The organism is Arenibacter sp. F26102 (assembly GCF_023015865.1).
In the GTDB taxonomy this organism is placed as follows: domain Bacteria; phylum Bacteroidota; class Bacteroidia; order Flavobacteriales; family Flavobacteriaceae; genus Arenibacter.
In genome coordinates this window covers 57,672-115,342 of record NZ_JALKBC010000005.1, presented here as the reverse complement: position 1 = coordinate 115,342, position 57,671 = coordinate 57,672, and the positions used below count along the sequence as shown (strand labels likewise).

General features: G+C 38.0%; 52 protein-coding genes (2 of these 52 cut by a window edge). 36 read left to right on the top strand and 16 right to left on the bottom strand.

Annotation, left to right across the window (positions count from 1 at the left end; genetic code table 11):
• A protein-coding gene (locus MWU78_RS08300; RefSeq protein WP_246996864.1) for a GTP cyclohydrolase crosses the window boundary here: on the top strand, positions 1-805 show its 3' portion. The gene continues 314 nt to the left of window position 1, outside the view; only the last 805 of its 1,119 coding nucleotides appear in the window; the start codon falls outside the window, past its left edge; it ends in the stop codon at positions 803-805.
• Positions 806-953: 148 nt separating this feature from the next.
• Here the strand turns inward: MWU78_RS08300 and ychF are convergent, their stop codons facing one another.
• The gene (gene ychF / locus MWU78_RS08295; protein WP_246996861.1) at positions 954-2,048 is read right to left on the bottom strand and encodes a redox-regulated ATPase YchF; all 1,095 of its coding nucleotides are present in this window, start codon (positions 2,046-2,048) and stop codon (positions 954-956) included.
• A gap of 168 nt (positions 2,049-2,216) precedes the next feature.
• Here ychF and MWU78_RS08290 point away from each other — a divergent pair, with 168 nt between their 5' ends.
• Complete coding sequence (locus tag MWU78_RS08290; RefSeq protein ID WP_246996859.1) at positions 2,217-4,892, top strand: TonB-dependent receptor; 2,676 nt, start codon at positions 2,217-2,219, stop codon at positions 4,890-4,892.
• A gap of 184 nt (positions 4,893-5,076) precedes the next feature.
• Here the strand turns inward: MWU78_RS08290 and MWU78_RS08285 are convergent, their stop codons facing one another.
• Entirely contained in the window at positions 5,077-5,427 is a 351-nt protein-coding gene (locus MWU78_RS08285) for a 4Fe-4S dicluster domain-containing protein (RefSeq protein ID WP_246996857.1), read from the bottom strand.
• 86 nt (positions 5,428-5,513) lie between these two features.
• Here MWU78_RS08285 and MWU78_RS08280 point away from each other — a divergent pair, with 86 nt between their 5' ends.
• The 7 genes from MWU78_RS08280 (at position 5,514) to MWU78_RS08250 (ending at position 13,629) form a co-directional block, all read left to right on the top strand.
• A complete protein-coding gene (locus MWU78_RS08280) occupies positions 5,514-6,575 on the top strand; it encodes an acyl-CoA reductase (RefSeq protein WP_246996855.1) in 1,062 nt (353 codons plus the stop codon).
• A gap of 208 nt (positions 6,576-6,783) precedes the next feature.
• Positions 6,784-7,848, top strand: a complete 1,065-nt coding sequence (gene serC / locus MWU78_RS08275) for a 3-phosphoserine/phosphohydroxythreonine transaminase (RefSeq protein ID WP_246996853.1) — start codon at positions 6,784-6,786, stop codon at positions 7,846-7,848.
• A 144-nt stretch (positions 7,849-7,992) separates the two neighbouring features.
• Positions 7,993-8,943, top strand: a complete 951-nt coding sequence (locus tag MWU78_RS08270) for a D-2-hydroxyacid dehydrogenase (RefSeq protein ID WP_246996851.1) — start codon at positions 7,993-7,995, stop codon at positions 8,941-8,943.
• An 82-nt stretch (positions 8,944-9,025) separates the two neighbouring features.
• Positions 9,026-9,658 carry a DUF937 domain-containing protein gene (locus MWU78_RS08265; protein ID WP_246996849.1) on the top strand — a complete coding sequence of 211 codons (633 nt, stop codon included), beginning with the start codon at positions 9,026-9,028 and terminating at the stop codon, positions 9,656-9,658.
• A 158-nt stretch (positions 9,659-9,816) separates the two neighbouring features.
• Complete coding sequence (locus tag MWU78_RS08260; RefSeq protein WP_246996847.1) at positions 9,817-10,272, top strand: DUF6146 family protein; 456 nt, start codon at positions 9,817-9,819, stop codon at positions 10,270-10,272.
• A 30-nt stretch (positions 10,273-10,302) separates the two neighbouring features.
• A complete protein-coding gene (locus MWU78_RS08255; protein WP_246996845.1) occupies positions 10,303-10,623 on the top strand; it encodes a DUF6787 family protein in 321 nt (106 codons plus the stop codon).
• A gap of 720 nt (positions 10,624-11,343) precedes the next feature.
• Positions 11,344-13,629 (top strand): TonB-dependent receptor, encoded by a 2,286-nt coding sequence (locus MWU78_RS08250; protein WP_246996843.1) that lies wholly within the window; start codon positions 11,344-11,346, stop codon positions 13,627-13,629.
• Positions 13,630-13,697: 68 nt separating this feature from the next.
• On the opposite strand, the gene MWU78_RS08245 is transcribed toward MWU78_RS08250, so the two are convergent.
• The 5 genes from MWU78_RS08245 to folE all read right to left on the bottom strand — a co-directional run bounded on the left by MWU78_RS08245 (position 13,698) and on the right by folE (position 17,409).
• On the bottom strand, positions 13,698-14,573 hold the full coding sequence (locus MWU78_RS08245) for a sterol desaturase family protein (protein WP_246996841.1): 876 nt from the start codon (positions 14,571-14,573) through the stop codon (positions 13,698-13,700).
• Positions 14,574-14,603: 30 nt separating this feature from the next.
• A complete protein-coding gene (locus MWU78_RS08240) occupies positions 14,604-15,089 on the bottom strand; it encodes a monoheme cytochrome C (RefSeq protein WP_246996839.1) in 486 nt (161 codons plus the stop codon).
• A complete protein-coding gene (locus tag MWU78_RS08235) occupies positions 15,090-16,310 on the bottom strand; it encodes a sulfite oxidase (RefSeq protein ID WP_246996837.1) in 1,221 nt (406 codons plus the stop codon).
• Between the two features lie 119 nt (positions 16,311-16,429).
• Entirely contained in the window at positions 16,430-16,732 is a 303-nt protein-coding gene (locus tag MWU78_RS08230; RefSeq protein WP_246996835.1) for a hypothetical protein, read from the bottom strand.
• 77 nt (positions 16,733-16,809) lie between these two features.
• Complete coding sequence (gene folE / locus MWU78_RS08225) at positions 16,810-17,409, bottom strand: GTP cyclohydrolase I FolE (RefSeq protein ID WP_246996833.1); 600 nt, start codon at positions 17,407-17,409, stop codon at positions 16,810-16,812.
• 274 nt (positions 17,410-17,683) lie between these two features.
• Between folE and MWU78_RS08220 the strand changes: the two genes are divergently transcribed.
• The 3 genes from MWU78_RS08220 to MWU78_RS08210 are packed head-to-tail and all read left to right on the top strand — an operon-like array spanning position 17,684 to position 19,667.
• Positions 17,684-18,346 carry an ABC transporter ATP-binding protein gene (locus tag MWU78_RS08220; RefSeq protein ID WP_246997431.1) on the top strand — a complete coding sequence of 221 codons (663 nt, stop codon included), beginning with the start codon at positions 17,684-17,686 and terminating at the stop codon, positions 18,344-18,346.
• Positions 18,343-18,906 (top strand): CPBP family intramembrane glutamic endopeptidase, encoded by a 564-nt coding sequence (locus tag MWU78_RS08215; RefSeq protein WP_246996831.1) that lies wholly within the window; start codon positions 18,343-18,345, stop codon positions 18,904-18,906. The genes MWU78_RS08220 and MWU78_RS08215 overlap by 4 nt, the downstream gene beginning before the upstream one ends.
• Positions 18,903-19,667, top strand: coding sequence for a TIGR02757 family protein (locus tag MWU78_RS08210; protein ID WP_246996829.1), 765 nt, complete (start codon positions 18,903-18,905; stop codon positions 19,665-19,667). Before MWU78_RS08215 ends, MWU78_RS08210 begins: the two co-directional genes overlap by 4 nt.
• Positions 19,668-19,741: 74 nt before the next feature.
• Here MWU78_RS08210 and MWU78_RS08205 read toward each other — a convergent pair whose 3' ends face one another.
• A complete protein-coding gene (locus MWU78_RS08205) occupies positions 19,742-21,553 on the bottom strand; it encodes a glycoside hydrolase family 15 protein (RefSeq protein WP_246996827.1) in 1,812 nt (603 codons plus the stop codon).
• Positions 21,554-21,656: 103 nt separating this feature from the next.
• On the opposite strand from MWU78_RS08205, the gene MWU78_RS08200 reads away from it, so the two are divergent.
• The 19 genes from MWU78_RS08200 (at position 21,657) to MWU78_RS08110 (ending at position 45,748) form a co-directional block, all read left to right on the top strand.
• The gene (locus tag MWU78_RS08200) at positions 21,657-23,876 is read left to right on the top strand and encodes a bifunctional alpha,alpha-trehalose-phosphate synthase (UDP-forming)/trehalose-phosphatase (protein WP_246996825.1); all 2,220 of its coding nucleotides are present in this window, start codon (positions 21,657-21,659) and stop codon (positions 23,874-23,876) included.
• A gap of 90 nt (positions 23,877-23,966) precedes the next feature.
• Positions 23,967-25,136, top strand: coding sequence for an MFS transporter (locus MWU78_RS08195; protein WP_246996824.1), 1,170 nt, complete (start codon positions 23,967-23,969; stop codon positions 25,134-25,136).
• 54 nt (positions 25,137-25,190) lie between these two features.
• Positions 25,191-26,522, top strand: a complete 1,332-nt coding sequence (locus MWU78_RS08190) for a M28 family metallopeptidase (RefSeq protein WP_246996821.1) — start codon at positions 25,191-25,193, stop codon at positions 26,520-26,522.
• 25 nt (positions 26,523-26,547) lie between these two features.
• Positions 26,548-27,336, top strand: a complete 789-nt coding sequence (locus tag MWU78_RS08185) for a dienelactone hydrolase family protein (protein WP_246996818.1) — start codon at positions 26,548-26,550, stop codon at positions 27,334-27,336.
• Positions 27,333-28,955 carry a M1 family metallopeptidase gene (locus tag MWU78_RS08180; RefSeq protein ID WP_246996816.1) on the top strand — a complete coding sequence of 541 codons (1,623 nt, stop codon included), beginning with the start codon at positions 27,333-27,335 and terminating at the stop codon, positions 28,953-28,955. The genes MWU78_RS08185 and MWU78_RS08180 overlap by 4 nt, the downstream gene beginning before the upstream one ends.
• A gap of 3 nt (positions 28,956-28,958) precedes the next feature.
• A complete protein-coding gene (locus MWU78_RS08175) occupies positions 28,959-29,531 on the top strand; it encodes a YdeI/OmpD-associated family protein (RefSeq protein WP_246996813.1) in 573 nt (190 codons plus the stop codon).
• A 42-nt stretch (positions 29,532-29,573) separates the two neighbouring features.
• A complete protein-coding gene (locus MWU78_RS08170; RefSeq protein WP_246996811.1) occupies positions 29,574-30,308 on the top strand; it encodes an NYN domain-containing protein in 735 nt (244 codons plus the stop codon).
• A 114-nt stretch (positions 30,309-30,422) separates the two neighbouring features.
• The gene (locus MWU78_RS08165) at positions 30,423-31,799 is read left to right on the top strand and encodes an amidohydrolase family protein (protein ID WP_246996809.1); all 1,377 of its coding nucleotides are present in this window, start codon (positions 30,423-30,425) and stop codon (positions 31,797-31,799) included.
• 200 nt (positions 31,800-31,999) lie between these two features.
• Positions 32,000-32,683: a DUF2490 domain-containing protein gene (locus MWU78_RS08160; RefSeq protein WP_246996807.1), complete on the top strand. Its 684-nt coding sequence runs from the start codon at positions 32,000-32,002 to the stop codon at positions 32,681-32,683.
• A gap of 4 nt (positions 32,684-32,687) precedes the next feature.
• Complete coding sequence (locus MWU78_RS08155; RefSeq protein ID WP_246996805.1) at positions 32,688-33,905, top strand: bifunctional alpha/beta hydrolase/OsmC family protein; 1,218 nt, start codon at positions 32,688-32,690, stop codon at positions 33,903-33,905.
• A gap of 124 nt (positions 33,906-34,029) precedes the next feature.
• Entirely contained in the window at positions 34,030-34,671 is a 642-nt protein-coding gene (locus MWU78_RS08150) for a YceI family protein (RefSeq protein ID WP_246996803.1), read from the top strand.
• A 254-nt stretch (positions 34,672-34,925) separates the two neighbouring features.
• Positions 34,926-35,513, top strand: coding sequence for a superoxide dismutase family protein (locus MWU78_RS08145; RefSeq protein ID WP_246996801.1), 588 nt, complete (start codon positions 34,926-34,928; stop codon positions 35,511-35,513).
• Between the two features lie 66 nt (positions 35,514-35,579).
• Positions 35,580-36,113, top strand: coding sequence for an RNA polymerase sigma factor (locus MWU78_RS08140; protein ID WP_246996799.1), 534 nt, complete (start codon positions 35,580-35,582; stop codon positions 36,111-36,113).
• Between the two features lies 1 nt (position 36,114).
• Positions 36,115-36,903, top strand: a complete 789-nt coding sequence (locus tag MWU78_RS08135; RefSeq protein WP_246996797.1) for an anti-sigma factor — start codon at positions 36,115-36,117, stop codon at positions 36,901-36,903.
• A gap of 370 nt (positions 36,904-37,273) precedes the next feature.
• Positions 37,274-37,648: a group 1 truncated hemoglobin gene (locus tag MWU78_RS08130; protein ID WP_246996795.1), complete on the top strand. Its 375-nt coding sequence runs from the start codon at positions 37,274-37,276 to the stop codon at positions 37,646-37,648.
• Positions 37,649-37,896: 248 nt separating this feature from the next.
• Positions 37,897-40,452, top strand: a complete 2,556-nt coding sequence (locus MWU78_RS08125; protein WP_246996793.1) for a c-type cytochrome — start codon at positions 37,897-37,899, stop codon at positions 40,450-40,452.
• A 243-nt stretch (positions 40,453-40,695) separates the two neighbouring features.
• Positions 40,696-41,970, top strand: coding sequence for a cell envelope biogenesis protein OmpA (locus MWU78_RS08120; protein ID WP_246996791.1), 1,275 nt, complete (start codon positions 40,696-40,698; stop codon positions 41,968-41,970).
• 259 nt (positions 41,971-42,229) lie between these two features.
• Positions 42,230-44,173: a PorP/SprF family type IX secretion system membrane protein gene (locus MWU78_RS08115; protein WP_246996789.1), complete on the top strand. Its 1,944-nt coding sequence runs from the start codon at positions 42,230-42,232 to the stop codon at positions 44,171-44,173.
• Between the two features lie 933 nt (positions 44,174-45,106).
• Positions 45,107-45,748, top strand: coding sequence for a response regulator transcription factor (locus MWU78_RS08110; RefSeq protein WP_246996787.1), 642 nt, complete (start codon positions 45,107-45,109; stop codon positions 45,746-45,748).
• Between the two features lie 239 nt (positions 45,749-45,987).
• Here MWU78_RS08110 and MWU78_RS08105 read toward each other — a convergent pair whose 3' ends face one another.
• The 8 genes from MWU78_RS08105 to MWU78_RS08070 all read right to left on the bottom strand — a co-directional run bounded on the left by MWU78_RS08105 (position 45,988) and on the right by MWU78_RS08070 (position 53,125).
• Entirely contained in the window at positions 45,988-46,743 is a 756-nt protein-coding gene (locus tag MWU78_RS08105; protein ID WP_187587327.1) for a response regulator, read from the bottom strand.
• A 33-nt stretch (positions 46,744-46,776) separates the two neighbouring features.
• Positions 46,777-47,685: a 1,4-dihydroxy-2-naphthoate octaprenyltransferase gene (menA, locus tag MWU78_RS08100; protein WP_246996785.1), complete on the bottom strand. Its 909-nt coding sequence runs from the start codon at positions 47,683-47,685 to the stop codon at positions 46,777-46,779.
• 1 nt (position 47,686) lies between these two features.
• The gene (locus MWU78_RS08095) at positions 47,687-48,298 is read right to left on the bottom strand and encodes an SPOR domain-containing protein (RefSeq protein WP_246996783.1); all 612 of its coding nucleotides are present in this window, start codon (positions 48,296-48,298) and stop codon (positions 47,687-47,689) included.
• A 181-nt stretch (positions 48,299-48,479) separates the two neighbouring features.
• Positions 48,480-49,310: a S1-like domain-containing RNA-binding protein gene (locus MWU78_RS08090; protein ID WP_246996781.1), complete on the bottom strand. Its 831-nt coding sequence runs from the start codon at positions 49,308-49,310 to the stop codon at positions 48,480-48,482.
• An 88-nt stretch (positions 49,311-49,398) separates the two neighbouring features.
• On the bottom strand, positions 49,399-49,743 hold the full coding sequence (locus MWU78_RS08085) for a DUF2853 family protein (protein WP_246996779.1): 345 nt from the start codon (positions 49,741-49,743) through the stop codon (positions 49,399-49,401).
• A gap of 37 nt (positions 49,744-49,780) precedes the next feature.
• The gene (gene menD / locus MWU78_RS08080; RefSeq protein WP_246996776.1) at positions 49,781-51,535 is read right to left on the bottom strand and encodes a 2-succinyl-5-enolpyruvyl-6-hydroxy-3-cyclohexene-1-carboxylic-acid synthase; all 1,755 of its coding nucleotides are present in this window, start codon (positions 51,533-51,535) and stop codon (positions 49,781-49,783) included.
• Positions 51,536-51,591: 56 nt separating this feature from the next.
• The gene (locus tag MWU78_RS08075; RefSeq protein WP_246996773.1) at positions 51,592-52,701 is read right to left on the bottom strand and encodes a chorismate-binding protein; all 1,110 of its coding nucleotides are present in this window, start codon (positions 52,699-52,701) and stop codon (positions 51,592-51,594) included.
• Between the two features lies 1 nt (position 52,702).
• Positions 52,703-53,125 (bottom strand): PaaI family thioesterase, encoded by a 423-nt coding sequence (locus tag MWU78_RS08070; protein WP_246996772.1) that lies wholly within the window; start codon positions 53,123-53,125, stop codon positions 52,703-52,705.
• A gap of 71 nt (positions 53,126-53,196) precedes the next feature.
• Between MWU78_RS08070 and MWU78_RS08065 the strand changes: the two genes are divergently transcribed.
• From MWU78_RS08065 to MWU78_RS08045, 5 genes are all read left to right on the top strand, one after another.
• A complete protein-coding gene (locus tag MWU78_RS08065; protein ID WP_246996769.1) occupies positions 53,197-53,844 on the top strand; it encodes an esterase in 648 nt (215 codons plus the stop codon).
• Positions 53,841-54,392 (top strand): GNAT family protein, encoded by a 552-nt coding sequence (locus MWU78_RS08060; RefSeq protein ID WP_246996767.1) that lies wholly within the window; start codon positions 53,841-53,843, stop codon positions 54,390-54,392. The genes MWU78_RS08065 and MWU78_RS08060 overlap by 4 nt, the downstream gene beginning before the upstream one ends.
• 199 nt (positions 54,393-54,591) lie before the next feature.
• Positions 54,592-55,323 carry a Crp/Fnr family transcriptional regulator gene (locus MWU78_RS08055; protein WP_246996765.1) on the top strand — a complete coding sequence of 244 codons (732 nt, stop codon included), beginning with the start codon at positions 54,592-54,594 and terminating at the stop codon, positions 55,321-55,323.
• 108 nt (positions 55,324-55,431) lie between these two features.
• A complete protein-coding gene (locus tag MWU78_RS08050) occupies positions 55,432-55,944 on the top strand; it encodes a hypothetical protein (protein ID WP_246996763.1) in 513 nt (170 codons plus the stop codon).
• A gap of 521 nt (positions 55,945-56,465) precedes the next feature.
• Positions 56,466-57,671 carry the 5' portion of a DNA topoisomerase IV subunit B gene (locus tag MWU78_RS08045; protein ID WP_246996761.1) on the top strand. 657 nt of this gene lie beyond the right edge of the window, so only the first 1,206 of its 1,863 coding nucleotides appear in the window; it begins with the start codon at positions 56,466-56,468; its stop codon lies off the right edge, out of view.

Sequence of the window (57,671 nt, the reverse complement as noted above, 5' to 3'; positions counted from 1 at the left end):
CAATAAGGTCGCGGAAATTGGAAAAGAACATAAGCTATCTTATATGGAAGGACCTGTGGGTTTTTCCAACTTGGACAAGGTTGGTGTACTAACTGAAGGTTTTGAGGAGATAGGCACCATGATTACATGGTATAACCATCCGTATTATGCAAGCCATTTTGAACGCTTTGGGTTTGAAAAGGAGAAGGAATACATGGAAAATAAATTCCCCTTTAGCAATGCGGAACCCAAATTCTTTGAAAAGGCAAACGACCTGGTTAAAAAAAGGTACGGTGTTAAGGCACTTAACTTCTCCAAAACAAAGGATGTACTTCCCATGGCGGATAAAATGTTCGATCTCTTTAATGAGTCCTATTCGTCCCTTTCGTCCTTTGTACCCATAACCGACATTCAAAAGGAATACTTCAAGAAAAAATATATCAGTTTTATAAATCCCGAGTATATTAAATTTATCCTGGACAAGGATGATAATTTGATTGCATTCGGGATTGTTATGCCTTCCTTTTCCAAGGCATTGCAAAAAGCTAAGGGAAAGTTATTTCCATTTGGAATTTTCCATCTATTGAATGCGAAAAAAAATAGCAAAGAGGTTATTTTTTATTTGATAGGGGTACATCCAGAGTATCAAAACAAAGGTGTTACTGCAGTTATGTTCAGTGAATATCACAAAACTTTTACACAAAAGGGTATTGAGAATTGTGTAAGGACACCCGAATTGGAGGAAAATGTGGCCATTCGCCAATTATGGAAACATTTCGACCCAAAAATATATAAGCGAAGAAGGACCTACAGAAAAGATCTGTAGAAAAAATGGTGTGAGCTACCAAAGGCTCACCCCAATGAAAAAGCCAACTTAAAATATTAAGTTGGCTTTTTATATAAGTGTTGAAATAGTTTCGATCTGCCTTAAATATTGCCAATGGCTAAGACCTAATTCAGGTTTTGAAACATTACTATACGTTGAACCTAAAATGCATTACATCACCATCTTTAACGATGTACTCTTTTCCTTCTACCCGCATTTTCCCAGCTTCTTTAACCTTGGCTTCACTTCCGAAAGAAACGAAATCATTATAGGCAATAACTTCTGCACGAATAAAACCCTTTTCAAAATCGGTATGAATTACTCCTGCGGCCTGTGGTGCAGTAGCACCAACTGGAATGGTCCAAGCGCGCACTTCCTTTACCCCAGCCGTAAAATAAGTCTCCAAATTCAATAACTTATAGGCTCCCCTAATTAATTTGGCCGAACCAGGCTCTGTTAGTCCCAAATCTTCCAAGAACATTTGACGCTCCTCATAACTCTCCAATTCCGTAATATCCGCTTCGGTGCCCACGGCCAAAAAGATAACTTCTGCATTTTCATTGGCAACGGCCGCTTTAACCTGTTCCACATAGGCGTTACCGGTTGTGGCTGCATCTTCATCCACATTACAAACATACATTACAGGCTTGTCCGTAATGAACTGTAAAGGCTTCACAAACTCTGCCCGATCATCTAAATTAATATCTAGAGCCCGTACAGATGTTCCTGTTTCAAGTCCCTGTTTTATCTTTAATAGAACCGCTTCCTCTTTCTGAGCTTCCTTATTTCCCGTTTTGGCAGCCCGTTTTACTTTTTCAAGCTTTTTATCCACAGTCTCCAAATCCTTCAATTGCAATTCGATATCAATGGTTTCCTTATCCCTTACTGGGTTGACCGAACCATCTACATGAACAATATTCTCATTATCAAAACAACGCAGCACGTGCAAAATTGCATCTGTTTCCCGAATATTACCCAAAAACTGGTTACCAAGGCCTTCGCCCTTGCTGGCTCCTTTTACCAAACCCGCAATATCCACAATTTCCACGGTTGCAGGCAATACCCGTTCTGGAACTACAAGTTCTTCCAACTTCTGCAATCTGGTGTCCGGTACATTTACAACCCCAATATTGGGCTCAATGGTACAAAAAGGAAAATTGGCACTTTGTGCCTTTGCGTTGGACAAACAATTGAATAGTGTTGATTTTCCAACATTGGGCAATCCTACAATACCTGCTTTCATAGTCAAGATCAATTACAAACTGGAACTATAAATTAAAATCTATTTCCAGCTTTTTTAAAACAGCTGCAAAGATACTATTTATGTCCATTTATAAACATACATTGACAATGTTAATTAGGTAAAAATAAATTGCCTAAATTTAAATGTAAAACACTTAAAACCATTAATATGAAAAGATTCTATTTATTGACACTTTTATTTTTGGGCAATCTTACCTTGTTGGTAGCACAAAATTCTGTGTCGGGCAACGTTACGGATGAAAGTGGCGAACCCTTAGTTGGTGTAAACATTGTAGAGAAAGGTACTACGAATGGAACTACAACGGACTTTGACGGGAATTATCAAATATCCATATTTGATAATGCAACCCTTGTTTTTAGCTATATTGGATATGACACCCAGGAAGCAGTTGTTTCCGGGAAATCGGTAATCAATGTTACTCTATCCGGAGGAATGATGCTGGACGAGGTACAATTGGTTGGCTCGAGAAGTCCAAAGCGAACCTCGACTGACACTGCGGTACCCGTAGATGTTATAGACATCGCAGAAATTGCCACCCAAACTGGTCGTGTTGAAGTAAATGAACTTTTACAGTATGCGGCTCCTTCCTTTAACGCGAATAAACAATCTGGATCCGACGGTGCAGATCATATTGACCCAGCTACACTTAGGGGATTGGGACCCGATCAAACTCTGGTGCTCATAAACGGTAAAAGAAGACATCAATCTTCCTTGATCAATATTTTTGGAACCAGGGGCCGAGGGAACACCGGAACCGATTTAAATGCTATTCCAGCATCATCCATTAAGCGAATAGAAATATTACGTGATGGCGCTGCGGCACAATATGGTTCGGATGCCATAGCAGGGGTAATCAACATTGTCCTAAAGGACCAAACGAATGAAGTATCCGGATTTATAAGTTATGGAGCATACAATACCAATGCCAAAGGGGATTTTCCTGCTGGAACACCCAATACAGATGGTAATCGTTTAGATACTGAGAGGGATGGCAATGCCATTGGAAGTGACAAAAGTTTTGATGGAGGTTCCTTAAAAGCGGGAGTCAATTTTGGAACGGCCATTGGTAATGATGGTGGATTTGTTAATGTCACCACAGAATATATTAGCAAGAATAAGACGTTGCGACCAGGTTTCGATTTTAGACGAGGCTTTGGAGAGGCGGCCATAGATGGATTTAATTTAATGGTTAATGCCTCTGTCCCCCTATCCGATAATTCAGAAGTATATGCTTTTGGTGGCAGGAACTATAGGGATACAGATGCCTATGCTTTTACCAGAAATGGGGGGAATAGGGTAATACCTTCTATATACCCTAACGGTTTTACACCAAGAATCACCTCTAACATCATAGATAATTCATTTTCGGCCGGATTTAAAACTGAATTGGCTAACGGCTGGAAAGTGGATATTAGTAATACCTATGGTAAAAACAATTTTCATTATTTCATACAGGGAACCCTTAATGCTTCCTTGGAAGATGTATCCCCGACCGATTTTGATGCAGGGGGGCATAGCCTGACCCAAAATACGGTGAATTTGGATTTTTCCAAATATTACGATGATGTATTGGAAGGTATGAACCTGGCTTTCGGCGCAGAATATAGAACCGAAAACTTCACCATATTTGCCGGAGAAGAAGGGTCTTGGGGTACTTACGACGTAAATGGTCTGTTGATAACAGATCCTGCCAATCAGACCCAACCTACGGATCCGGACTCGGGTGACCCCCGTCCGGGTGGTTCACAAGGGTTCCCAGGATATAGTCCCAAAAACGAAGTAGACAGGAGTAGAAGTAATTTTTCGCTCTACGCAGATAGTGAGTTCGACCTTACCGAAGCTTTCCTATTAAGTGCTGCAGCGCGCTTCGAAAATTTTAGTGATTTTGGAAGTACCCTGAACGGTAAACTGGCAGCTAGGTTAAAGGCATCGGACAATGTAAATATAAGAGGTTCCGTAAGTTCAGGTTTTAGGGCTCCTTCGCTGGCCCAAAAATATTACAACCTACAGTTTACGAATTTTGTGGGCGGCGCCGCATTGGAGTCATTATTATCTCCTAACAACAGTCCTGTAACCGCCTCCTTTGGAATAGACCAATTAATTGAAGAAAAGGCACTTAATGCCGGGTTAGGTTTTACTGCGACTTTTGGGGATTTCACTGCTACAGTAGATGGATATTATATTAAAGTAGACGATCGGATTGTGTTGACAGGCAATTTTGATGCCCCACAGATTCCCAACGTGGAAGCCGCACAGTTCTTTGTAAATGGGGTGGATACCAAAACCACTGGTTTGGATATTGTATTGGCCTGGAAGAAAAATTTCGATAGCAATAGACTATCGGCGACCTTTACTGGCAATATTAATGATATGAAGATCGATAATGTAAATAACGGAAATTTGGATGAGCAAACCTTCTTTGGAGAAAGGGATAAAGGGTTTTTATTGGCCTCGGCCCCGAAAAGTAAACTTACCCTTAATATGAATTACAGTAAGGACAAGTTTGATGCCGGGTTGGCATTCACCCATTTTAGCAAGGTAGAATTATTGGATTACCAGATGTTGGAACCCACCTCGGATTACGACAGTTTTGAGGATCAAATAAATCAGGCAACGGACACCTATGACGCCCGACTTGTGACGGATCTGGTTTTTGGCTACCAATTATGCGATGGGCTTAAATTAAACATTGGTGCCAATAACCTATTTAATGTATATCCAGACCAACAGGACGATTGGGTAGAAGCTGGTGGTTATTGGGATTCAGTACAAATGGGATTTGGAGGGGCTTATTACTATGCCAAAGTGGGATTCACCTTTTAGATAAACGGAACACTAAAATGCAAAAAGGTTGCCTTTGAAGGCAACCTTTTTTATTTCGTCAAAACTCAACAACCCTTATTCCTTATGAAGAATTATTTCAAAATCTCCCCCAATAGCCTTTGGAAAATTAAAAATTGAACCCATAAAACGGGAAAGGAATTGCTAAAAAACAGTATTAAAAGACCTATTCAGGGTGCATAAAACGTTGTTTGCCCAAAAGCTCTTCTTCAGACTCCACATGGTTGTCATCCGGAATACAGCAATCCACAGGGCAAACCGCAGCACACTGGGGCTCATCATGAAAACCTTTACATTCCGTACACTTATCGGGAACAATAAAATATATCTCGTCACTTACTGGCTCCTGTGATTCGTCGGCATCAACGGCTTTACCACTGGGCAGTACCACATTACCCTTTAAAAGGGTTCCGTCACTATAACGCCAATCATCTGCACCTTCATAAATTGCAGTATTTGGGCATTCTGGTTCACAAGCTCCACAATTTATGCACTCATCTGTTATTATAATTGCCATATTTTTCTATTTCTTTATGCTGATTTAATTTCAGTATCAATACTTTTGTACAAAGGTAAAGCCTAATAAAATCTTTTACAAATATAATGACTGACCTTAGACATAGACTTAATGCTTTTGTTAAACTTGGTAGTTTTTTTAAAGAATATTGCAAATATGCAAAAAACAAAACTCAAATAGATGATAATCAGCATGCATGGTTTAAAAAATTCGATGAAATACTAGCCTTGGCCGGACATAAGAATGGTTGGTTTACCCCTGAAAATATTTTATTTAGTTTGGAAAGTTGGGCCGAACTACTGACACCATTGAAGCTGGAAAGCTGGTTAATGGCCTATGAAGTGGATAAAAACAAACCTAAATCGGTAGCCTTGATTATGGCCGGTAATATTCCCTTGGTAGGTTTCCATGATTTTTTAAGTACCCTAATCACTGGAAATAGGGCCATTGTGAAACTTTCCTCGAACGACCAAGTGTTACTACCCTTTGTTGCCCAATATTTAATAGAAATGGAACCTTCCTTAAAAGACGCAATTTCTTTTGCAGATGGCAAGTTGGAAGATTTTGATGCTGTAATTGCAACGGGAAGCGACAATACATCGCGTTATTTTGAGCACTATTTCGGAAAAAAACCTAATATCATTAGGAAAAATAGAAATTCGGTGGCTGTCCTCACTGGTAATGAAACCAAGGAAGAACTGACAGCTTTGGGTGAGGATATTTTCAGATATTACGGACTGGGATGTAGAAGTGTTTCCAAATTATTTGTACCCAAAGATTTTAATTTTGACGCACTATTTAAAGCTGTTTACCCTTACAATACCATTATTGAACACCATAAATACGCCAATAATTATGATTATAACAAGGCTGTGTACCTAATGAGTTTGTTCAAGATATTGGAAAATGGTTTCCTCATGCTAAAGGAGGATAAAAACTACGCCTCCCCCATTGCCACCGTTTTTTATGAGTTCTATGATTCCTTGGAAGATTTAAAAATGAGACTATCACAAGAACAGGACAAGATTCAATGCATTGTATCCAAAGGCTTCATGGCTGATGAGATACCTTTTGGGCAAACCCAAAAACCATCATTAAACGAATATGCCGACAATATTGATACTGTTGATTTTTTGTTGAAAACATAATGGAATAATGTTTGGAGGCAGTACCCTTCTTCCTAAATTATTTATGACCTTTGACCCCTAAAATATAAAAAAAACGGATTTTAAATATTTCCAAAACAACAATAACTCAGATTAATGATTATCAAATAATTAAGATAATGAATCACAATAATTATTTTAATTTTTCCGAGATAGAAATTAATCTTTGAATAACCTTAAAAAGAGATAAATGAAAAAACATAATTTTAGTGCCGGCCCTTGTATATTGCCACAGGAAGTAATCATAAAAGCTTCTGAAGCCGTATTGGATTTTAATGGTTTGGGACTTTCCCTTATTGAGATTTCACATAGAAGCAAAGATTTTGTGGCCGTTATGGATAAAGCCAGGTCTTTGGCCCTGGAGTTATTGGATTTGGAAGGAAAGGGCTATCAAGCTTTATTCTTGCAGGGAGGTGCTAGCTTGGAATTCTTAATGGTAGCCTATAATCTATTGGAAAAAAAAGCTGGTTATCTCAATACCGGTACCTGGGCGGATAAGGCCGTTAAGGAAGCTAAACTTTTTGGAGAGGTAATTGAGGTTGGCTCATCCAAAGACGAGAATTTTAGTTATATCCCTAAAGGTTATACCATTCCCAATGACCTGGACTACCTACACCTTACCTCCAATAATACCATTTTTGGAACACAAATAAAGAAATTTCCAAAAACAAGTACCACCTTGGTTTGCGATATGAGTTCGGACATATTTTCCAGACAATTGGATTTCTCCCAATTTGACCTTATTTACGCCGGGGCACAAAAGAACATGGGCCCAGCAGGAACTACACTGGTGGTGATAAAAGAAGAAATACTGGGCAAGGTAACAAGAAAAATTCCTTCAATGTTGGATTATAAAGTGCATATAGACAAGGAAAGCATGTTTAATACCCCTGCGGTTTTTCCTGTTTACGTTTCCATGTTAACCCTAGAATGGCTAAAGAACCTAGGTGGAATTCCTGCCATAGAAAAGATAAACGAAAAGAAGGCCCAGCTACTGTACTCAGAAATAGATTTGAATCCTTTATTTAAGGGGTACGCGCATAAAGAGGACCGTTCCAATATGAACGCCACCTTCACCTTGACCGAGGATAAGCTGAAAGTTGTTTTTGATGGGATGTGTAAGGAAGCTGGTATAAGTGGATTAAACGGACATCGTTCCGTGGGTGGTTATAGAGCCTCTATGTACAATGCCCTTCCGTTGGATAGTGTTGGCACTTTGGTAGATGTAATGAGCGAATTGGAGAGGAAAGCATAACTACAGGAAGAAATGGAAGTTTGTTTTTGCCAGCCAGTTTTGGTGAAAATTGGGAAGATATAGTTAAAATTGTGACCATAATTTTCAATCACGGTTCATTTAATTCCATTACTTAATATTTAGAATTTAACAATTAGAGAATAAATGAAAATTTTAGCAAACGACGGAATATCAAAAAGTGGTAAGGAGACTTTGGAAAATGCCGGTTTCGAAGTTCTGGCAGTAAATGTGGCCCAAGAACAACTTGTTGCTTATATCAACCAAAATAATGTTTCGGTACTATTGGTCAGAAGTTCTACGAAAGTCACTAAAGAGGTTATAGATGCTTGTCCTACTTTAAAAATAATAGGGCGTGGTGGAGTTGGAATGGATAATATAAATGTGGACCACGCCAAATCCAAGGACATACATGTAATCAATACTCCAGAAGCTTCATCTTCTTCAGTAGCCGAATTGGTCTTTGCCCACCTCTTCAGCGGAGTGAGGTTTTTACACGATGCCAATAGAAACATGCCTTTGGAAGGGGATAGTAATTTTAAGAAACTTAAGAATGCCTATGCCAAAGGCATTGAACTTAGAGGTAAAACCCTTGGGATTATTGGATTTGGAAGAATTGGAGTGGCCACTGCAAGAATAGCCTTGGGGTTAGGAATGAAAGTCATTTTCACCGATCCTTTTTTGGATGAGGCCACAGTGACCGTACCCTTTTTTGATAACCGATCAATTTCTTTTGAGCTTAGTAGTACCCCATTGGAAAACTTGTTGAAAACGGCCGATTTTATTAGTTTACACGTTCCTGCGCAAAAATCCTATATCATTGGTAAAAGAGAGTTTGCCTTAATGAAGGATGGCGTTGGTATCGTTAATGCTGCCCGTGGTGGCATATTGGACGAGGTTGCCCTTGTTGATGCCTTGGAGAGTGGGAAGGTAGCCTTTGCTGGGCTGGATGTTTATGAATCCGAACCTATCCCGGAATTACGGATTTTAATGCATCCGGACATTTCACTAAGCCCCCATATTGGAGCCGCCACAGAGGAAGCGCAAGATCGGATCGGATTGGAGCTGGCATCCCAAATTATAGATCTTTACAAATAAATGTACAGCGCGATTACCTCCCTGCTTTAAACTCTTTTTTGTACCTTGAAGAAAATTAGTTTCTAACCGTAATACTATAAAAATGTCAGGATTATTGGATTTATTAAGTAGCCCATTAGGTAAACAATTAATTAGTGGAGTTGCTGGTCAAACGGGACAACCGGAAAACAAGACAGCGGATGTATTAAGTATGGCCATGCCATTGCTTTTAGGTGCCATGAAAAAAAACGTTTCTTCCCCAAAAGGGGCCGAAGGCCTAATGAGCGCCCTTTCATCAAAACACGATGGTGGACTATTGGATAACCTTGGAGGACTATTCGAAGGTGGCATAGATCAGTCGGTTAAGGAGGATGGTGCAGGAATCCTTGGACATGTTTTTGGAGGAAAACAAGCCAATGTAGAAAATGCTTTAAGTCAAAAATCGGGTCTGGACGCTGGAGCCGTAGCCGATATTTTAAAAATTGCTGCTCCATTGGTAATGGCCTATTTGGGTAAACAGAAGGCCCAGAGCAATGTAAGTGATGCCAATGGCCTAAATAGTTTATTGGGAAGTATGTTGGGCGGACAGCCACAACAGAATCAGAGCCTGATTACAACACTTTTGGATGCCGATGGTGATGGAAGTGTTTTGGATGATGTTGCAGGAATGGTCATGGGAACCAGTAAAAAGAAAGGTGGACTGGGAGGCTTACTCGGCGGGCTTTTTGGAAAATAGTAGTTTTAACATATTTTATGAAAAGCCATTTGTAACCCAAATGGCTTTTTTTTTGTACCTTAAAGGAAGAAAGTGGATGAAGTGAATTACATAGCTGTACGAACAATACATATTATTTTTCCGCTTTTTTAAAAGTACCATTGAAAAAAATAAAAGCAATGAAAAAGAATATTTTCACAATCGGCATTCTTATCCTGTTTATTTTGTCCTTGGCCAATTGCACCAGTTCCAAGAAAGCGATTTCCATTACAGATGAAGAGAAGACAGCCTTTTCCCAAACCCAAGGAGACACCATTGCCATCAAGGATGACAAAACAGAATATGAAATTATTATAATAGAACCTGGATTCGACTTTTGGCTGCAGAGCATTGCCAAGCCCGAAGGGTTTTATTCCCAATCCTATTTGGAAAATAGAAACAGAATTTATGTCGTGGAGTGGAACCAAAGGGTGAGGCAACCTTTTAGATACAATTCCAATCTATATGAATTACAAATCGACTATGACCCCAATACGGATTATGGTTATGAGGTAAATTATAAACTTTATAATTACTTTATTTATTTCCAGCGTAAATACAATCAAAGATTGGGACCATTTGTTCCTCGCGTATAAAAAGTTATCTTTGTGGTGATTTATTAATGTATGAAGAAATTAAAACAACGTTGGGGAGTAAGCTCTAATTTGCAGCTAACGATAATTTTTATAGTATTCTCCATTACAGGTTCATCGGCAGTTTATGCTGCCAAACCATTTCTTAATTGGTTAGGACTGAATAGGGATAACTTTTCTCCCGATTTTATTTGGGGCGGTATAATTTATTTATTCTTTCGGATTTTATTGATTTTTCCCATATATCAATTCCTATTGGTTATTTACGGGTGGTTATTTGGCCAGTTCAAATTCTTTTGGGAATTTGAAAAAAAGATGTTAAGCCGTATGGGCTTAGGCTTCATACTTAAATAAATTATATTTTTCTTAACAAACATTTTGCTGGCATACCCCTAGATTTGAATGGTGAAGATAATTACAAGAAATATCCTATTTTCTTTTATTGCTGCCCTACTGGTCGGTTTAATATTACTTCCTTCAGTAATAAAATTGAATCATGCCATCTTTGAGCACCATACCGTTGTATGTAAAGAAAAAATTAAACTACATATACATGAGGTAGAATTGGATTGCGATTATCATAAATTCAACATCACACCTTATTATACTTATCTACAACAAGAATTCAGAACATTTTCAGAAATACCCAAATCAATAAAAATTATAAACTTTTATAATTTTTTAAGCAAGTATCAAAAACTTCATTTCTCCCGCAGAGGTCCTCCCCCTGTTTCTTAAATTGCCATAAATTAATTGTCAGCTGCTTGTTTTTATCCAAAAAATACTCAATCCGAATAATAGAATAATCGGTTAAAATTCTTCAGTGGCAATTCTTTACGGCAAGCAAATAAGCTTGTCACTGGACATATATGTAAGTATTACCATATTATGAAATATCATAATTTAATATAGCCATACGCGTAATAGTAAAAATCCAATAGGCGTAAATCTTAATTTTAATATTTTCCTGTCTAGTAAGAAGTCAATTTGTGAGAACGTCGATTTTAAACTCCACTAAAACAAAATTAATGTAGGGACCATTAAGCGTTGCTACATTTTATAAAAACTTAATACATGAAAAAAATACTCTTGTCAATTCTAATTATGATGACATCCATTTTGGCCAATTCCCAAAATAGTCTTGCCGGAAAAATAACCGACAAAGAGAATGGAGAGGCGTTGGAGCAGGTAGCCATATACTTCCCTCAATTGGAAAAGGGCAGTGTTACCAATGCTAGTGGGGAGTATAAAATTAACGGTTTACCAACTGGGACCTATAAAATAGTCGCCTCTTTTATCGGTTTTCAAACTTTTTCCGGAAATATCACCATAGAAAAAGGCAGTAACGCCTTAGATATTTCATTGCTCCCAAGTGCCATTGAAATGGAAGAAGTTATTGTATCTACCCCATTTCATAAATTACAGCGCGAAAACGTTATGAAGGTAGAGTTTGCTAAGCTTTCATCGCTCAAGAGCCAAGGGGCCCCAACGCTTGTGGAAGGTATAGGCGCCATTCCCGGAGTGGATGTGGTTTCTACCGGTGTGGGTATAGGAAAACCAGTAATCAGGGGGCTTACCTCCAACCGTGTTTTGGTTTATACGCAAGGTATTCGCTTGGAAAACCAACAGTTTGGTGCGGAACATGGTCTAGGGGTAAACGAAGCGGGCATAGAAAGTGTTGAGGTAATAAAGGGTCCCGCTTCCCTATTATATGGATCAGATGCTATGGGGGGAGTTCTTTATTTAAACCCTGAAAAATTTGCATCCCCTAACAGCACTGAGGGCGATGTAAATTTCAACTACAATAGCAACACCCTTGGTATAAGCAGTGGAGCTGGAATAAGAACCTCAGGAGAAAAATTTAAATATCTTTTGCGCTTGGCAACCAATAACCATGTTGATTATTTAAGTGGGGATGGTAATAGGGTTACCAACTCCCGGTTCAACGAGAAAGATTTAAAAGTGGGATTGGGCTATCAAGCAACCACCTTTAAAAGTGATATCAGATACAATTACAACCAATCCAATTTGGGTATTCCGGAAGAGGTGGGCCTGCAAACCACCTCCAGAACACCCGATCTGCCTTATCAGAAATTGGACAACCACATTTTGAGCTCCAATTCCAAAATATTCTTCAACAACTCCAATTTGGACATCACCTTAGGTTACATTGGCAACAACCGTAAGGAGTTTGAAGATCACGATCACCATGAGGAAGAGGAAGAGATCCACGAGGAAGAGGAAGAAGACCATGTGGAAGAAGAAGATCATGAAGAAGCTGCCTTGGACATGAAGCTTAACACCTTTAATTATAACCTGCAGTACCATCTCCCTAAATCGGGCAAGTTTGAAACTGTTGTTGGCATGCAAGGAATTTATCAAACCAATAAAAATTATGGGGAAGAGATTTTAATTCCGGATGCAACTACCCAAGATATAGGGTTTTTGGGGACTACCCATTTTCACCTCGATCAAAACAACGATTTTCAAGTGGGATTGCGCTATGATCATAGGCAAATAGACGGGAAGGCGTATGGCCTTAGCGGGGAAGAAGGATATATTGCTCCTTTAAAACGTAACTTTAATAGCTTTAATGGCGCCTTCGGATACAAGAACAATATTTCCGAGCAATTTACTGGTAGAATTAATGTGGCTACTGGGTTTAGGGCTCCCAATTTGGCAGAACTCACTTCTTATGGTACCCATGAGGGTACCAATAGGTTTGAAATTGGAAATAGAGACTTAAAGAACGAGCAAAACCTTCAAATTGATCTGGCATTGGAATTTCAAAATGAACATTATGAATTTTTTCTAAATGGATTTCACAACAGTATAAAGGATTATATCTACATAGCGCCAAGTGGAACGGTTATGGATGAAACCCCTGTTTACAACTATCTGCAACAAGATGCTATACTTTACGGAGGGGAAATTGGATTTCATTTGCACCCGCATCCTTACGATTGGTTGCATATAGAGAGTAGTTACCAAACGGTGTTCGGTGAATTGAAGTCCGGTGAAGCCTTACCCCTAATACCCGCTAATAAGTTGACCAACACTTTGAGGGTAGAGTTCAATAATGCCAAGGGATGGTGGCTTAGATCCAATGCGTTCGTTTCCTTGAACACCACCTTTAAGCAGGGAAAAGTAAGTGTTTTTGAAACTGTCACCCCTGGATATTCCCTTTTAAATGCCGGTTTGGGAGGGGATATTAAATTTTTGAAAAAATCTATGAATATCACCATTAGTGCCAATAACCTTTTGGATAAACAATATATTGCCCATCTATCCCGTCTAAAAAGTGAGGATATTTTGAATATGGGAAGATCGGTTGTTGTTGGTCTAAACATTCTATTGTAAAAGACCTTCGCAAAGAGGAGTCTTTTTTCCAAATTGGATCCAACAATTATTCCAATCAGAACAAATACCTACGGTTTAGGTTTCCCTAAGCCGTAGGTTAATTGTTTCCAAAAAGATTTCGGAATTTTTTCATCTCCTTTAAAGCCCAATTCAATGGTGCCACTGTCCTCTGGGATATAGTTGGTTTTAAAAATATAATCCCATAGACTTAGGCTGATGCCAAAATTCACGCCGTATTTCCCATCCGGCAAATCATGCGCGTGATGATAAAGGTGCATTACAGGATTATTCAAAATATATTTTAAGGGTCCCCAGGTAATTTTTATGTTGGCATGGTTAAAATGACCAATGGCTATTGCAAAAAAATGGACAATATAGGCTTGTTCCGGTTCAAAGCCTCCCAAGATCATTACCCCAAAAGTTTTTAGAGGTTTGTACAACACGTTTTCCATCCAATGATACCTTAAGTGAGCGGCAAAGCCCATCTCCTTAACACTGTGGTGTATTTGGTGAAATTTCCATAAAAACTTATATCTATGGAGTAAAATATGGGTAAACCATTGGACAAAATCCAAAACCAAAAAAAAGATTAATAATTGGACCCAGGAAGGAAATTGTGACATATCCAATATGGCCATACTGCTTTGCTTGATCCCCAAATCGCTGAATAGTAATCCCAATAACTTATAGAAGCCACTTATTGCAATGGCAAAAAGGAAAAAATTAAAGAACATATAGAAGCCATCCAACCAAAAATCCCTTCTAAAAATAGATTGCTCTTTGCGCCAAGGAAATAAAATTTCGAGCAACCAAACCACTAGGGAAATTGCTACCAAACCCCAGAAATAATTGGTATACCAAGGCACTTCGAATATAATGGACTTCCATGTCCAATTCGCAGTTCCTATAAACGCATTAATAAAAGCTTCAAAATATTTTCCCAAGATCTATTTCCTTTACATTACCTCACTACCTTATTCCTCCTTCAATGGATACCATTCTATATTAGTCAGTGCTTCTCTTCTCCCCTTACTCATTGGAGGATAATTAGTGACCAAATAATTAATTATAACCTTTTCGTTATCTCCCAAATCCCATAAATTCTGGGTTTTTTGCATCCAGCGAATGGTCTCTATCCAACGCTCCTCGTTCATTCTGTTCTGTATCACCAATTGGGCAGAATGACAATTGGTACAATTATTAACTACGGTCATTAAACCTTCTCCGTCCTTAAATCCTGTTCTGAGGTGGATGCCATTTTCGATCTTATCCCAATCTTCATCTTCGTTGGTTACTCCAATTACTTCAGAATTGGGTGCATCTCCCTTAAAAGAAAAAGCAGATGGATCCATCATATAAATAATTCCCAAAACCCCAATAAGTATAACCATGACGAAGGAAACCACTAATACGCTATAAAAGGACTTGACCTGCTTTCTAAAATTATCCTGTTTGTTCATTTAACTAACTTTTACAGCAATTCTGTGGCTGGCATTATTCAGGTATCCTTTGGGGTTCCATCCTGGCAACAACATGGGTTGACTAACTCCTTTAGAATCAGTAGCTTTTGCCCACACCTCATAATAGCCCGTTTTAGGAAAGTCTATACTTGCCTTGAAATGCTGCCATGCCAACCTGTTAGCGGGCTTTTCCAAAATACAATCGGACCAAGTGGCCCCGAAATCTATAGAATAGGAGACTTTGGAAACTTCCAGTTCCCCTGCCCAAGCATGACCTCTAATATTAAGTTTTTTACCCTTGGCAATCATCGCTCCTGTTTTGGGGTAGGTAATCAAGGATTTTACGGGCATGGATTCTATAATACACATGTCTTCTTCCCTAACTTCTTCACCTGGAGCAACAGGGTTACAGGGCACCTTATAAGAGGTTCCTGTCATTTTTTCCCCATCATGCACTATGTTGCGAACGCTTATCCTATTCACCCATTTTCCGGAAGTAGATGCTGGCCAGCCGCCACATACCAAACGCAATGGATATCCATGCACCAGGGGAATATCATCTCCGTTCATTTTAAAGGCCAACAATGTTTCGTCCTGTAAGGCCTTTGGCATTGGTACACCCCTGGAAATAGGCTCTTTTTGAGGGTCCCTACTTAAGTGTTGGTCTGCTGCATGATAGCCAATATATACGGCATCATCCTTTATTCCAACCTCTTTCAACACATCCTTTAAACGCACCCCTGTCCATGAAGCACAACCTACGGCCCCAATAGTCCATTGGTTTCCCTTTGCAGGCGGGTCAAATTCGCTCCTGCCATTTCCTCCGCATTCTACGGTAAGTTGATAGGTATGGTGGGTGAATTTTGACTTGAGTTCTTCCAACGTAAAAGTTTTCTTTTCCTTTACCGATTCCCCATCAAACGTAATGGTCCACTCCTTTGCATTGATATTTTCCGGAACCAACCCATTGTTTCGGATAAACATATATTTATTAGGTGTTATCCTGTCGTCCAATAAATGTGCCGTGGCCTCCATATTCCACGGTTTGCTATTAAGAACTACCATTTCCTTATCCTTATTGAACATTTGAAATGGGTCTGGGTCCTGAAGCCCCAATAAGGTATAGTTTTCTGGTATTTTAGATCCAAAAACAATTTCCACACCCAGTATTCCAGCCAAAGAACCCAAAGTGGTTTTTTTGACAAAATTTCTTCTTTCCATTTAAATTTAATTGTAATAGAAGATAAATCTAAGAAAGATATTGGGAATTGTAAGTAACTATAGTTACTAAATAAATGTTAGATCGGCCTATCACATTCTATTATAGCTAGATAGTCCAATTACTTGACCGATATAAATTTTTCTTTTTTGAAGGACTTGAAAATATAAGTATAAAACCACATTATGGTAAAGGTTGGGAGAATGTCCAGACCGGGTAACATTTCTTCTACAAAGGTAATTACACCTGCAGCACGTCCAATCTTTCCCTTGTATAATCTGGTCATTAACCATCCGGCCACAGGTGCCCATATAATATCCGAAAATTCACCAATACCGGGAATAACAAATGAAAGCATTCCTATTGCATCAAAAAGTAATCCCAAGATTAAGTTCCTTAATTTATGGTCTTTTAGTGTGGACATGTTTAAAAATAATAATTTACAACGACTTCTGAATCAAATAAAATGCCAAAACATTGATTTCTTTATCCGGGATTGTATTATGACAATTTGGAACTGATCAATTTTAAGAACTCGTTCCGGGTTTCAATCTTTTCAAACTGACCTCTAAATCCTGAAGTTGTAGTTACGGAATTTTGCTTTTGCACCCCTCTCATCATCATGCACATATGGGAGGCCTCGATGACGACCGCCACACCTTGTGGTTTCAGGGTATTGTTAAGACATTCCAAGATATCATTGGTCAACCTTTCCTGTACTTGTAATCGCCTTGCAAAAACATCGACCACCCTAGGTATTTTGCTCAGACCAACAATATGGCCATTGGGAATATAGGCTATATGGGCCTTACCAAAAAAGGGCAACATATGGTGCTCGCACAAAGAATATACTTCAATATCCTTTATAATTACCATCTCATCGTAAGACTCCTTAAACATGGCACTTTTGAGAATCTCTACCGCATCCTGTTTATAGCCCTGCGTTAAAAAAAGCATTGCCTTTGCTGCTCTCTCAGGAGTTTTTACCAACCCATCCCTAGTAAGGTCTTCTCCAATTTCATTAATAATCGATGAATATCTGGATTTAACCTCATCGGTAATTTCCAAATTGTATTCTTCCAAACTGTTATATTGTTTCATAAATTCCTTGTCCTAAATATATTTTATATCGGTTCGCTTACCCCAATATTATGAAAAACTAAAATACTATTTCCTTTTTATAAAGTGGGCTGATTTTGTCGTGAACACAATATAATAATTACCGTATCATAATAAAAAGAATATTAAGTCTGATTAATCCATAATTTTTTTGAAGATAAAATCACTATTGGAACAATTTGGAAAAGACTTTGGTAGGTACAACCATTTTGTATTCTTCTCGTTAATGTTTACTTTCAACCCATATTTAAAAACGATGATCAAGGCTACAAATATCAATAAATATTACGGCAAACTCCAGGTACTTAAAGGAGTTGACCTTCACATTCAAAAAGGGGAGGTTGTGTCCATTGTAGGGCCCTCAGGCGCTGGTAAAACTACCCTTTTACAAATATTGGGTACTTTGGACACCCAAAGCAATAAAAATGACAGCACCCTTCTAATAAATGAAGAGGACGTAACGAAACTTTCGGACAATGCGATGGCCAAATTTCGTAATTGTCATATTGGATTTATCTTTCAATTCCATCAGCTATTACCAGAGTTTACCGCCTTGGAAAATGTATGTATCCCCGCTTTTATTAAAGGGACCAAAAAGGAAGAAGCGGAAAAACGTGCCGCAGAACTTTTGGAATTCTTGGGACTTTCACACAGATTACAACATAAACCCAATGAACTTTCGGGTGGAGAGCAACAACGGGTAGCTGTGGCTCGGGCTTTGGTGAATAACCCCTCCGTTATTTTTGCCGACGAACCCAGTGGTAATTTGGATTCAGAAAGTGCCGATAATCTTCACAAGTTATTCTTTGATCTCAGGGATCAATTTGGGCAAACTTTTGTTATTGTCACACATAATGAGGAATTGGCTAATATGGCGGATAGAAAGTTGACCATGGTGGACGGCTCCATAACGCGATGAAAATACTTTATAAAGTATGGAGGTTTATGAAGGATCCGATCTATATAAGGTTGGTCCATGTACAAAATGCGTTAAAGCTAAAAATTGTTTCTGCCCTCCTTGCTTGGGGTATAATGTTGAGCCTGATTGTTGCCATATTCAATGAATGGTTAATAAGCCTTTTGGGAATTGATCTTGGGGAGCATGCCATTGAGACCTTTCTAGAGGAATATTCGGTCATTTCCTTATTTTTTATGGCGGTAGTTATTGCTCCAATAGTTGAGGAAACGCTTTTTAGAGGCCCGCTGATATGGTTCAGGAACAAAAAATATTTCAATTACATTCTGTACCTCTCCATTTTATTGTTTGCAGGGGTTCATTTGTCCAATTTTGAAATGTCAATTAAGATATATTATATTGCACCGTTACTAGTGGCTCCTCAGCTTATTTTGGGTGCGTTTTTAAGTTACGTTCGTGTTAAATTGGGACTAAGGTGGTCTATCTGCCTGCACGCTACATATAATGCCATACTAATTACACCACTACTTCTTTATAAACTTTTAAATATCCCCTTGGAATGACACAGCAGGAACTCAAAGAATTTTTGGATGCCAAGGTTGTACAATATAACCGCCCCGATTTTTTATCTACGGACCCCATCCAAATTCCACATAGATTTACAAAAAAGGAGGATATCGAAATCAGTGGCTTTCTAACCTCTACCATTGCTTGGGGCAACAGAAAAAGTATCATAAACAATGCAGAACGAATGATGGAAATGCTGGACTCCTCCCCTTTCGACTTCGTAATGAACCATGAAGAGCAGGATATTGAAAAACTTCATGGCTTTGTGCATAGAACTTTCAACGGTGAAGACCTTAGGTATTTTATACGCAGTTTAAAAAACATTTACAAACATCATTCGGGTCTGGAGGAATTGTTCGCACTGAAAAGTGATTTAAAATCACTACAATCTTCCATCTCACATTTCAAGACTATTTTCTTTGAACTCGACCATTTATCGAGGACCACAAAACATGTGTCCGACCCCTTAAAAGGGTCAGCGGCCAAACGTATTAACATGTTTTTAAGGTGGATGGTAAGAGATAATAACACCGGAGTGGATTTTGGCATTTGGAATAAAATTAAACCTTCCCAACTGTCTTGTCCCTTGGATGTCCATTCCGGTAATGTGGCACGCAAACTGGGCTTAATTCAGCGCAGACAAAATGACGGAAAGGCCTTGACGGAATTAGACACTAACCTTAGAAAATTAGACCCCCATGACCCCGTAAAATACGATTTTGCCTTGTTTGGCCTGGGGGTGTTTGAAAAATTCTAAAGGATAAGAGCAGTTTCCTGCAATTGTACTTGAACCACCTTCTTAAGGCCGCTGTGCCTAAATCATGACCTTTATTATTTATCGTGATCGGTAAGTGACTCCAATATTTCCATTTCACTGTGTTTTTTGGAAAAATTCATAGCACATTCTATCAATGCCAAATGCGAATACGCTTGAGGGAAGTTGCCCAGCAACCTCTTTGTCTCAAAATCTATATCCTCACTAAACAGACCTAAATGGTTGCTATAACTCAATAATTGATCAAAATGTTTCATTGCCTTTTCTTCATGACCTATCTTAAATAGACTATTGATAAACCAAAAAGTACAAATAGTAAAGGAGGATGAGGGCAATCCAAAATCATCTTCATTTTTATAACGATATAGAAGGCCGTCATTACATAATTCACGTTCAATGGCCAGCACCGTACTTACATACTTGGGATCTTTGGGATCAATAAAACCATAAGATTCCATTAATAGTACCGAGGCATCCAAATGTGGCGATCCATAAGATTGTGTAAATGCCTGTTTTTCTTCATTCCATGCGTGCGAATGAATATCCTCTCGAATTTCCTTCTCCAAAGTTCGCCATTTATTCAATTTTCTCTGCTTCCCAAAAAGTTCGGCCACTTTAATAGCCCTGTCAATAGCCGTCCAACATAGCACCTTTGAAAATGTAAAATGCCTGTCCTCTGTACGGAATTCCCATATCCCCTTATCGGCCTCTTGCCAATGCTTATTTACGATCCAAACAATTCCCTTGGTAATTCCCCAAAGCTCTTCCCCATTCTCTATTTCCGTATTAAATTTCTCCAATTGTGTGTATATAACATCCATAAGGATACCATATATATCATTCTGCCGCTGCTTGTAAGCTGCGTTTCCTACTCTTACAGGTTTAGAATCCTTGTAACCTTTCAAGTGATCCAAAGTTTCTTCCGTTAACTTTTTCTCCTTATTTATACCGTACATTATTTGCAACTTCTCATCCTTATCCGGAATAAGGTCAATGATAAATTGTAAATAACGTTTGGCTATATTCTTATGACCCAATTGTCCAACCACCTTAATTACCATGGAGGCATCCCGGATCCAACAAAAACGATAGTCCCAATTCCTAACTTCACCTATGGTTTCTGGAAGTGAGGTGGTTGCAGCGGCTAGAACGGCACCGGACTTATCATAACTTAACATCTTTAAGGTTAGGGCACTTCTTTTTATCTCGGCATCATATTTCTTATAAGTAGGTGTCTTGCTGGACCAATTCAACCAGTAAACTTTGGTGCGCTCCAATTCTAAATAAACCCTTTCCAAGGTTGGCTCCAATATCTTTTCATTATAGCCCAACAGAAAATATCCATCGCTTTCCAAAACTATTTCACGTTGTGCCAGTACACTTTCTTTATTAAAAGAAGTGTAAAGAAAAAAGGTATCGAACTTTACCTCATGGGTTAAACTGGCAATAAAACTCTTTTTGACATAGGTATTTGTTTTCCCCATGGCGTATTCCAGTTTGGGATTGTACAATACCCTAAATACCGGCTTGCCCGAAACTAGCTTTATATATCGTATAATTTCCGGGGGTGCATTATAGCCTCCACTGTGCTTATAATAACGGGGCATAAAATCTTGAACTTCAAAAGTATTTATACCATCAGAAAAGCTCGTGACCAAAATAGCGGTCAAGGGAATATACTTTTGTTCAATAGTGTAAGTATCATCCACCAAGATTTCAAAACTACCTCCTATTTCATCATCAAGAATTTTTGCAAATATGGAAGAGGAATCAAATTCTGGCAAACAACACCAATCCAATGAACCATTCTTAGAAATCAATGCAGCACTTCTACAATTCCCTATTATTCCGTAATCTAAATTATCCATATTATATTTTGTCCTTTAAATAACCTTTATTAGTAGGTTTTACACATCATTTTACCGAAATTTAGGCAAATTAAATACGAATAACACTTAAAAACGTCAAATTATGGCCAAAACTATCATAATCTCAAATAGACTACCCGTACAATTACAAATTGATAATGGAAGCATTACTGCAATACCAAGTGTAGGCGGATTGGCCACGGGTATGAAATCTGTTCATAAAGGAGGTGATAGTCTGTGGATTGGATGGAGCGGATTAACGGACGAAGAAATTCCAGACGGACTTGCCCCTGAAATTGACAAGGCCTTGGCAGAGCACGGATCATCCAAGGTAAATCTAAGTTCGGAAGAAGTAGATGGTTTTTATTACGGCTTTAGCAACCGTACCATTTGGCCGCTATTTCATTATTTTTTGGAATATTCGGAATTTGAGCTTGAAAGTTGGAATACGTATAAAGCCGTAAACCAAAAATTTGCGGATGCCATTTTGGAAAAAGCAGGGGACAATGACACTATTTGGGTGCATGACTACCAATTGATGCTGGTACCGCAGATGGTGCGGGAAAAGCGCCCCAATATTTCAATTGGTTTCTTTTTGCATATACCTTTCCCCTCCTATGAGATATTTAGAACTTTACCCTGGCGTAAAGAAGTTCTAATGGGGTTGTTGGGATCAGATTTGATCGGTTTTCACACCTATGATTACGAAAGACATTTTTTAAGTTCGGTAAGGAGATTGTTGGGGTTGGAAGTGAGTTTCAATGATATCCATCTTGAAGACCGTGTTATAAAAGTAGATTCCTTTCCTATGGGAATTGATTATAAAAAATTTAGCGACGCTGCGAAAAAACACGATGAAAATAAATCTGGCCAACGATCGGAATTACAACGAAGATTGGATATGCACAAAGAATCAGCTCCTGACGCCAAGTTCTTTTTATCTATAGACCGTTTGGATTATTCGAAGGGAATTGCGAAGCGACTTAATGCCTTTGAATATTTTTTAAACAAATACCCCCAGTACAAGGAAAAGGTTAGACTTATTGTCCTAGCAGTGCCTTCCCGATCAAATGTGCCACAATATCAATTGCTTAAAAAGGAAATAGATGAGTTGGTGGGGAGAATCAACGGGGAATTTTCAACTGTAAGCTGGACACCCATCTGGTATTTTTATCGGTCTATGCCCTTCGAAAACCTAATAGATCTTTATACTTCCAGTGATATTGCCTGGTTAACACCCATTAGGGACGGAATGAACCTTGTGGCCAAGGAATATATTGCCACAAGAACCGATCAAACCGGTGTTCTTATCCTTAGTGAAATGGCCGGTTCCGCGAACGAAATGAACGAATCATTGCTTATTAATCCCAATAATTTTGAGGAAATTGCAGACGCCCTCTACGAAGCCATTAATATGCCTGTAGAAGAGCAACAGGCTAGAAATTCAATTTTACAAAAAAGATTGAAAAGATATAATGTAGAAAAATGGGCCAATGACTTTATGACCTCCCTACAAAATCAAAAAGAAATAGACCATTCCTATAAGTCACGCAGGTTGTCCAAAGATATGTTGAAGGTTATTACAGACGATTATGGGAAGGCGAAAAAAAGATTATTATTCTTGGACTATGATGGTACCTTGGCAGGCTTTCACGGTGATCCACAAAAAGCAAATCCAGATGAGGAAATGTACGATTTATTGGACCGTATGTCGGCATTGAAAAATACCGATATATACTTGATTAGTGGTCGTGACAAAGATACCTTCACCAAATGGTTTTTGCCAAAAAAGTATAATATGATCGTGGAACATGGGGTGTGGATCTCTGAAAACGGAGAAGAGTTTAGAATGTTGGAAAATGTTAAAAGGGATTGGATGGAAAAAATTCATCCCGTATTGGAATCTTTTGTTGATAGGACTCCAGGCAGCTTTATCGAAGAAAAAAACTATTCTCTCGCATGGCACTACAGAAAGACCGATCCAGATTTTGGACAAAAAAGGGCAACAGAACTCAATACGGTACTGACCAGTTTAATTGCCAATGACGATTTGAGTATACTGAACGGAAATAAGGTAATCGAAATTAAGAGCAGCAACGTAAACAAAGGTCGTGCCGCTATGCGCGTGTTTTCCCAAAAGGAATATGATTTTGTATTTGCCATAGGGGATGATTGGACCGATGAATTTATGTTCCAGGAATTACCGGATAGCGCCATTACCGTAAAAGTAGGACGTCAAAAAACCCAGGCCAGGTATTATGTAGACAGTATTAAGAACGTTAGGGATTTGCTTGAACATTTTGTTGATCAACCAAAAAAATAAAGAAGAGCCATATTGTAACGTTGGTAGGTTGTTTTAATTGATTTTCACCGCATATATACCCTATTTCCAATTACCTAACAAGGCTCTGAATTGAAGCAAAAGCACTTTATACTGCCTGTCATTATTATTTCGCAATTTGCGTGTACCTCATCGTGGTTTGCAGGGAATGCCGTTATCGATGACCTAATCCTTAAAACCGGCTTGGGGACGGAAATTATTGGATATGTACTTTCTTCAGTACAAATAGGCTTTATAATAGGTACCTTGGTTTTTGCTCTATTGATGATTGCCGACCGCTATTCGCCTACCAAAGTCTTTATGATATGTGCCTTTTTAGCAGCACTTTGTAACGCGGTACTACTTGCCGGTGATATTACCAACGCAGCACTCTTTATGGCCAGATTTGGTACCGGTTTTTTTCTTGCGGGAATATACCCTGTGGGGATGAAGATTGCCGCCGATTATTATGAACAAGGATTGGGTAAGGCCTTGGGATATTTGGTAGGAGCACTGGTTCTGGGCACTGCATTTCCTCATTTGATTCAGGGTTTGGAATTGAGCGAAGATTATACCATTGTAATTAAAATAACCTCGTTACTCTCTATTATCGGTGGGGCATCCATGTTTTTTTTGGTCCCCAATGGCCCGTACAGAAAACCAAGCAAGGTTTTGCAATTACGAGCTGGAATAGCCCTTTTTAGAATTCCTGCCTTTAAAAAAGCCGCAGTAGGCTACTTTGGCCACATGTGGGAACTTTATGCCTTCTGGGCCTTTATTCCCTTTGCTATAAAAACCTATAATTCCCTTCATAATAATCAACTTCCATTTTCTATTTGGACATTTTCCATTATTGCCTTGGGAGGAGTTTCCTGTGCCATTGGCGGACATATTTCACTTAAATTGGGCAGTAAAAAAGTAGCAATGGCCTCATTGTTGCTCTCCGGATTGCTATGTATTACTTCCCCATTTTTTTTTAGCTTGCCTAGCTACCTTTTTCTACTGGCATTTTGCCTTTGGGGAATATTTGTTGCTTCAGATTCACCTCAATTCTCGACCTTGGTCGCTAATGCAGTTCCCCTACAATTAAAGGGCACAGCACTAACGCTTGTGAATTGTATTGGTTTCAGCATCAGCATTATCAGTATACAATTGCTAACTTACTGGTTGGATGTTATAGATCCGAGCTATATTTTTACCTTCTTGTCCCTTGGTCCAATACTCGGATTATTGGCAATGCGAAAAAGAGGACTTAACATATAATTAAGAAGCTAATTTTGCGGATAACCGTAAATTACCAAGCCAAACCCAAGACGAATGCACAAATTAATCACTACATGTATATTTCTATTTTCTTACTGCCTTTTGGCCCAGACAGACCACCGCATTTATGAAATAATGGACAAGGTTTCGGCCGAAAGAATAGAAAATGACGTTACCGTATTAGCCAATTTTGGTACACGGCATACCCTTAGCGACACGATTTCCAATACTAGGGGCATTGGAGCGGCAAGAAGATGGATCAAAAGTGAGTTCGACAAAATTTCCAACAATTGCGACAATTGCCTGGAAGTCTCCTTTCAAAAGGACTTGGTGAAAAAGGACGAAAACAACCGAATCCCCAAGGATGTTTGGGTGGTTAATGTTATGGCCATTCAAAGGGGCTCCAAATACCCCGACCGCTATATAATTATGAGCGGGGATATAGATTCACGTGTCAGCGATGCCAACAATTACACTTCCGATTCCCCTGGTGCCAATGATAATGCCAGTGGTATGGCCGGTACCATAGAGGCAGCTAGAGTCCTCTCCCATTATAAATTTGAGAATAGTATAATATACCTAGGGCTTTCCGGAGAAGAACAAGGGCTTTTTGGTGGACAGGGTTTGGTGAAAAATGCCAAGGAAAAGGGATGGGATATTATCGGGATATTCAATAATGATATGATTGGCAATATTAAAGGGGTGGATGGAATTATTAGCAATACCGATTTTAGGATTTTTTCTGAGCCCGTACCCCCGACCGAAACGGAAAGGGAAAGAAATATGCGCCGGTTTTACGGCGGAGAAGTTGATGGAATTTCAAGACAATTGGCCCGTTACGTTCATAAGAACGTAAAGACATATATGCCGGAAATGAACCCCATGATGATCTATAGATTGGATAGATTTGGACGGGGTGGACACCATCGGCCATTTAATGACGCTGGTTATGCCGGAATCAGGATAATGGAGGCCCACGAAAATTACACTCAACAACACCAAGACATAAGGGTAGAAAATGGAATTGCCTATGGCGATGTCCTAGAGCATGTAAATTTTGTCTATGCCAAGAAACTAACGGCCGTAAATGCGATTAATTTGGCTTCTTTGGCCTGGGCACCTCCCGCACCCGAAGAGGTGAAAATTGGAGGGATCGTTGAGCCTTCTGCCAAGTTTGAATGGAGCAAAGTTCCGGGAGCTGTTGGATATAAAATCTACTGGAGAGATACCACCTCCCCAACTTGGGACCACAGTAGATCTGTAGGCGATGTATCGGAATATACCTTGGAGGGTGTAGTGTTGGATAATTTTTTCTTTGGGGTATCTGCCGTGGGTGAGGATGGCTTTGAAAGTGTAGTGGTTTTCCCCAATGCCATTTTAAGGTAATATAAGGCAATTAGCACAAAATTTCATGAAGATAAATTTTCAAATACTTGTAGTATTGATCGGATTTCCAGGGCTATTGTTGGCCCAAGAATCCAATAAATTGACTGAATCCCCACGACATCAGGAATGGGTGGATTTTAAAAGGGATAATGGTAGTGTTTTAAAGGCATTTGTAGTATACCCTGAAAGCAGCACCTCTACCAAGGCAGTTGTCCTGATCCACGAAAATATGGGTTTAAACGAATGGGCCAGGACCTTTTCGGACGAGTTGGCAGGTCAAGGGTTTTTAGTCATTGCCCCGGACCTAATATCCAACACCGTTGAGGGCATTGATAAAACGAGCGATTTTGAAAATTCTGACAAAGCAAGGGAAGCCATCTATGCCTTGGACCAAGAGCAGGTAAACAAGGATTTGGATATGGTCTACACCTATATAAACAATGATTCATCAAGCAATGGAAAGGTTTCTCTAGTGGGATTCTGTTGGGGCGGATCTCAAAGTTTCACCTATGCCACACAAAACCCAAAGTTGGAAAGCGTAATGGTATATTATGGTACGGCCCCCAAGGATTTATCGACCTTAAAAAGTATTAAATCCCCTATCTATGGTTTTTATGGAGGAGCAGATAATAGGGTTAATGCAACCATTCCAGATACTGAAAAAGCAATGAAAGAATACGGTAACCCATATACCCTTGATATTTACGAAGGCGCCGGACATGCTTTTATGCGAAGAGGGGCCGAAGAGACTTATGGCCCAAATACTATGGCCTTTGAAAAGTCATGGGAAAAATTATTATCTCTGTTAAAATGAAAAAAATTACCACAGCATTATTATTGGCAATAGGAATTTCCTCCTTTGCACAACACCAAAATTTTACGGAACAGGATTCCCTAAGGGGCAGTATAACCCCTGAGCGCTCTTGGTGGGACCTTAATTTTTATAATTTGAGCGTTGAAGTGAAACCCGATGAAAAATTCATTTCGGGTAGTAATATAATTCGTTATACGGTTTTGGAGGAAAAGCAGCGGCTTCAAGTTGACCTTCAACCGCCCTTAATTATTGAAAAGATCACCCAGGAAGGAAAAAATTTAAAATGGGAATCAAATGGGAATGCCCATTTTGTCACCCTTAAGAAGCCACAGCTGAAAGGGGAGGTAAATGAAATAAAGGTATATTATTCCGGACATCCTAAAGAAGCGGTCCGTGCCCCATGGGACGGCGGTTTTTCATGGAAAAAAGACAACAATGGTAAACACTTTGTGGCTACCTCCTGTCAAGGTTTGGGCGCCAGTGTGTGGTGGCCAAATAAGGACCATATGTACGACGAAGTGGATAGCATGGCCATAAATATTACAACTCCAAAAGATTTGATGGATGTTTCCAATGGGAGGCTTCGAAAAGTGGTGGAAAATAAAAATAGTAGCACCTATTATTGGTATGTGTCCAATCCTATCAACAATTATGGGGTGAATATAAATATGGGCGATTATGTTCATTTTGGTGAAACCTACAGCGGGGAAAAGGGAAAATTGGCGATGGACTATTATGTACTTCGGGACAACTTGGAAGAAGCAAAACAACAGTTTAAACAGGCGCCATTAATGATGGAAGCTTTTGAACATTGGTTTGGCCCCTACCCTTTCTACGAGGATGGATATAAATTGGTCGAAGCGCCATATTTGGGCATGGAGCACCAAAGTTCCGTTACCTACGGAAATCAATTCAAGAATGGATATTTGGGCAGGGACGTTTCAAAAACCGGTTGGGGGTTAAAATTCGATTTTATCCTTATCCATGAATCGGGTCATGAATGGTTCGCCAATAATATTACTTACAAGGATATCGCTGACATGTGGATACACGAGAGTTTTACGGCCTATTCGGAAAACTTATATCTGGATTACCACTTTGGTAAAACAGCCTCATCGGACTATATTATTGGCTCCAGGGGCAACATTAAAAACGACAGCCCTATTATCGGCACCTATAATGTTAATCAAAAGGGTTCTGGAGATATGTACTATAAGGGGGCCAATATGCTGCACACTTTACGGCAGTTATTGGAAGATGATGAAAAATGGCGGACTATCCTAAGAGGGCTTAATACGGAATTTTACCATAAAACCGTTACCACAAAACAAATAGAGAATTATATCAGTAGAAAGTCTGGCATTGACCTTACCCAATTTTTTGACCAATACCTGCGTAATAATAAAATACCCTTGCTGGAATACCAGGTGAAGGGCAAACAAATGCGATACCGTTATATCAATATCGTGGATGGTTTTGACATGCCCATTAAGATTGATGTGAATGGAACCGTAGACTGGTTGTACCCCACAGCAGAGTGGAAATCAAAATCTTTTAAAAAGGATATACTATCGGCTAATGTGGATAAAAACTTTTATGTTGACCATAAGAAAATTTAATTCTTGAAAGGAATAGAACAGTTTTATTTTAAATCGGACGTCGAATGGCGCGCTTGGTTAGAGGCCAATCATGCCAAAAGTACCGGGGTACATCTTATTTTTTATAAAGTGGCCCACGAAAAGGATAGTATGCGTTGGGAAGATGCTGTAAAGGTTGCCCTTTGCTTTGGATGGATAGACAGTACCGTTAAAAGCCTTGGGGAAGGTAAACGACGGCAATATTTCTGCCCAAGAAAACCAAAAAGCGCTTGGAGTAAGTTGAATAAAAATTATATTAAGGAGCTTACCTCTGACGGAAAAATGCACTCAAGCGGACTGGCTAAAATTAAAGAGGCAAAAATAGATGGTTCCTGGAACGCCATGGACGATGTTGAAAACGGCATAATCCCCGAGGATTTGCAACTTGCATTCGATGCGGAGCCCATGGCCTTTGATAACTATAATGGTTTTGCCGCTAGTTATAGAAAAAATTATCTTTATTGGCTTAACCAAGCCAAACGGGAAGACACTAGGCAGAAGCGAATTACCGAAATTATATCGCTCTGCAAACAAAATAAAAAGTCGCGCGACCAATAAATGGTTAGCTTCGTAAAATTCTAAATCCAATAATTATTTAAAATGGACATAAATCTAGCAGTATTAATAGACGGTGACAATATTCCCTCGGCATATGTAAAGGAGATGATGGAGGAAATTGCCAAATACGGCAATCCAACCATAAAAAGAATATATGGTGACTGGACCAATCCCAAATTATCCAAATGGAAGAATCTGTTATTGGAAAACGCAATTACCCCTATACAACAATATGCTTATACCACGGGTAAAAATGCAACCGACTCGGCAATGATCATTGATGCCATGGATATTTTATATTCCAATAAGGTAAGTGGATTTTGTATTGTTTCCAGTGATAGTGATTTTACACGTTTGGCCACAAGGTTAAGGGAGGCAGGCATGAATGTAATTGGTATTGGGGAAAAGAAAACTCCCAATCCTTTTATCGTAGCCTGCGACAAGTTTATCTATATCGAAATCCTTAAAAATCAATCAGAGGAAAATTCTTCGGAAACTGCAGACAGCAAAAAAGACAAGAAGGACAATGTGGACAAGATTACCCAAAAGGAAATTAAACTCATTGCATCCACTATTTCCGATCTTGCGGATGAAGATGGGTGGGCCTTCCTTGGTGATGTAGGTAGCCTTCTTCAAAAGAAGCAGCCTAATTTTGATTCCAGAAACTATGGTTTTCAAAAATTGACTCCATTAATCAAGTCTATTAAAAACTTTGAAATAGATCAACGTGAGAATGTCAAGGGACGGTTTAAATTGATCTACGTTAGAAATAGGTAGAGTCCCTAATTTTCAACTAGATATAAAACATAATTTAGTACATGATAATTTGTTTTGGATTAACCTTATTTTAGTCAATAATAACAATGGCACTAACTTAAAATCGATATCAAAATGAAAAAAATTAGTTTACTTATTTGTTTTGTAGCCTTTCTTTCCTGTTCCCCAACTAAGAAAGAAGTTAGCCCTACCGCAATATTGATCACCGATGTTAATATTGTGGATGTCAGTAATGGCAACATACTGGAAAAGCACCAGGTGTTAATTGATTCCGGAAAGATCAAGAGAATTATGGAATCGGTCGAAAATGCTGATGATTACCTTACTATAATTCAAGGTAAGGATCAATATCTAATCCCTGGACTTGCGGAAATGCATGCGCATATTCCACAACCTCCTACCAGTGATCAACGCCTTAAGGAAACCTTATTTCTATACTTATCCAATGGCATAACCACTATTAGGGGAATGCTGGGTCATCCTAGCCATCTAGAATTAAGGAAAACGGCTTTAAATGGCGATGTTTTAAGTCCCAGGATTTTCACCTCAAGTCCCTCTTTCAATGGAAATACCGTTACTACCAAAGAAGAGGCTATACAGAAAGTTACTACCTATAAGAATGAGGGATACGACTTTCTAAAAATACATCCTGGGATGAAATTGGAAGTTTTTGATCAAATGGTGGAAACCGCCAATAAACTTGATATTCCCTTTTCTGGCCACGTGCCGGTAATGGTGGGCATACGCCATGCCTTGGATAGTAAATACGCCTCCATAGACCATGTAGATGGCTACTTGGAAGGACTTGTACCCGAATCTGAAGGTGTTGACCCATCTGCCAATGGATTTTTTGGGTACTCTTTTACCCCTCTGGCCGATACTACCAAAATTGATGAATTGGTGGCGCTGACCAAAAAGAACCAGGTTTGGATTGTACCCACACAAAGTTTATTTGAGAGGTGGTTTGCCCCGATAAGCTCCGACGAATTGTTAAAACAGCCGGAAATGAAATACATGCCAGTTTCCACCTTGGAAGATTGGAAAAGAAGAAAGGATGAATCTACTAGCCCTGCTACTGGTTTCAATGAAGAGCAATGGAATAAATTTACTGCTTTAAGAAGGCAATTAATCCGTAAACTTCAGCATAATGGACATGGACTATTACTGGGTTCGGATGCGCCCCAATTGTTCAATGTCCCTGGATTTTCAATTCACCATGAAGCGGAGGGGATGATCAAGGCCGGACTTACCCCTTTGGAAATTTTGCAAACAGGAACATTGAACCCAGCTATATTTTTTAAAATGGAAAATACTTTTGGGACCATAAAAGAAGGTTTGGACGCGGATATGGTATTATTGCATTCCGATCCTCTAAAAGATATTTCAGCTTTAAAAGAAGTTTCAGGTGTTATGGTCCGGGGTAAATGGTTGTCCAAGGAATCCATAGATGAAACGTTGAAGGAAATTGCCAGTAATGCCAAACAAAACTAATATAGGTCATTTAAGATATAATCCATAAACAATAGTGGAAGAATCAATATGCAATTTTAGAGCCTTGAAATATTCTCAAAATTCATATTAAGTTCGATGAAATTTTATTGGAAATCCTTAAAAAAGGGTTTCCGGTAAAATGGGTATTTTTAAGAATTAAATTATAACCTAAACACAAAAACAAGAAACAAGTTAACATTATGAAGAAAATTTTAGGCTTACTTATCCTTATCTCATCGTTTACAGTGAAAGCACAGGAAAATGGTGAAAACAAGTTGGGGTCTTGGCACATGTATTTCGGCACCAATAAAATTAGCAACAAATTAAGTATCCACACAGAAGCACAGCTCCGCTATTACGAACAGGCCAAAAATTTTAACCAATTGCTTTTGAGAACAGGTTTAAACTATCATATTGATGCCAATGCATGGGCAACATTGGGATATGGATATATTGTTACGGACGGCAGTTTCGAAGAATTTCCAGATGAAACGAATTCTTTGGAGCACCGTATTTTTGAACGATTTTTCCTAAAAAATAAGGTATGGGAATTTAACTTTGAACACAGATATACCTTGGAACAACGTTTTTTGGATTTTGGAGATCGTTCCGATGTACAACATAGGATGCGTTATCGTTTGCAGGTGACCCTTCCCTTAACCAATACCTTTTTCCTTAATTTCTATGACGAAATCTTTATAAATCTTCAAGATGATGCCTTTGGTCAAAACCGCCTTTACGCTGCCCTTGGAATTAATGTGACCAATAATTTGAGCGTACAGGCGGGCTACTTAAAAAATCATTTTTCAGAGGCACATTATGATCGACTTCAGATAGGTGTTACCTATAATCCCGACTTAAGAAGTATCCTGAAAAAAAAATAGTGTTATGAACCTCCAAAAAGTAACTTTTAAGAATGCCAAAGGTGAAACCCTGGTAGGGCGCTTGGCTCTTCCCGCCAATCAAATTCCACATAATTTTGTGCTTTTTGCGCATTGTTTCACCTGCAATAAAAACTTTAAGGCCGTTAAAAATATAAGTAAGGCCCTTACTGCGGAGGGATATGGTGTTTTACGCTTCGATTTCACAGGATTGGGAGAAAGTGAAGGTGAGTTTTCCGATTCCAATTTTTCGGGAAACGTGGAAGATTTATTGGAGGCGGCCAACTACCTAAAAGAAAATTACACTTCCCCGACACTGATCATTGGTCATTCTTTGGGCGGAGCTGCGGCCATATTGGCTTCGCAAAAAATATCCTCCATTAGAGCTATAGCTACTGTTGGTGCTCCATCCAGTCCCTTACATGTAAAACATATCTTCAAAAATGATATCGACACCATCAACAATAAAGGTGCTGCCGAAGTAAATATTGGAGGCAGAAGTTTTACCATAAAACAACAGTTTTTGGAAGATCTAAAATCACACACTTTCCAAGAAACTTTAAGAAATATTGGAAAATCAATTTTAATCCTTCATTCACCCCAGGATACTGTTGTAGAGATAAAAAATGCCGAGGAAATATACTTAGCTGCGCACCATCCAAAAAGCTTTGTTTCCTTAGATGGTGCAGACCATTTATTGAACAACCCTTTAGACGCTGTTTATGTTGGTGAAATCATTGGTAGTTGGTCCAAAAGATATTTAGAGATGGTTGAATCCAAAGCCTTGGAAACAGAACAAGAAGTGGTGGCGAGTTTGGATAAGGCAGACGGATTTACTACCCAAATGAAAGTTGGAAGTCATTATTTAACAGCAGATGAGCCCGTTTCTTACGGAGGAAACAATTTTGGCCCCTCGCCTTACGAATTGATATCGGCAGGCCTATCGGCATGTACAGCGATGACCATTCAGATGTATGCCAAAAGAAAAAAATGGCCATTGGAAAACGTGGAAGTACATATCTCCTATCAGAAAACACACGCTACAGATTGTGAAAACTGTGAATCAAGCGAAGCAAAAATAGATACGTTTAGTAGAGCCATAAAACTAACTGGAGACCTTGACGAAAAACAGATTTCCAGAATAATGGAAATCGCAGACAAATGCCCCGTCCACAGAACTTTGCATAGCAAAACCAGGGTCATTACCACATTAATAAATAATTAGACCAATTTCCCATTTTAACCCTATATCAAGCTGCATTTTTAAAAAATGATTAAATCATTTTAAAGAATTGTCCGGCATTATTTTTTATGCTTAACTTTATAGCTAATATTTCAAATAAAACATTATGAAAAAAATTACTTTTGCATGCTTGAGCTTGCTTTTAATAACTGGGATAAGCTGTAAGGATGCCAAAAAAGAAAAAGATGCACAGGCTGTAGAATTGGAGGCCACATCTTCTAAAAAATTCAGTTTGGTCAAAGATTCTACCAAAGTTAGTTTCACGGCCTATAAAACCACCGAAAAATTACCCGTAGGCGGCAAGTTTACCAAAATAAACATTAAGGAAACCAATGAAGGAAGTACTGCATTGCTAGCCTTAAACGGAACCACATTTAGTATTCCGGTAAGCAGCCTGTTTACCAATGATGCAACTGGTACCAGAGATCCAAAAATTTTGGAATTCTTCTTTGGTGTAATGGAGAATACTGAACTTATTTCTGGGGAATTTAAAGTTTCTGGAGAGGATAAATGCTCCATAGACGTTACTTTAAACGGAAAAACCCAAAATATTCCTTTAGACCATACATTGACAGGTGACAACAGCTATTCTTTCAGCGGTGTTATGGATTTGGAGAATTGGGACGCCTTAAATGCTGTAGCCTCCATAAATAAAGCTTGCGAAGCTTTGCACACCGGAAAAGATGGAGTTAGCAAAACATGGAGTGAAGTCGCCGTTCATGCAGAAGTTCTTTTGCAAGAAAAATAAACCTTGTTTCGCATATTGTTTCATAAGAATAATTTCTAATGAGCTGGCAAGACCAATTGCAATACCCGTTCAATAGAAATGTAAAACATAGTTTTATATAAAATCCCCGTTTTTGATTCCTTCAAAAACGGGGATTTTCCGTTTATGTATATTTTTTTAACTCTATTCAGTTCAATAATAACCCATATAAAAAGGTAGCTTGATATCTCCTTAATTAATTGGTAATTTTATTTAAACAAAAAAAAAACTTAAAAATGAAATATACAAAGTTGCTGTTTTTGGCGCTTATTTTCATGGCTTTATACGGCTGTAAAGAAGCAAAAAAAGAAACTAAGGATGTTATGGAAAATAAAGACATCATTGCCAAAGAAATAAAAGAAGAAAAGGAGATTAAAACCCTGATGTTTTCCTTGGAACCAAAAAGCGGTACCGGTGTTAAGGGGGAGGTTAGCTTTACTGAAGAAAACGGAAATGTAAGCATGAGGGCCATATTGGTGGGACTAACGCCCGGGGAGCATGCAATCCATATTCATGAAAAAGCGGATTGTTCTTCTGCCGACGGTAAATCTACAGGCGGACATTGGAATCCTACTTTTTCCCCTCATGGGAAATGGGGTTCGGCGGAAGGCTATCACCGAGGCGATATCGGTAATTTCACGGCTGATGACGAAGGCAATGCCATTGTGGAATTTTCTACCGATGAATGGTGTCTTGGCTGTGATGATGAGACCAAAAACCTTTTGGGAAAGGGAGTCATCGTACATCAAGGTGTAGATGATTTTGTTACCCAACCCACTGGAGACGCTGGGGGAAGGGTAAGTTGCGCCGGCATTATTGAGTAACAACTAATTACAAATTTATTAAGCTGCTTATCGAGCAGCTTTTTTTATCTTTAAAAAAATTCTTGAATGGAATTAGACCAAATTGTAGAACGATTTCAAAAAAAGGATACTGCCGCTTTTGAAAAGCTGTATAATATGTATTCTGAAAATATTTGTGGTGTAATCAACACAATTGTTCAGAATACAAATGTTGCAGAAGAGATTTGTCAGGATGTTTTTATGAAAGCATGGAAAAATTCCGAGAGCTACAACGTCTCTAAGGGAAGATTCTTTACGTGGATATTAAATATTGCCAGGAATGCGGCCATCGATGAAATACGCAGTAAGTCATATAAAAATAGTAAAAAGAACCTTTCCGCTGATTACTTCGTAGGTATTTTAGAAAGCAAGGAAAATAATGAAAGTGGTAGCGAAGACACCATTGGTTTAAAAAAGCTTTTGCTAAATTTAAAAGAAAAGTGTGTCCAGATAATAGAGTTACTTTATTTTAAGGGCTTTACACAAAAAGAAGTATCAAAAGAATTGAATATTCCTTTGGGAACGGTGAAAACAAGAAACAGAAGCTGTATTTCCCAAATAAGGAACAACCTGGCATTATAATATGGATACAAAGGAATACATAGCATCTGGTATCTTGGAACTTTACGTTGCAGGTACTCTTTCTGATATAGAAAATTTGGAAGTGTATCTAAATGCGCAAAAGTACCCCGAGATAAAAAAAGAAATAGAGGCCATTGAAGCCTCCGTTTTATCATTATCCGGAACAGTTTCACCTGGAACAAAAGGTTTTGGCGATATCCGAAATAGGATAGCCAAGGAAGGCGCCTCCCTAACCGATGAAAAAAAGAATAAAGTTAGTTGGACAGCCTATTTGGGATGGGCGGTATCCTTGATATTCATGGCAGGATTGATTTGGTTGTACGAACAGAATAACCAACTAATATCGGATATAGAAGTGGTTTCGTTAGAAAATATTACCTTGGAGCAGCAGATTGCCGATTCGGAAATTTCATTGGCTAAAACAGAGGAATTACTCACGACGATTCGTGATAAAAATATTACCGTTGTGCCATTGGGAGGGCAAACGGTCTCACCTACCTCCTACGCAAAAGCTTATTGGAACAAGCATGAAAAGAAAGTATTTATAGATGCACAAGGTTTACCCAATCCCCCAGATGGCTTTGTTTATCAGGTGTGGTCTTTAAAATTAAATCCTTTGACACCAACCAGCATGGGACTGTTAGAAGATTTTATGGAAGATGACAATAAGGTATTTGCCCTAGCCAACCCCAACGAGTCCGAAGCATTTGGTATAACATTGGAACCAGCTGGGGGTAGTGCCGCTCCCAATTTGGAACAGCTATATACCCTAGGGGTGGCCACCTCTTAGATGGTCGAAAAAACAATGAACAATTATAATTGAATAAAGGTTTGTGGCAGTTTAACTCATAGCAAACCTTTATTTCATTCATGATTAGTACTTATGACGAATATTTGGCCCCTTAATATATTTGCTTCACGCATTGTAAATTTCTGAGGACATTATATCAATAGACCTATCCAATTTATTCAATTGCATTAATTGCAAGCTATTATATTTCCCCACTTCCGACAATGTCCCATTCCCAATACCAACTTAGAATTAATCAATTAAGATACCAATGAATTAAAAATGTAATCATTTGAATGAATTGCAGCATTGACTTAACGAAAAAGAGTCTATTCTTGTTAAAGAAAATTAAATTTTAAAGATTAATATTATGGCACGGACACTTTATAACAGATTAGGTGAATTAAAAGGTATTACCAAACTAGTAGATGATGTAGTAAATCTACATATGGAAAATCCACATGTAAGTCCAAGATTTACACCTTATAAAGATCAACCGGAACGACTGATGGCCATTAAACAACATACGGTCCATTTTTTTTGTGCGGGTGCGGGTGGCCCACAGGAATATAAGGGAAGGGATATGGTTACTACCCATAAAGGCATGAATATTTCGGAACAAGAGTTTTTGGCCGTTGTTGATGATATTTTGGAAGCCATGGATGTAAATAAATTCGGGGACGAGGAAAAAAAAGATGTTCTTGCTATCCTATATTCACTTAAAGGGGGCGTCATTCGGCTATAAGCGGCCATCTGACAATACTTTTAAGGTATGTTGATCTATTTTAATTCCTTACATATCGATCAATCCAGGGTATTTAAGAAAAATGCTCCGATGAAGCCATAGAAATAAATTTCAAGTAATACAGGTTTTAAACTTTTACCTATATTAGATGCTTAAGACAATGCGATTATCTTTTTATTCCTAAGTCGGTAACGACCTTTCTTTTTGGAATTAGAAAATATTTGCTTAAACATTTAAACAATTTTGGTATGAGTAAAATTTGTACATCCTTCTTGGTATGTTCTCTTGTGATTATGGGCTGTAAGTCCCCGACTCCCATTGAATCAGACCCGAATATCTTGGTCAAAGATGGTTTTGTAGTCGAAAAATTATACAGTCCAAGTGATATGGACCAAGGGTCTTGGGTGTCCATCACCAAAGATGATAAGGGGCGCTTTATTACCTCGGACCAATATGGAGCTTTATACTATGTTGAGGTGCCAGAAATTGGTTCGAAGGAAAAAATTAAGGTTGATTCCATTCCCTTGAATATAGGCAATGCACATGGACTTTTATGGGCATACAATAGTCTTTATGTAATGTCCAATTCGGATAATCAGGAGGAAAGCGGCTTGTATAAAATAACGGACTCGGATGCCGACGGCACCTTGGACAAGGTAGACTTTTTGTATCAATTTGTGGGTCGAGGCGAGCATGGTCCCCACGGAATCATTTTGGGTCCAGATGGATATATTTACATGTCCGGAGGAAACCATACCCTCTTACCAAAAACCTATAATTCCATTCAGAAACCTCTATGGGAAGAGGACCAACTTTTTGATGCCATTAAGGACCCCAGAGGTCACGCCAATGACGTGATTGCTCCTGGAGGTTGGGTTGCAAGAACCGATAAAGATGGTAAGGAATTAACCGTTATTGCAACTGGCTTTAGAAATGCCTATGATCTGGCCTTTAATACGGACGGGGAACTATTCACTTTTGATTCGGATATGGAATGGGACATGGGGTCCCCTTGGTACAGGCCCATTAGAGTTTGCCATATAACCAATGGTTCCGAATTTGGTTGGAGAACTGGATCTGGTAAATGGCCCGCCTATTACCCTGATAATGTACCAGGTATCGTAGACATAGGACAGGGCTCACCTACAGGAGTCTTAGCTGGAAACACTTTAGACTTTCCTGAGTATTATAAAAACGGACTTTTTGTATTCGATTGGAGTTTTGGTACCATGTATTATATTTCTATGACCCCGGATGGTGCTACTTATAAGGGCAACAAGGAGGAGTTTTTATCCGGAGCCTCATTACCTTTGACCGACGGAGTTGCCGGGGATGACGGCGCTATGTATTTCCTTACCGGTGGCAGAAGATTGGAATCCGGAATGTATCGCGTTTTCTACAATGGAGAGGATAAGGGCAAAGAGATGGTGGACAAGGCAATTACGGAAGAACAAAAACTTAGAAGAAAACTGGAATCGTTTGCGTCCGGGGTAAAAGGAGATTTAGATCTTATTTGGTCTTCCTTACAAGACGAGGACAGGCGAATTAGATACGCTGCCAGGGTAGCCTTGGAATACCAAGATGTAGAAATAATTGAAGAAAAGTTAGCTGATGAAAGCAATCCTTCAGCGGTAATTCAAAGTGCTATTGCATTGGCAAGAATAGGAAATCAGGAAAATAAGGAAAAGGCCATGGATAAATTAATGTCCATATCCTTCCCTGACTTAACAGCTAATCTAAAAACAGATTTTATAAGGGCATGCAACCTATTATTTACTAGAGGTGATTTTAATAAAAATGTCAAATCCGAAATATCCAAAAAATTAGATCCCCACTACCCTACTCCGAGCAATCAGGTAAACCGGGAATTGGTTCAGTTATTGGCCTATGTAGAAAATCCAATGGTAGTACCAAAAACAATGAAGTTATTGGACACTTTGGCCCAGACCAAAAAAATAACGACCATAATAGAAAAAGATGTAACGGGGCGTAGCGAGCAATATGGAGGAACCATAGAGCGCATGAAATCTAATACACCTCCTGCAGAGCTAATACATTATGTAAAAGCGTTAAGTTATGCACCCAATGGCTGGACCAAAGCGTTAAGGGAAAAATATTTCACTTATTATTCCAGACTATTCGCTGCCAACGGAGGTGAAAGTTACTCCAAGTTCTTATTAAAAATAAGGGAAAATGCCTTGGTGCATGTACCACAGGCCGAAAAGGATAATCTATTGGCTTTATCCGGTGAAGAATTAATTCAGTTGAACAGTACGGATTTGGCCGACCTTCCACACCCTAAAGGACCTGGTAAAAACTGGTCCACTTCTGAAATAGTTAAACTTTACAATTCTGCCGGAGACAATGGGGATTTGAAAAACGGTGAGGATATGTACAAAGCGGTTCTTTGTAGTTCTTGCCACGGCCTTAATGGAACGGGTGCCAGTATAGGTCCCGATCTAACACAGGTAACTACGCGTTTTTCCCCTAAGGATATTGCTGAAGCAATTGTTGATCCCAACAAAACCATTTCTGACCAATATGAGGCGGTTGAAATAACCATGAACGACGAAAAGAGCCATTGGGGAAGAGTAATACATGAAAGTATTGATACTATAATCATCAATGAAAACCCGTTAAACCCAAAACAACTTACAAAGTTGGTCCAAGCCGATGTTAAGAAGAAGGAAGTTTCCAAAAGATCGGCAATGATGCCTTCTCTATTGAATAGGCTGAATGAACAGGAAATTATTGACCTGTTTTCTTTCTTAAAATCACAGGCCAGGAAATCCGAACTTCAGTAATTATTGAACATAGGCAGGTAATTGCTAACAGACTGTTGATTAGTTTTTATATATGGTCCCGATTAATATCGGGACCATTTTTTTTGCCATATAAAATCATTAAGTACCTGATACTTAATCATCCCAATTCATGTTCAGCGCGAAACAAACTCAAAATAATTCAAAACCTATGAAATATTACTAATTACTATTCCTACAAATTTCTAGACCTTTGTTTAGTTTAACACCCCAATATCTAATAATATGAACCAATCCATTAATTTCCGAGGAATAATTGGCTGCATTATTACGTTATTCTTCTGTTCGTTGTCTGCCCAAGAAGCTAAGACCTACGGGGACCCCAATAGTTACGAAAACAGCAAAAGAGCTGACAAGTATCAACAACTTATAAAATTGGGGTATAAGGAAAACGAAATATGTGAAGACTTAGGCAATGCTAACTTTTTGGTCGAAAATTACCAGGAAGCCATATTTTGGTACAAAAAATTAATTGATACAAACCCCAGTACCACCGTAAACGCAAGTTATTATGAAAGATACCTCTTCGCGCTTAAAAAGATAAGATCTACGGTCCCGGAAAACACTTCCAAGGATAAGGACTGGCTTGCCCACATTAAAGAAGACTATCAAATAAACAAGAACACTGTTGAAAGTAACACTGCTCCTGAAAAGGAAAGCAAATATCGGGATTTCAATTTTCAACAGAGCCAAGAATCAGTAGTGTCCCAAGAACTGACATTAAAAGATTTAGGCCTGGAAAATGAGTTGGCATCCAATATTGAGGATAAGGAAAAGTTTAAATTTGCTTATAATGCTCCAATAGCAGTCACTGAGGATGGGCGTACTGCCTATTTCAGTAAGGCCGTCTATACAAAACCACTATATGGGGTCCTTTCAAAAAAGGAATTGGTACATAGAATATACAAGGTCAATAAGGTAAATGGGAAATGGCAAAACATAAAGGAAGTTGCTTTGGCACCCAAACATTACTCTACCATTCACCCTACTGTTTCGCCAGATGGAAAAAGACTATTCTTTGCCTCCAATATGCCAGGCACCTTTGGCAAGTATGACATTTACGTAGCGGACATTCAAAGAGACGGCTCTTTTGGTTTGTCTAAAAATCTAGGTCAAAAAGTAAATACGGACGACAATGACCTATATCCAAAGATAATAGGGGGTTCTTCCCTAGTTTTTGCGTCCGAAGGCCGACAAGGCCTAGGAGGACTTGATGTATACATGGTGCAGGTTGATCATAAAAAGGTAGGTACCTCAGTTAATCTAGGAACGGACATCAATAGTATTGAAGATGACTTTTCAATTATGCTAACAGGAAAAAACGGAATGGGGTACGTAATGTCCAATAGAGGTGAAAGTAAAAGCAATCCTCAACGGGTAGCATTTACCTATTCCAAGGAAAAAAGAGAAAGGTTATTGGATAAAAAACAATTCAATATTTTGGAATCGATCAATGACAATTCGCAAATTAATTATTCAAATACTGTTTTTGAGGAATAAAGCCATGATATTTATATACATTAAATTAATTCGACAACCTTTGGCAGAATAAAACTATGATAAACTAACAGTAGGAATTTACTTACAAAGTGGTAATTTGGTCCTCAGTAATTTTTGGACTAATTCTAGTACACTTTTCTGAAGCCCCGACCAGGTTCGTGGTCAACTTAAGATGAAGGATCCAAGCTAACCGAGAGACACCCATATATGATTATAAGGAACACATTATGATCGGAATAACATAAATCTCCCCCCTTGGATGAACCGCAGAGTTGCCATATTTAACAAGGTATACTTCCTTATATTTGTTTGCATTCTGCTGTGCGAAACCACTCTTTATTGTCAAGAAATTAATTCGGACTTTAGTTCTACCACATCCTATCACAATCAATTGGTATTCAATAGATTCCTGATTCATCCTGCCTTCTCAATGGTAAGGGAAAATAAATCTTACCTAAATATTCTACACAGGAACCAATATGCCACCTTTGCGGATAACAACCAGAATTACTTTTTAGGGTTCAGTAACAAAATCAGTGAAAATGCCGCAGTTGGCCTCGGAGTATATACCCATTTGGACGGTGTTATGCAAGAATTTGGTCTCAATGCCAACTATGCCAACTCAGCAAGGTTAAGTCGGAAAAATTCTTTGACTTTTGGAGTAAATATTACCTACATAAACCAGGGAATAGATAAGAATAGGGTAATTGCATTAGAGAATGACCCTAAAATATTGGATGCCAGAAAAGAAACTAAGTTGTCCGTTCAACCAGGGATAGCCCTTTCACTAGGTCAAATTGATTTTGGCTTGTATGCGGAGAATCTTCTCAGTTATAATCAAACAACAAATAGCATAATCACAGAATTTAGTGAAAAAACCTTAAAAGCATCACTCCAATATACCTATATAGTAAACGCTCGCCGAGGGTTGTTTTCCGAAGCTAGAATTATGCCTCTCGTACAATTGCATAGCAAGGAGGAAGCCAATTTTTCCTTCATGGGCTCCCTAATGGTAGATCTGCCGGAATATGGTTGGTTACAGACCACCTTGGACAACAGATATGGATTATCCGCAGGTCTTGGGTTCAATCTTGGCAAAAAGATATCTATAGGGTATGTATTTGAAAAAAAGTTTTTGGAATATGGGGCCAGCCTTGGCTGGAATCATGAAATAACCCTAGCCTATACCTTTAAAAACAACACCTCCCCTCCTAGGAATTACATTGCAAAATCCCGTTCCAAAAAGCCCTCAAAACCCAAGTATGACAAAATTGAGGTTCAAAACAAGAGATATGAGGGACAAATTGCCAAGTTAAACGCTAAATTAAAAAAAAGCGAAACGCCACAATCAAACGTGCCTTTTAAGAACCAATTGGCATCCAATGATTTACCTCAAAAAAAAGGTTCTGGAGCTCAGATGCTTAGGTTATCAGATGAAAATAATGATTGTGATTGTCAAAATTCACTGGCGTATGAAAATCATCTTCTATTAAAAGAACTGGTCAAAAGTAAAACCGCCAATGACCATGTTATCAACCTCACAGTTAACACAGGTACTACTGGCACCACTGCCAATACCGGTTTGACTGAAACAAGTGATGGATGCCAAAATACCCTTGCCTATGAAAATCGATTAATTTTGGATGGATTGATCCTAAGACAGGACTCCTTGGAGACCGCAAACAAAAGGGAGATCGAAAAAAGGTTCGATATGCTTGTACACATTATAAAGGATGAAATAAAGCACAATATGAAATCCGATCTTCAGAAATCAAACAATGCACAATACGAAACAGCTGTGACCGATATTCAAGAAAAAACAATCTACCGTATAAATAATGCCGAACACAAAAAATATGCAAAATTACCTATTAGGTTGGAAAAACAGTCCGATGTAGCTGGCGTAAAATCTGGTTATTATTTGATAGCCAATGTTTATAAGAATAGAGAAAACGTAGATTCCTTTATAAACGATCTAAACAGGCAAGGCGTTAACGCCAAGCAATTTTTTAATAAGGAAAATGGGCTGTACTATGTATATTTAGCTGATTTTAATAAGAAAAACGACGCCGAAATGGCCTACACCTCTGATTTGGACGGAAAGTATCAAAAAGATAAATGGATCATGCAGGTTTATAACAACCCCGTTACCGCCGAGAACTTGTACGAAGACGAGGATCAACTCAATGACCGTTTCGAATAATATTTATCCTTTTCTGTATGCAATGAAACAGACAGTCCCTATGAACACCTACCAGAGATTATAATCAAAGTAAAAATAAGCGAACACCACTACCCCAATATTTCATTTTAATCACCTTAAACTGTTTCCTCCATTCCAATTTCGCCTGTTCAAAGCAAAAATTTCAAGATAATTATTTTTCCCAAATAGTAAAATACAATTTAGTTGACTAGGATTCAATGCCTTAAATATCCAATCAGAATATATCAGTAAAAAAGACATTTTTTTATTAATAATTCATAATAAGCCTTTCAATTTTATTTTGTAGGAAAATACATCGTTTTAATGTAGGTTTGTTGAAAATAATTTCTATATTTAACTTTTATTAACATAATTTTAAGTTTTGAAATCAAAAAATTGCAGTTAACACATAATATTTAAGAAGACCTACACTCTTAAAAAGCAGGTTAATGCAATGTAAAATATTAATTAAAAAATAAAACCAAAAGAGAAGTTGTAATTAGTATAATCCCAAATCCCCAAACCATGAATTCTTATATTAACCTAACAAGAATGCAAAGGCAATTTGCTTGCATTAATGCAAAGGAAAACTTAGCCCCTCTAAGTCCTATTCCACAACACTTTACTTCAACTAAAAATAATTACCCTACATTTTTTATAGGTGAATTACTCTTCAGAAATGCATATGGGCAGTGCTGAGCATAGAATTTAAAGTATGTCTGTACCAAAACCCTATTATGAATCATTTGGGTTAATCCCCTTTTATGTTGTAGTAGCAATTTTTGTACAATGACCAAGGTCAACTATGATTCGGTAGTTTGGTTGAATCATGGCCATTATCCTATAAATAAGCACAGTGTACAAACTAGAATAGATTTTGTCCAATTCTAAATCAAAAAATGCATTAATAAATATCACTAACCCCAAAAAATTATGAAATCCAATGTTCTAAAGATTATTGTAATAGATAACGACCTGACATTCCACGAGGCGTACCAATATTATTTTGAAACTTATAAAGATTATTCCCTTGAAGGAATATACGTTTCCGTAAAGGATGCCCTCCTGGATTACGACAATGTTCTGCCCGATATTATTGTTTCCGAAGTTTCCATGCCTGATGGTTGTGGCATTGAAGGAATTGGACATTTTCGAAAAAAGGATTCCAAGGTTAAAATTATCATGGTAAGTGCCGAAAGTGATTTCGAGATCGTAAAAAAGGCATTTAAAAATATGGCGAATGGCTATCTTACCAAACCTGTAGGCATAAACAGTTTACATCGTGCATTGAATGCCATAAAATACGAAGGGGCTACAATAAGCAATGATATTGCCAAGAAAATTATTTCAATGTTCCAAAGAAAGTCATATGCTTCCTTTTCAGAAAGGGAAAATGAGATAATCGATTACTTAAGTCAGGGAGCAACCTATAAAACAATTGCCAATAATTTATTTGTTACCCCAAGCACTATAAATTTTCACATTCAGAATATTTATCTAAAACTGAATGTAAACTCAAAATCGGAGGCCCTGAACAAATTAAGGGAATTGGAACATTCCGCAAATTTAATTTAAACGAATCGTCTTTATATGGTTAAATAACTACTCTTAAATTTATCGGTAATTCTTTCAGGGAGCTTTAAACAAACATAAGCTTCTGACGGTCTCATATTTAATAGCTTATTTTATTCTTTAAGTGGTGAAGGTTGGTTAAAGCCAATTTCCCTGAACATTAGTTGAAAAGTATCTCTTTATCCATAAAATGTAAAAAGGTGCCCTAAAGCACCTTAATATCCCTTATGCTATGTTATTCCTTAAGAATTCATAGCCGATATAATGAATTCCTTAAATTCTTTTGAAATAGGAATCAGTGTATTGTTAATCAGAATATCCTTGGAGTTAATGGCATCAATATGATCCACATTAACGATGTAGGATTTATGTGCCCTATAAAATTTTTGTTGCGGTAATTTCTCCAAATAATCCTTGAGTGGGGAGCGTACCAAAAACTTTTTATCTACTGTATTTACTTCCAAATAAACGTTGTCCGCCTTTATGAACTGTATATCCCCAAACTGAATTCGATAATACAAATGTTGCTTTTTAACGAATATAGAATCCTTCAGTACTTTGTTGGACATTAACCTATCATCTTCCTGTTCCTGACTTTCTCCTGCGCCGTTATTTTTAACGGAAATAAAGTTTGATAGTGCAATTTCAATAGAAGTATACAAATCCTGTTGTTCAAATGGTTTAACCAAATAGCCATTAGGCTTTACGGTCTTGGCATTTTCAACAGTGGCGCGATCTGAATTTGATGTTACAAAAATAAATGGGATGTTATAATTTTCCCGGATGTGCTTGCCCAGGTCGATACCAGTTTTATCCGAGGCCAAAATTATGTCGATCAGTACAAGATCTACTTCTTTATTTTTTAAAACCTCTACTGCCTGTTCGTAAACAATAACATTGTCCACGATTTCGTATCCAATCTCCTCCAACATCGATTGCATGTCATCTGCAATAATGACGTTGTCCTCTACAATAAGAATTCTAATTGGTTGTTCCAAAGTGTATTTATTTGATTGGTTATTAACTCAAAATTACGAAAAATTATTATAACTAAAATAAAAGAGAATTGCCAATAAAAAAGTACTGAGTGCCAACTTCTTCAATTCAGGGTCAAGTAGAACCATATCCTTCTGATTCCACATTTTATTCAGATGTATAAATATAGGTACAAATGCCAACAAATGAATTGTATTTTTCCAATTATGGAAATTAACGATGGTAAAGGCCAACATACTAATAAAACTCAATAATATGAGCAGCGCATGATATTTTTTTCCGTTTTGTATGCCCATCTTAACGATCAAGGTATTTTTATTGGAAAGCTTATCCGACTCATAATCCCGTAAATTATTAAGATTAAGTACCCCTGTACTTAATAATCCAATTGCTATAGCCGGAAAAACGGGCATTACATATAGTGTCTTAGTATAGAGAAACATTGACCCCAGTACCCCGAGCAATCCAAAAAACAGGAATACAAACAAATCACCCAAGCCTTTATACCCGTAGGCCGAAGATCCAATAGTATATTTTATGGCCGCCCATATACTCAAAATTCCCAATGCGCCAAAAATTAGACTGAACAAAAGGTTTTTAGTGCCAAAGGAGAGGTATAATAGGGAAATAACCAAAATAGCGCATACAGCAATTGAAATTATAATACCCTTTTTAAGTTCAGTTCGAGAAAGTTGGCCACTTTGAAGAGCGCGCTTAGGTCCTACCCTATTTTCATTATCGGTGCCTTTAACGCCATCGCCATAATCGTTGGCAAAATTTGAAGTAACCTGAAAAGCCACGGTAGTTAATAGAGCGAAAACAAAAATATCCCAATGGAATTGGCCATACAAACTTCCGAGAGCCGAACCAACCACTATTCCGGACAAAGAAAGAGGAAGTGTCCTCAATCGGGCCGCACTAATCCAAGCTTTTATTTTAGGCAATTTAATATGGGTCTTCTATTTCTATACGCTTTCCTTCTTTGTAGGAAGCAACGAAAGCATCCTCAAAGCCCATTTTAACCAATTGAAACCTGAAGGATCTAGCTTCTTCCAGAGTTTCAAAATTACCTAAGGAATAAGAATAGAAGGGATTGGTTTTTGCAAAAATCGTATTGCTTAAGGACTCCGAAGCAAGGGTTATATTGTTGTCTACAAAGGATTTAACCTGTACAGAATAAATTTTTTCTTTATCCAAAAACTTCTTTGCCAGATAAAACTCCTTTACTAGGCTAAGTTCTTCATTCTGCTCCTTAAGATTATCAATCCTCGCTTTAATAACATCCAAGCTATCTATAGATACCAAGAGATTATTTCTGAGATTATTTCTATTTTCAAAATTGGACGACCTTATAAATCCAGCATTATAGGAGAAAACGGCCAAGGTTCCAATTAAAAAAAGTACGGTAACACTGCCAAATAAATTGCGCTGAATCTTACTTCGCTTTAATTCCTTGTTCTTATATTTTATTTGATCCAGTAGACGCTCATTAATAATTTGGGCCTTGTCTATGTCCTTATGCAATTCCAATAAATCACTTTCCTCTATGAATGGCATAGTCTTAATTGTTTAGGGGTGAGTTCTAAAAGTAATAAAAATAAATCGACTAATTAGCTTTTTAAACTTGCTTGTTGTAAAAGTAATAGTTTTTGTTGCAAAACGACAAATAATTAAAGCTAAAAATCCTTAAAATATTGAACTCCATTTATTTAAGGTCCTTTAATTAAACCAAGTCATTTTATATTAAGCGAATGCTATCGGGCTTAATTTCTATTTTGCGCTCTTTGTACAACGCGCCTATACCCTTTTTAAATGTCTTCTTGCTCATCTGCAACACTCTCTTAATATCCTCAGGATCAGATTTGTCGTGTAAATTTAAGACCCCGCCATTGGAAACAAGTTTTTCATAAATTAGATTTGCCGCCGGCTCCAAACTTTCATACCCAATAGGCTGCAAGCTAACATCTATCTTATTATCCGGTCTAATATTCTTGATGTATCCTTTTAGTTTATCCCCTATGGCTACTTTTTTAAAAACTTCATTGGCGTAGACCAAACCTTTGTGCTTATGGTTTATAATTACCTCCCACCCCAGATCGGTGAGTCTGGTAACCACTAAATCTACCTGGTCCAATTCACTCACCGTTAGGTCATCATTGGATAAAAACCTATCCAGTTTATTGGAGGCTACCAACCTATCCGTTTTTTCGTCTAGATAACAGTATACAACATACCATTGACCTTCTTGCATTTTATTGCGCTGTTCACGAAAAGGAACCAGTAAGTGCTTTTCCAAACCCCAATCCATAAATGCTCCGTATTCATTCACTTCGGCCACCTGAAGTAATTGAAACTGATCAACGGTGACAAATGGTATTAATGTGGTGGCCACAATTCGCTCTTCATGATCCAAATAGCAAAAAACATCTATATGGTCACCAATCTCAAATTCTTCCGGCACATATTTATTGGGCAGCAATACATCATTATCTTCATCATCACCCAAAAAGAGACCTACAGTAGTATCCCTTAATATTTCCAAATTATTATATTTCCCAAGTGCTATCATAGCGCAAAAATACGCTTAAAAAGAATCTTTTAAAAAAAAAGCCGCTCTTTTTAAAAGGACGGCCTGTAGATATAATTATATATAGATTCTATTTCTTATAAACAGATTCTTTTTTGAAGTGTTTTGCCAACATATAATAAACAACAGCTCTGTGTTTACTTTTAACGGAACTACCGTATTTATCCGTTACGCTCTTTATAGCATCCATTAATTGGGGGCTATCATTCAAGCCAAGTTTTTTAATTAAAAAGTTATTTTTAACCGTTTGCAATTCCTTGTCATCCGAACCGGAAACTTTTGAAGCATCCATATTATAAATAGATGGTCCCAATCCAATAGTGACCTTGGTCAATAAATCCATATTTGGTGTTTCTCCAAATTTATCCTTAATGTCTTCTGCATATTTTTCGATTAATTCGTCTCTTTTGCTCATAGTTTTGAATATTCTTAATGATTAGATTTATTTCCTTCTAAGATATAAAATCAAAATAACTAAGCAAAATTTTGTCATTTAATAATCTAGGGGTTTTAATTTCCAATATTTTTGGTTTTTCGGACTCCTTATAAAAATCAACAAAGGCATTTTTTAAGTCCAATTTATTTGAAACAGATTCAAAACCAAACTTATACATTTCAGCAAGGGACCTAATATCAATATTATGCGTTGTCTCGAAGAAGGTATTAAAATTATTGCTATCCTCTTTTCCCGGTAAGATTCTAAAAATGCCTCCTCCGTTATTATTGATGACTATTATCCTAAAATTCGGTTTTATATAATTATTCCACAAAGCATTGCTATCATATAGAAAACTTAAGTCGCCGGTCACCAACAAGGTGGGATTACTATCATAAATGGAAGCCCCTAAAGCAGTTGAAGTACTTCCATCTATACCACTAGTGCCTCGATTACAAAAAACACTGATAGAGGGATCCAGATCGAACAGTTGTGCATACCTAACCGTAGAACTATTGGACAATTGTAATTGATAATTTTTGGGAACGCTGTCCAGCACATTATGGAAGACCCACATATCCGAAAATGCTATTTGCTCCAGGTACTCTTTTCTTCTTAACTTATATTGAACCTTTTTACCGGCCCAGTATGCATAATAACCACTTTGCATGGAAGAACTACCATCCAAAAGATATTTGAAAAAATCATTGGGATAGGTTTTAAAATGCTTGGTTAGACAAAAAAATGTGTCGTTCGCCTTTTTAACATCAACATGCCAGTGCTGTAAAGGAGAATACTCCCTTAAAAAAGCTTTTATTTTTTTTGAGACAATTAGTCCTCCAAAAGTTAGAACAATTTCAGGTTGTAACTTTTTAAACAATTCATCCTTGTTCCCTGATTTCTCTATAGGAGCTATGATACTGTCAATATTGGGAAAAAAGTGGGGATGAAATAGATTGGATGTACTTTCTGTCAATACAATAACCGACGGGTCATTCGCCAGAATTTCCAAATACCGCTGTTCTACAATATTTGGCGGATTTACACCAACCAGAATCATTTTTCGGGAGGCGTTTTGCCAAGTTTCAAGGTAATCTTGCCCTTCCTCTCCACCACCTTTTTCCTGGACTTGAGTAAAATTAACTTCCGGTATAGGACCGGAGGAGTCAACAGTTCCATATAAAGGCTCTTCAAAAGGTATGTTTATATGTACCGGTGTTGCATTTGAAAAGGCCATAGACAGAGCCTTGTCAAGTTCTGCATCATTATACTTTTGTACCAGATTCTGGGATTGATCTAAACCAATATGTGTTAATTGATCGGGATCGTATTTCCTTATTCTATCGGTTGCATGACATACATCCTGCTTAAGATTTGCAGAATAACCAATGTGGTTTTGAAAAACATTCTCCTGCCTAATGGTTTGTCCATCCCCTATATCCACTTTATAGGTGGGCCTATCGGCAGAAATAACAATTATGGGAATATCACTATAGAAAGCTTCTGCAACTGCAGGATAATAATTTAATAATGCGCTACCGGAGGTGCACAAAATCACAGTAGGTTCCCCGAGCTGTTGAGCTATACCCAAGGCAAAAAATGCGGCACAACGCTCGTCCACAATACTGAAGCACTTAAAAAAAGGATCTTCCGAAAAGCTTAGGGTCAAGGGCGCATTTCTCGACCCTGGAGAAATAATTATATTTCTTATGCCCCTTGCTTTGCAATGATAGACAACTGACCTTGCGGAGGGAATACTGGAATATTTCATTACTACAAAAATACAACGCAGCCAATTCTAAAACCAACTGAATTTCTCTTTTAAGTTTACTTTAAAACAATATTCAACATGGTACTGCTTTTATCCTCTGTCTCCTGCCATTCCTTTTCAGGGACCGATCCTTTGGTTATGCCACCCCCCACATACACCTTTACCACATTTCCAATAACTTGCATACATCTTAAATTCACGTATAATGAGGTTTTGTTCTTTATGGTCCTATAAGCCCTATTTTCCTGATTTTTCCTAGATGATGGCCTACTAACGTCTTCCTTAAAATTTAATTCGCCCAAAAATCCGGTATAATACTGTCGGTCATGATTCTCGTTGTTTAAGATAAACTCCTTGGCCACCATTTTTGGCACCCCGCAAACAGCTGGTGTTGGATGCAATACATTTATAATTTCTTTAAGACCTGATGTTTTCATCTTGCCCGATACAGATGTCTTTATATGCCAAAGATTTCCTGCCCTGGTAGATATTGCTTTGGATACCATCAAGGAAGAAACCTTATCCTCCAAGGATTCACGGATGAACTCGGTTACCATTTCTTGCTCCATCAGCTCCTTATCTTCCCAATTGGGAACCTCCTCTCCGCTGTATAATTGTGTGCCAGCCAAGGACATAGTCTTAAATTGATCGTTCCGCGTTTCCAGAAATATTTCAGGGGTGGCCCCTAGCCAAAGACCAATTTTAGGATGAAACCAGATATAGCAAAATGCTGTTGTAGATTGCTGCAACAGTTCCTTGAACAAAGCAAAAGGTGACTTGGATATTTCCAAATCAATACTTCTGGAAAGAACTACTTTGTTAATTGTGCCAGATTCAATTTTATCAATCGCCTTATTAATTAATTTGAGATAAAAAACTTTATCGGAGTCCTGATCAAGTGGGGAGTTTATAAGACTGTCGGGGTACCCTGTATCCGACTCAAAGGCTTCCACAAAAGTCTCATCGTTCTTGATTAAAACCGCAGGGTTATGTGAATTGAACGGGGCAAAAACAAAACCACTTTCGGTATAATCGTTCACATAATGCAATTCTTGGTCCTTTTGAATAATCACCTTTACCTCAACCTCATTGGGTTTCCTATAAGCGACAAAAGGAAGACCATTATGGAACTGTTCACTAATTTGATCCAAAAAACTTAAAGACATACTATTTTCTAGGTAATGACACCGTAGTTAATTTACAAATTGAAATTAGATTTCCTTCCGCATCCGTTACCTTAATATCCCAAATTTGTGTGGTACGCCCTTTATGCAAAATTACGGCCTTTGCAAAAACATCACCTTCACGAATACTCTTGACATGATTGGCTGAAATTTCCAATCCCCGAACGAAAAATTCCTTGGTATCCAGAAAAATAAAACAACCGGCACTTGCTACACTTTCCGCCAATGCCACTGTTGCGCCCCCATGTAATATACCGTCCGGTTGATGGACTTTGGGGGTAACGGGCATTTTGGCCAATAAAAAATTTTCACCCACATCAATATACTCGATCTCCAAGGTTTCCATCAAAGTTCCTTTGCTGGACTCGTTACAAATTCTGAGTATTTTTTCTTTGTATTCGTTCATGAATTAATTTTTTGTAAAATTAAGCATTAGAAATTCAACTATTGTGTTACATTATCCCTTATCCAAAACTTATGGAACCCAAAGAAAAGCAAATTTCATATACGACCTCCAATACTTATAGCACCCTGAACAAGCTAAACAAAAACACCAAGAATGTTTGGATAGTTTTTCATGGCATTGGATTTTTAAGCAGATACTTTCTTACTTATTTTAAGGGATTGCCCAAAGAGGACAACTACATTATAGCTCCTCAGGCACCTGCAAAATATTATTTGAACAAAGAATATAAACATGTTGGCGCCAGTTGGCTTACCAAAGAGAATAGAATTTTGGAAACGAAAAACATTCTAAGTTATATGGATAATCTGTATGCTTTGGAAAAAATTCCAGACCATTGCCAACTCATTATTCTGGGATTTTCCCAAGGGGTATCCATCGCAACGCGCTGGGTTGCCAAAAGTAAAATAAAGTTTGACCAATTGATATTATATGCCGGGGGAATTCCTGAAGAGCTTACTCCCGAAGATTTTATTTTTCCAGAATCCATAAATGCCAAGATAAAATTGGTAATCGGCAATAAGGACGAATTTATCACTGCTGCTCGATTAAAAAAGGAGCTAGAAAAAGCTGACACCCTGTTTGGTGGAAGGGCTCAGTTGGTTAAATTTGAGGGGGGACATGAAATTAAAAAGGAAGTTCTAAATAATTTGGCCGGATGAGAACCACTACCCCTATTCTGGAAAACGATTTTGTTAAACTAGCCCCCTTAACATTAAGAAATTATCATTTGCTGTTACCCATTGCCAGTCAAGAAAAACTTGTGCAATATTCCCCTTCTGACATAGGTTCTGCCGAAGCTTTAAAAAAGTACGTTGAACAAGCCATGGAAAAGGAACGTAATTTTTCTGCCATGCCTTTTATTATCTATGATAAAAAATGCTCTATTTACGCCGGGAGTACCCAATTCATGAATATCGACTACAAAAACAAAGTTCTTGAAATAGGCTCCACATGGGTAGGTCGGGAATTTCATGGTACCGGCCTAAATGGGCAGGTAAAATTACTAATGCTCCATTATGTATTTCATGAAATGCTTTTCGAAAAGGTCGAATTTAAAATTGACGAACGCAATGTACGCTCACGTAAGGCAGTTGAAAAATTAGGCGCAAAATTAGAAGGCATTTTAAGGAAAAATGTTTACCTGTTGGATGGATTCAAAAGAAATACCTGTTGCTATGGGATATTAAAGGAGGAATGGAACGGATAAGCAGATTTTTTATTTAGGAAATAAGCCATATTTAACTTTTTGACCACATCACAATTAAGAAAAAATTAAAGGTATTTTATCCTGCTTTTAATACCTTCAGAAAAGATATAGTAGCTAATTTACTACATATACTTTTATATATTTTGACCAATTAGCCAATTCCCTCCTAGCCAATTCATATCAGTTCAAATCTAGTTTTATGCATAACGGATTAACGAAATATGAATATTATTACGAAACTTTAAGGGAAAATAGCCTTTTCACGGATCTTCAAAATGAATCTTTAAAAAAACTCCTTGAAATTGCTAGCAATCAATTATGGCCAAAAAAAACATGTGTCTTGGACCCTGAACATACCTTGTTTAAGTTTTACATTTTAATTTCAGGTAAAATAAAGGAGTATAATTATGATGATAGCCTTAATCGGGAGCTCATCCATGCCATATTGACAAAAAATGATTTTTTCAATGTTAGTACCCTTTTAAATGGTCATGCCAGCAGACTATTCTATGAAGCTCTGTCCTATTCTGAATTAATTTGTGTTCCCATGGATCAGATGCGCCTATGGATAAAGGAAAATCCAAAAATTATTCAACCTATATTGAATTATCTGGCAGACAAAACGGAAAAATTAAAAGACAAAGTGTTCGACCTTTGTTCTTTGGACACTTCCACTCGCCTAGCAAAATTGTTAATAGACCACTTAAACAAGGATACCAATAAAATTGAATTGATCAATGGACTTTCCAATACCACCCTAGCAGGATTAATAGGAACCACAAGGGCTGTACTTAATCGTCACATTCAAGAATTTAAGCGGGAAGGAATACTACAGATTGGACATCATAACATAAACATAGTCAATTCAGCACTTTTGATTGAAAAAGCCCAAACATTGCCTACGGCCAATCATTCGAAAAAACCCACATAACATATAAGATCCTAAACTTTTGTTAAATCCCTCCACTTGCTACCTAGGTAGTACATAATGCTACCAAACCATGGTAACTTTATTTGTCTAATCTTAAAACTATCAATCATGAAAAATTCAATAATTGTACTCATTGCTTTCTCTCTTATTTGTGTGGAAGGCCATTCCCAACATATGAGAACGGTATCATTGGAAGGAGCAACAATATCAGCAAGTTTAAATCACACATATCGGAATTTGGTAATAAGCGAATCAACACCAGCTTATGTGCAAAATTTACAGACGGAAGCTGCAACCTATGACATCAAAAAAGACCCAATATACGATAAGGATATTACTACCTACCAAGTACTTTTCACTATAAAAAATGGTGAAATATTTGCCACATATGATAAAGACGGAAATGTTTTATCCACTTGGGAAAAGTTTAAGAATATAACGCCCCCACAAACCGTTCGAAATAGCATCTATTTGAAATACCCAAATTGGACATTTGACAAAGACCTCTATAAGGTTTCCTATTATCAAGGCAAAGGGGCTACTAAAATTTATCAACTAAAGCTCAGAAAGGGCAATGTAAAAAAGAACTTAAAAGTAAATGCAGACGGCAAGTTTTTATAACTTCGCCCACGTTAATTGAGGTGTTCATAAATTGCTTTACACAGCAATTTGTGAACACCTTCGTGTTATAATTCCGATCGGCATATGCATTTTGACAACAATCCAACTTACAGTTTTTTCCTAAATTATTGCTTAATACTTGGGTTACTTTCCTTTTATCATTAAATTTATGGGATGTTACCCAGGTATTTACTTAAATTCAAGAAAGGCCACCACCACATTATCAGGAATATGTTCTTGATAAATAGAGGAAATATAACCTAACTACTATTTCCGATGGCCTAAATCCAGGATCAAATCAATGTTATTCTTTATAAACAATAACTCCAAGGTGTAGTTACAACCAACTTCACATTAAAAAATTTGGTTAAATGGTCAAGGGCAAGAGTATTTATTTTAATTAAAATCGTAATACTATCAACAAATCAATAGTTTCCTTTGTTAATTACTTTAATGCATAGGGGTTTCATCTTTTTATAACACTTGCTATATTAGCAACACTTTGGAAAAAGCCCTAGATCATGTCAGATAATACCCAATATACAGAAGACAACATTCGCTCATTAGACTGGAAAGAACATATCCGGATGCGTCCGGGGATGTACATTGGTAAATTGGGTGATGGATCCTCCGCAGATGATGGCATTTATATCCTCCTAAAAGAGGTTATAGACAACTGTATAGATGAATTTGTGATGGGGGCGGGCAAGACCATAGAAATCGCTATCAAAGATAATGTGGTCAATGTACGGGATTATGGCCGTGGCATACCTTTGGGAAAGGTTGTGGACGTTGTATCCAAAATGAACACAGGAGGTAAATACGATTCAAGAGCCTTTAAAAAATCGGTAGGTCTTAATGGGGTGGGTACAAAAGCTGTAAACGCCTTATCCAGCTTTTTTAAAGTTGAGTCGTCAAGGGATAATATGTTAAAAACAGCTGAATTCCAACAGGGAAACCTTGTTGCAGAATTGGGCCCTGAAGACTCATCAAAGCGAAAAGGAACCAAGGTATCCTTTACCCCGGACGAAATTATCTTTAAGAAATACAAGTACAGGAACGAGTATGTGGAACGCATGCTCAAAAACTATGTATACCTCAATCCTGGATTAACGATTATCTTCAATGGCGAGAAATTTTTCTCTGAAAATGGACTTAAAGATTTATTGGAGGACAACAACAGTTTGGAGGATATGACTTACCCCATAATCCACCTTAAGGGCAACGATATTGAAATTGCCATTACGCATAGTAAAACGCAATACAGCGAGGAATACCATTCATTCGTAAACGGACAGAATACTACACAAGGTGGAACGCATCAAACAGCGTTTAGAGAGGCCATAGTAAAGACGATAAGGGATTTTTACGGTAAGAACTATGACCCATCCGATATAAGAAAGTCCATTATTTCCGCTATAGCCATTAAGGTAATGGAACCCGTTTTTGAGAGTCAGACCAAAACCAAATTGGGCTCTACGGACATGGGTGGCGATTTACCAACGGTACGAACCTATATCAACGATTTTGTTGGCACCCAACTCAATAACTATCTTCATAAGAATCCTGACACTGCAGAAAAGCTTCAGCGCAAAATAATGCAGGCGGAGCGGGAGCGAAAAGAACTGTCCGGTATTCGAAAACTAGCCAAGGACAGGGCTAAAAAAGCCAATCTACACAATAAAAAACTAAGGGATTGTAGAGTTCATTTGGCAGATTCAAAAAAT

Coding starts and splice junctions, on each gene's coding strand:
- folE (WP_246996833.1), bottom strand. CDS start 17,409: ATGAAACAATATAACAGTTTGGAAGAATACAATTTGGAAATTACCGAT.
- MWU78_RS08075 (WP_246996773.1), bottom strand. CDS start 52,701: ATGTCTTTAAGTTTTTTGGATCAAATTAGTGAACAGTTCCATAATGGT.
- MWU78_RS08060 (WP_246996767.1), top strand. CDS start 53,841: ATGAGAACCACTACCCCTATTCTGGAAAACGATTTTGTTAAACTAGCC.
- MWU78_RS08240 (WP_246996839.1), bottom strand. CDS start 15,089: ATGAACAAACAGGATAATTTTAGAAAGCAGGTCAAGTCCTTTTATAGC.
- MWU78_RS08115 (WP_246996789.1), top strand. CDS start 42,230: ATGAACCGCAGAGTTGCCATATTTAACAAGGTATACTTCCTTATATTT.
- MWU78_RS08210 (WP_246996829.1), top strand. CDS start 18,903: ATGACACAGCAGGAACTCAAAGAATTTTTGGATGCCAAGGTTGTACAA.
- serC (WP_246996853.1), top strand. CDS start 6,784: ATGAAAAAACATAATTTTAGTGCCGGCCCTTGTATATTGCCACAGGAA.
- menD (WP_246996776.1), bottom strand. CDS start 51,535: ATGAAATATTCCAGTATTCCCTCCGCAAGGTCAGTTGTCTATCATTGC.
- MWU78_RS08290 (WP_246996859.1), top strand. CDS start 2,217: ATGAAAAGATTCTATTTATTGACACTTTTATTTTTGGGCAATCTTACC.
- MWU78_RS08180 (WP_246996816.1), top strand. CDS start 27,333: ATGAAAAAAATTACCACAGCATTATTATTGGCAATAGGAATTTCCTCC.
- MWU78_RS08250 (WP_246996843.1), top strand. CDS start 11,344: ATGAAAAAAATACTCTTGTCAATTCTAATTATGATGACATCCATTTTG.
- MWU78_RS08085 (WP_246996779.1), bottom strand. CDS start 49,743: ATGAGCAAAAGAGACGAATTAATCGAAAAATATGCAGAAGACATTAAG.
- MWU78_RS08230 (WP_246996835.1), bottom strand. CDS start 16,732: ATGTCCACACTAAAAGACCATAAATTAAGGAACTTAATCTTGGGATTA.
- MWU78_RS08170 (WP_246996811.1), top strand. CDS start 29,574: ATGGACATAAATCTAGCAGTATTAATAGACGGTGACAATATTCCCTCG.
- MWU78_RS08270 (WP_246996851.1), top strand. CDS start 7,993: ATGAAAATTTTAGCAAACGACGGAATATCAAAAAGTGGTAAGGAGACT.
- MWU78_RS08220 (WP_246997431.1), top strand. CDS start 17,684: ATGATCAAGGCTACAAATATCAATAAATATTACGGCAAACTCCAGGTA.
- ychF (WP_246996861.1), bottom strand. CDS start 2,048: ATGAAAGCAGGTATTGTAGGATTGCCCAATGTTGGAAAATCAACACTA.
- MWU78_RS08155 (WP_246996805.1), top strand. CDS start 32,688: ATGAACCTCCAAAAAGTAACTTTTAAGAATGCCAAAGGTGAAACCCTG.
- MWU78_RS08070 (WP_246996772.1), bottom strand. CDS start 53,125: ATGAACGAATACAAAGAAAAAATACTCAGAATTTGTAACGAGTCCAGC.
- MWU78_RS08055 (WP_246996765.1), top strand. CDS start 54,592: ATGCATAACGGATTAACGAAATATGAATATTATTACGAAACTTTAAGG.
- MWU78_RS08185 (WP_246996818.1), top strand. CDS start 26,548: ATGAAGATAAATTTTCAAATACTTGTAGTATTGATCGGATTTCCAGGG.
- MWU78_RS08145 (WP_246996801.1), top strand. CDS start 34,926: ATGAAATATACAAAGTTGCTGTTTTTGGCGCTTATTTTCATGGCTTTA.
- MWU78_RS08190 (WP_246996821.1), top strand. CDS start 25,191: ATGCACAAATTAATCACTACATGTATATTTCTATTTTCTTACTGCCTT.
- MWU78_RS08265 (WP_246996849.1), top strand. CDS start 9,026: ATGTCAGGATTATTGGATTTATTAAGTAGCCCATTAGGTAAACAATTA.
- MWU78_RS08285 (WP_246996857.1), bottom strand. CDS start 5,427: ATGGCAATTATAATAACAGATGAGTGCATAAATTGTGGAGCTTGTGAA.
- MWU78_RS08235 (WP_246996837.1), bottom strand. CDS start 16,310: ATGGAAAGAAGAAATTTTGTCAAAAAAACCACTTTGGGTTCTTTGGCT.
- MWU78_RS08095 (WP_246996783.1), bottom strand. CDS start 48,298: ATGCCATTCATAGAGGAAAGTGATTTATTGGAATTGCATAAGGACATA.
- MWU78_RS08050 (WP_246996763.1), top strand. CDS start 55,432: ATGAAAAATTCAATAATTGTACTCATTGCTTTCTCTCTTATTTGTGTG.
- MWU78_RS08120 (WP_246996791.1), top strand. CDS start 40,696: ATGAACCAATCCATTAATTTCCGAGGAATAATTGGCTGCATTATTACG.
- MWU78_RS08200 (WP_246996825.1), top strand. CDS start 21,657: ATGGCCAAAACTATCATAATCTCAAATAGACTACCCGTACAATTACAA.
- MWU78_RS08110 (WP_246996787.1), top strand. CDS start 45,107: ATGAAATCCAATGTTCTAAAGATTATTGTAATAGATAACGACCTGACA.
- MWU78_RS08205 (WP_246996827.1), bottom strand. CDS start 21,553: ATGGATAATTTAGATTACGGAATAATAGGGAATTGTAGAAGTGCTGCA.
- MWU78_RS08255 (WP_246996845.1), top strand. CDS start 10,303: ATGAAGAAATTAAAACAACGTTGGGGAGTAAGCTCTAATTTGCAGCTA.
- MWU78_RS08280 (WP_246996855.1), top strand. CDS start 5,514: ATGACTGACCTTAGACATAGACTTAATGCTTTTGTTAAACTTGGTAGT.
- MWU78_RS08130 (WP_246996795.1), top strand. CDS start 37,274: ATGGCACGGACACTTTATAACAGATTAGGTGAATTAAAAGGTATTACC.
- MWU78_RS08215 (WP_246996831.1), top strand. CDS start 18,343: ATGAAAATACTTTATAAAGTATGGAGGTTTATGAAGGATCCGATCTAT.
- MWU78_RS08150 (WP_246996803.1), top strand. CDS start 34,030: ATGAAAAAAATTACTTTTGCATGCTTGAGCTTGCTTTTAATAACTGGG.
- MWU78_RS08140 (WP_246996799.1), top strand. CDS start 35,580: ATGGAATTAGACCAAATTGTAGAACGATTTCAAAAAAAGGATACTGCC.
- MWU78_RS08160 (WP_246996807.1), top strand. CDS start 32,000: ATGAAGAAAATTTTAGGCTTACTTATCCTTATCTCATCGTTTACAGTG.
- MWU78_RS08090 (WP_246996781.1), bottom strand. CDS start 49,310: ATGATAGCACTTGGGAAATATAATAATTTGGAAATATTAAGGGATACT.
- MWU78_RS08260 (WP_246996847.1), top strand. CDS start 9,817: ATGAAAAAGAATATTTTCACAATCGGCATTCTTATCCTGTTTATTTTG.
- MWU78_RS08065 (WP_246996769.1), top strand. CDS start 53,197: ATGGAACCCAAAGAAAAGCAAATTTCATATACGACCTCCAATACTTAT.
- MWU78_RS08135 (WP_246996797.1), top strand. CDS start 36,115: ATGGATACAAAGGAATACATAGCATCTGGTATCTTGGAACTTTACGTT.
- MWU78_RS08165 (WP_246996809.1), top strand. CDS start 30,423: ATGAAAAAAATTAGTTTACTTATTTGTTTTGTAGCCTTTCTTTCCTGT.
- MWU78_RS08125 (WP_246996793.1), top strand. CDS start 37,897: ATGAGTAAAATTTGTACATCCTTCTTGGTATGTTCTCTTGTGATTATG.